General features: G+C 66.0%; 43 protein-coding genes and 1 pseudogene (1 of these 44 running past the window's edge). 31 read left to right on the forward strand and 13 right to left on the reverse strand.

The window, feature by feature from the left end:
• The 6 genes from DFO47_RS03260 to fabF all read left to right on the forward strand — a co-directional run.
• Nucleotides 1-222 (forward strand): hypothetical protein (locus DFO47_RS03260; protein ID WP_133830683.1); only part of this gene is annotated, 222 nt, incomplete at its 5' end.
• Nucleotides 223-377: 155 nt separating this feature from the next.
• Nucleotides 378-1,622 carry a helix-turn-helix domain-containing protein gene (locus tag DFO47_RS03265; protein ID WP_018759983.1) on the forward strand — a complete coding sequence of 415 codons (1,245 nt, stop codon included), beginning with the start codon at nt 378-380 and terminating at the stop codon, nt 1,620-1,622.
• A gap of 88 nt (nt 1,623-1,710) precedes the next feature.
• Entirely contained in the window at nt 1,711-2,640 is a 930-nt protein-coding gene (locus tag DFO47_RS03270) for an ACP S-malonyltransferase (RefSeq protein WP_206073900.1), read from the forward strand.
• Nucleotides 2,637-3,698, forward strand: a complete 1,062-nt coding sequence (locus DFO47_RS03275; RefSeq protein WP_018759985.1) for a beta-ketoacyl-ACP synthase III — start codon at nt 2,637-2,639, stop codon at nt 3,696-3,698. Before DFO47_RS03270 ends, DFO47_RS03275 begins: the two co-directional genes overlap by 4 nt.
• Nucleotides 3,699-3,774: 76 nt before the next feature.
• Nucleotides 3,775-4,020, forward strand: coding sequence for an acyl carrier protein (locus DFO47_RS03280; RefSeq protein ID WP_009359314.1), 246 nt, complete (start codon nt 3,775-3,777; stop codon nt 4,018-4,020).
• Nucleotides 4,021-4,192: 172 nt separating this feature from the next.
• Nucleotides 4,193-5,428 (forward strand): beta-ketoacyl-ACP synthase II, encoded by a 1,236-nt coding sequence (gene fabF / locus DFO47_RS03285; RefSeq protein ID WP_018759986.1) that lies wholly within the window; start codon nt 4,193-4,195, stop codon nt 5,426-5,428.
• 111 nt (nt 5,429-5,539) lie between these two features.
• Here the strand turns inward: fabF and DFO47_RS03290 are convergent, their stop codons facing one another.
• The 11 genes and pseudogenes from DFO47_RS03290 to DFO47_RS03335 form a co-directional block, all read right to left on the reverse strand.
• The gene (locus DFO47_RS03290) at nt 5,540-6,043 is read right to left on the reverse strand and encodes a DUF3145 domain-containing protein (protein WP_026264214.1); all 504 of its coding nucleotides are present in this window, start codon (nt 6,041-6,043) and stop codon (nt 5,540-5,542) included.
• Nucleotides 6,044-6,278: 235 nt separating this feature from the next.
• A complete protein-coding gene (locus DFO47_RS03295) occupies nt 6,279-7,205 on the reverse strand; it encodes a tyrosine recombinase XerC (protein ID WP_133830684.1) in 927 nt (308 codons plus the stop codon).
• A gap of 47 nt (nt 7,206-7,252) precedes the next feature.
• The gene (gene dprA / locus DFO47_RS03300) at nt 7,253-8,386 is read right to left on the reverse strand and encodes a DNA-processing protein DprA (RefSeq protein WP_243835363.1); all 1,134 of its coding nucleotides are present in this window, start codon (nt 8,384-8,386) and stop codon (nt 7,253-7,255) included.
• Between the two features lie 110 nt (nt 8,387-8,496).
• Nucleotides 8,497-9,366 (reverse strand): annotated as a pseudogene (locus tag DFO47_RS03305) (ATP-binding protein); the annotation flags it as partial.
• 76 nt (nt 9,367-9,442) lie between these two features.
• A complete protein-coding gene (locus DFO47_RS03310; RefSeq protein WP_133830685.1) occupies nt 9,443-10,603 on the reverse strand; it encodes a hypothetical protein in 1,161 nt (386 codons plus the stop codon).
• A 12-nt stretch (nt 10,604-10,615) separates the two neighbouring features.
• On the reverse strand, nt 10,616-10,786 hold the full coding sequence (locus DFO47_RS21055; protein ID WP_166651669.1) for a hypothetical protein: 171 nt from the start codon (nt 10,784-10,786) through the stop codon (nt 10,616-10,618).
• A 10-nt stretch (nt 10,787-10,796) separates the two neighbouring features.
• On the reverse strand, nt 10,797-11,648 hold the full coding sequence (locus DFO47_RS03315; protein ID WP_133830686.1) for a hypothetical protein: 852 nt from the start codon (nt 11,646-11,648) through the stop codon (nt 10,797-10,799).
• A 118-nt stretch (nt 11,649-11,766) separates the two neighbouring features.
• Nucleotides 11,767-12,858 carry an endonuclease NucS gene (locus DFO47_RS03320; RefSeq protein ID WP_133830687.1) on the reverse strand — a complete coding sequence of 364 codons (1,092 nt, stop codon included), beginning with the start codon at nt 12,856-12,858 and terminating at the stop codon, nt 11,767-11,769.
• Nucleotides 12,848-14,062, reverse strand: coding sequence for a GIY-YIG nuclease family protein (locus DFO47_RS03325; protein ID WP_133830688.1), 1,215 nt, complete (start codon nt 14,060-14,062; stop codon nt 12,848-12,850). Before DFO47_RS03325 ends, DFO47_RS03320 begins: the two co-directional genes overlap by 11 nt.
• Nucleotides 14,059-15,981 (reverse strand): DEAD/DEAH box helicase, encoded by a 1,923-nt coding sequence (locus DFO47_RS03330; protein ID WP_243835324.1) that lies wholly within the window; start codon nt 15,979-15,981, stop codon nt 14,059-14,061. Before DFO47_RS03330 ends, DFO47_RS03325 begins: the two co-directional genes overlap by 4 nt.
• A 59-nt stretch (nt 15,982-16,040) precedes the next feature.
• Nucleotides 16,041-18,761: a DNA methyltransferase gene (locus DFO47_RS03335; protein ID WP_208294358.1), complete on the reverse strand. Its 2,721-nt coding sequence runs from the start codon at nt 18,759-18,761 to the stop codon at nt 16,041-16,043.
• A gap of 354 nt (nt 18,762-19,115) precedes the next feature.
• On the opposite strand from DFO47_RS03335, the gene DFO47_RS03340 reads away from it, so the two are divergent.
• Complete coding sequence (locus tag DFO47_RS03340) at nt 19,116-20,288, forward strand: hypothetical protein (protein WP_056387362.1); 1,173 nt, start codon at nt 19,116-19,118, stop codon at nt 20,286-20,288.
• Here DFO47_RS03340 and DFO47_RS03345 read toward each other — a convergent pair.
• The gene (locus DFO47_RS03345) at nt 20,269-20,760 is read right to left on the reverse strand and encodes a helix-turn-helix transcriptional regulator (protein WP_133830691.1); all 492 of its coding nucleotides are present in this window, start codon (nt 20,758-20,760) and stop codon (nt 20,269-20,271) included. The genes DFO47_RS03340 and DFO47_RS03345 overlap by 20 nt on opposite strands.
• 442 nt (nt 20,761-21,202) lie before the next feature.
• On the opposite strand from DFO47_RS03345, the gene DFO47_RS03350 reads away from it, so the two are divergent.
• From DFO47_RS03350 to DFO47_RS03450, 21 genes are all read left to right on the forward strand, one after another.
• Nucleotides 21,203-21,586 (forward strand): hypothetical protein, encoded by a 384-nt coding sequence (locus tag DFO47_RS03350; protein WP_056387364.1) that lies wholly within the window; start codon nt 21,203-21,205, stop codon nt 21,584-21,586.
• A 173-nt stretch (nt 21,587-21,759) separates the two neighbouring features.
• Nucleotides 21,760-23,061: a hypothetical protein gene (locus DFO47_RS03355; RefSeq protein WP_133830692.1), complete on the forward strand. Its 1,302-nt coding sequence runs from the start codon at nt 21,760-21,762 to the stop codon at nt 23,059-23,061.
• Between the two features lie 58 nt (nt 23,062-23,119).
• A complete protein-coding gene (locus DFO47_RS03360) occupies nt 23,120-25,411 on the forward strand; it encodes a phage tail tip lysozyme (protein ID WP_133830693.1) in 2,292 nt (763 codons plus the stop codon).
• 133 nt (nt 25,412-25,544) lie between these two features.
• Complete coding sequence (locus tag DFO47_RS03365; RefSeq protein ID WP_133830694.1) at nt 25,545-26,519, forward strand: hypothetical protein; 975 nt, start codon at nt 25,545-25,547, stop codon at nt 26,517-26,519.
• The gene (locus tag DFO47_RS03370) at nt 26,519-27,241 is read left to right on the forward strand and encodes a hypothetical protein (protein WP_133830695.1); all 723 of its coding nucleotides are present in this window, start codon (nt 26,519-26,521) and stop codon (nt 27,239-27,241) included. The genes DFO47_RS03365 and DFO47_RS03370 overlap by 1 nt, the downstream gene beginning before the upstream one ends.
• Nucleotides 27,242-27,314: 73 nt before the next feature.
• Nucleotides 27,315-28,121: a hypothetical protein gene (locus DFO47_RS03375; protein ID WP_133830696.1), complete on the forward strand. Its 807-nt coding sequence runs from the start codon at nt 27,315-27,317 to the stop codon at nt 28,119-28,121.
• Complete coding sequence (locus DFO47_RS03380; protein WP_133830697.1) at nt 28,118-28,849, forward strand: hypothetical protein; 732 nt, start codon at nt 28,118-28,120, stop codon at nt 28,847-28,849. The genes DFO47_RS03375 and DFO47_RS03380 overlap by 4 nt, the downstream gene beginning before the upstream one ends.
• 52 nt (nt 28,850-28,901) lie before the next feature.
• A complete protein-coding gene (locus DFO47_RS03385) occupies nt 28,902-29,438 on the forward strand; it encodes a hypothetical protein (protein WP_133830698.1) in 537 nt (178 codons plus the stop codon).
• Nucleotides 29,438-30,454, forward strand: a complete 1,017-nt coding sequence (locus tag DFO47_RS03390) for a hypothetical protein (RefSeq protein ID WP_133830699.1) — start codon at nt 29,438-29,440, stop codon at nt 30,452-30,454. Before DFO47_RS03385 ends, DFO47_RS03390 begins: the two co-directional genes overlap by 1 nt.
• Nucleotides 30,455-30,548: 94 nt before the next feature.
• Nucleotides 30,549-32,825 carry a relaxase MobL gene (gene mobL / locus DFO47_RS03395; protein ID WP_166651670.1) on the forward strand — a complete coding sequence of 759 codons (2,277 nt, stop codon included), beginning with the start codon at nt 30,549-30,551 and terminating at the stop codon, nt 32,823-32,825.
• A gap of 160 nt (nt 32,826-32,985) precedes the next feature.
• Nucleotides 32,986-33,525, forward strand: a complete 540-nt coding sequence (locus DFO47_RS03400) for a hypothetical protein (protein WP_071416492.1) — start codon at nt 32,986-32,988, stop codon at nt 33,523-33,525.
• Nucleotides 33,526-33,612: 87 nt separating this feature from the next.
• Nucleotides 33,613-34,407 carry a hypothetical protein gene (locus DFO47_RS03405; protein WP_133830700.1) on the forward strand — a complete coding sequence of 265 codons (795 nt, stop codon included), beginning with the start codon at nt 33,613-33,615 and terminating at the stop codon, nt 34,405-34,407.
• A gap of 25 nt (nt 34,408-34,432) precedes the next feature.
• Entirely contained in the window at nt 34,433-34,705 is a 273-nt protein-coding gene (locus tag DFO47_RS03410) for a hypothetical protein (protein WP_071416490.1), read from the forward strand.
• 153 nt (nt 34,706-34,858) lie between these two features.
• Entirely contained in the window at nt 34,859-36,625 is a 1,767-nt protein-coding gene (locus DFO47_RS03415; RefSeq protein WP_133830701.1) for an AAA family ATPase, read from the forward strand.
• Between the two features lie 132 nt (nt 36,626-36,757).
• Nucleotides 36,758-38,827 (forward strand): hypothetical protein, encoded by a 2,070-nt coding sequence (locus DFO47_RS03420; RefSeq protein WP_133830702.1) that lies wholly within the window; start codon nt 36,758-36,760, stop codon nt 38,825-38,827.
• A gap of 125 nt (nt 38,828-38,952) precedes the next feature.
• The gene (locus DFO47_RS03425; RefSeq protein WP_133830703.1) at nt 38,953-43,047 is read left to right on the forward strand and encodes a type IV secretory system conjugative DNA transfer family protein; all 4,095 of its coding nucleotides are present in this window, start codon (nt 38,953-38,955) and stop codon (nt 43,045-43,047) included.
• 166 nt (nt 43,048-43,213) lie between these two features.
• Complete coding sequence (locus tag DFO47_RS03430) at nt 43,214-48,775, forward strand: hypothetical protein (RefSeq protein WP_133830704.1); 5,562 nt, start codon at nt 43,214-43,216, stop codon at nt 48,773-48,775.
• Nucleotide 48,776: 1 nt separating this feature from the next.
• Nucleotides 48,777-50,531: a hypothetical protein gene (locus tag DFO47_RS03435; protein ID WP_133830705.1), complete on the forward strand. Its 1,755-nt coding sequence runs from the start codon at nt 48,777-48,779 to the stop codon at nt 50,529-50,531.
• A 30-nt stretch (nt 50,532-50,561) separates the two neighbouring features.
• Nucleotides 50,562-50,927 (forward strand): hypothetical protein, encoded by a 366-nt coding sequence (locus DFO47_RS03440; RefSeq protein ID WP_133830706.1) that lies wholly within the window; start codon nt 50,562-50,564, stop codon nt 50,925-50,927.
• Between the two features lie 110 nt (nt 50,928-51,037).
• Nucleotides 51,038-51,409: an HU family DNA-binding protein gene (locus tag DFO47_RS03445; protein ID WP_133830707.1), complete on the forward strand. Its 372-nt coding sequence runs from the start codon at nt 51,038-51,040 to the stop codon at nt 51,407-51,409.
• A 144-nt stretch (nt 51,410-51,553) separates the two neighbouring features.
• Nucleotides 51,554-52,609, forward strand: a complete 1,056-nt coding sequence (locus DFO47_RS03450) for a hypothetical protein (RefSeq protein WP_133830708.1) — start codon at nt 51,554-51,556, stop codon at nt 52,607-52,609.
• Nucleotides 52,610-52,619: 10 nt separating this feature from the next.
• On the opposite strand, the gene DFO47_RS03455 is transcribed toward DFO47_RS03450, so the two are convergent.
• Nucleotides 52,620-52,994: a hypothetical protein gene (locus DFO47_RS03455; RefSeq protein WP_133830709.1), complete on the reverse strand. Its 375-nt coding sequence runs from the start codon at nt 52,992-52,994 to the stop codon at nt 52,620-52,622.
• Nucleotides 52,995-53,848: 854 nt separating this feature from the next.
• On the opposite strand from DFO47_RS03455, the gene DFO47_RS03465 reads away from it, so the two are divergent.
• The 3 genes in view from DFO47_RS03465 to DFO47_RS03475 are tightly spaced (each overlapping or abutting the next) and all read left to right on the forward strand, a layout consistent with a single transcriptional unit that may run on beyond the window.
• Entirely contained in the window at nt 53,849-55,303 is a 1,455-nt protein-coding gene (locus tag DFO47_RS03465) for an integrase (protein ID WP_243835325.1), read from the forward strand.
• Nucleotides 55,300-57,033 (forward strand): hypothetical protein, encoded by a 1,734-nt coding sequence (locus DFO47_RS03470; RefSeq protein WP_133830711.1) that lies wholly within the window; start codon nt 55,300-55,302, stop codon nt 57,031-57,033. Before DFO47_RS03465 ends, DFO47_RS03470 begins: the two co-directional genes overlap by 4 nt.
• Nucleotides 57,030-57,671, forward strand: the 5' portion of a protein-coding gene (locus tag DFO47_RS03475; RefSeq protein ID WP_133830712.1) for an integrase. 1,404 nt of this gene lie beyond the right edge of the window; the window shows 642 of its 2,046 coding nt (coding positions 1-642); its start codon is at nt 57,030-57,032; the stop codon falls past the right edge of the window. Before DFO47_RS03470 ends, DFO47_RS03475 begins: the two co-directional genes overlap by 4 nt.

The following is a 57,671-nucleotide window of genomic DNA, read 5'->3' on the forward strand; positions in this document are numbered from 1 at the left end:
GAATTCGCCACCCTCGGCGCCGACGGCTTCGGCTTCTCCGACACCCGCGCAGCAGCCCGCCGCTACTTCAAAAACGACACCCACTCCATCGTGGTGCGTGCCCTTGAAATGCTGGCGCGCCGTGGCGAGGTGGATGTTGACGCCCCGGTCAAGGCCATCGAGAAGTACAAGCTGCTCAACGTCAATGCCGGCACCACCGGCAATGCCGGCGGGGAGGCCTGACAGCCTTTCGCAGCAGCCCCAACGGCGGCCCCCTCCATCACGGAGGGGGCCGCCGTTGTCCGTTCCGGGGTGCCTGCCTGCTGTGACGCAGCGCAAAGCGGATTGTAGCCTTCGCACAAATGGAGCTTGCGCGGTGGGGGCCGTATGCTCAAAGAATGCCAGCACCAGCCAGCCCGTCCGCCAAACGGAAACCGAGCCCGCCGAAGGTCACACCGGAGAAGTCCGAAACCCTAAAGCAGCTGCGGGCCAACGTCGGCCAGCTTTCCACAACCACCATGCGCAAGCTTGAGCAGTCGCTGCCCTGGTACAGCCGGCTCAGCTCCGACGAGAGGTCGGCCCTGGGCATGGTGGCCCAGAACGGGATCGCGGCATTCGTCACCTGGTACGAGCGTCCAAGCTCTCCGTCGTGGATCCTGACGGATGTGTTTGGGACGGCGCCCACGGAACTGACCCGCTCCATCAGCCTGCAGAAGGCGTTGCAGCTGATCAGGATCGTGGTGGAGGTTGTCGAGGACCAGGTTCCCGTCATTGCGCCGGAGGCAGACCAGCCGTCCCTGCGCGAAGCAGTCCTTCGGTACTCGCGTGAAGTCGCGTTCGCCGCAGCCGATGTCTACGCCCGGGCCGCCGAATCGCGGGGATCCTGGGACACCCGGCTGGAAGCCCTGATCGTGGATGCGATCCTTCGGGGTGAAAACACAGATGCGCTCCGCTCCCGCATCGCGGCCCTCGGCTGGAAGGCGCAGGAGCGTTTCACGGTCATGGTGGGAAACTCGCCGTCCGAACCCAGCGCCAGCTACGTGAGCGAACTGCGGCGGATGGCCGGGCGTTTCGCAGAGGACGCACTGGTGGGGATCCAGGGCGACCGGTTGATCCTCATCCTGGGCGGGGTGCAGGACCGCGAATCGGCCTATGTGAAACTGAGCGAAATGTTCGCACCCGGCCCCGTGGTCTACGGCCCCGAGGCCGGTTCCCTGCTGGAGGCCAGCGGATCGGCGCAATCGGCGTTTGCCGGCCTCACTGCCGCCCGGGCGTGGCCGTCGGCGCCTCGGCCGGTAGCGGCCGACGATTTGCTGCCGGAACGGGTGATTTCCGGCGATGATGCCGCACGGCGTTCCTTGGTCAAGAATATCTACCGGCCCCTCGTGGCAGCGTCCAACGGCCTGGTGGAAACCCTGGGAACCTACCTTGAGCTGGGACATTCGCTGGAGGCAACGGCACGGGAACTCTTCGTCCACGCCAACACCGTCCGGTACCGGTTGAAGCGTGTTTGCGACGTCACCGGCTGGGACCCGCTGCTGCCCAGGGAGGCTTTTGTGCTTCAGGCAGCGCTCGTGGTGGGCCGCCTTTCTGCCCCGCCAAAGGCCGCCACGGAGCGGCAGTCGTCCCGGAACCAAGCGTGAGTCATTGTAGACTTCCTACAACCTGACCCCGTGAGCTTGGTGCGGTGAAACACCGCTGGATCACACAGTAATTTGGAAAGCTGGTTACGTGCTTGCAATAGTCTGCCCTGGACAGGGCTCGCAGACCCCGGGTTTTCTGGCCCCTTGGCTGGAACTACCTTCGGTGGCAGGCCAGCTGGCCGCCCTGAGCGACATCGCGGGGATCGACCTGATCGCCCACGGGACCACCTCCGACGAGGAAACCATCAAGGACACTGCCGTTGCGCAGCCCCTGATCGTTGCCGCAGGCCTGGTCACGGCGGCTTCCCTCTTCGACGTGGAGCTCAATTCCCTTCCGGTTATCCTCGCCGGCCATTCGGTGGGTGAAATCACTGCTGCCGCCCTCGCCGGCGTGCTGACCGAGCAGGAAGCCATGACCTTTGTCCGCGAACGGGCCAACAGCATGGCCGCCGCGGCTGCCGTCACGCCCACCGGCATGAGCGCCGTCGTGGGCGGCGACCCCGCCGAGGTGCTGGCTGCCATTGAGTCAGCCGGCACGGCCCCCGCGAACGTCAACGGCGCCGGCCAGACCGTTGCGGCCGGAACCTTCGACCAGCTGAAGGCGCTGGCCGCGAACCCGCCTGCCAAGGCCCGGGTGATTCCGTTGAAGGTGGCCGGTGCGTTCCACACCAGCCACATGGCACCGGCCGTTGACGCGCTTAAGGCGCTGGCGCCGCAGCTGAACCCGGCAGCCCCCAAGGTGCCCCTGCTGTCCAACTACGACGGCGGCGAGGTCACCGACGGCGGTGCCGCCGTCGAGAGCCTCATCGCCCAGGTTTCCCGCCCGGTGCGGTGGGACCTCTGCATGGACGCGATGGTCAAGCGCGGTGTCACCGGACTCATCGAACTCGCCCCCGCAGGCACCCTGGCCGGACTCGCCAAGCGAGGCATGCCCGGCGTCAAGACGGTAGCGGTCAAGACTCCCGAAGACCTCTCTGCCGCCCTGGCACTGTTCGCAGAACTGGAGGGGAACGCATGAGCGTCCCCACGCTGAAGCAGGCTCCCATCCATGAGCACACCCGCATCCTCGGGCTGGGGGCGTACCGTCCGGACGTCATCGTCACGAATGAAGACGTGTGCCAGTGGATCGACTCCTCCGATGAGTGGATCCGCCAGCGCACCGGCATCGTGACCCGGCACCGTGCGGCCGCGGACGTGAGCGTGATCGACATGGCTGAGGGCGCTGCCCGCGAGGCCATGCAGAAGGCCGGGATCGAGCCTTCGCAGCTCGGCGCCGTCATCGTGTCCACCGTGACGCACCCGTACGCGACACCCTCAGCCGCTGCCAGCCTGGCGGACCGCATCGGCGCTACGCCGGCACCGGCCTTCGACATCTCCGCAGCCTGCGCCGGTTACTGCTACGGCATTGCCCAGGCCGACGCCCTGGTCCGTTCCGGCGCTGCCAAGTACGTCCTGGTGGTGGGCGCGGAAAAGCTCTCGGACGTCATCGACAACCGGGAACGCACCATCTCCTTCCTGCTCGGGGACGGCGCCGGCGCCGTCGTCGTGGGTCCCTCCGACACTCCCGGCATCGCCCCGTCGGTGTGGGGTTCGGACGGCAGTAAATGGGATGCGATCGGCATGACCCGTTCCCTGCTGGACGTCCGCGATCTCGGCATGGCGGCCCGGCAGTCCGATTCCACCGGCGACCTTGCCCTCCTTGAAGAAGCGCAGGAACTTTACCCCACGCTCCGGCAGGACGGCCAGACCGTGTTCCGCTGGGCCGTGTGGGAGATGGCGAAAGTTGCCCAGCAGGCGCTCGACGCTGCCGGCATCGAGGCGGAAGACCTGGTTGCCTTCATCCCGCACCAGGCGAACATGCGCATCATCGACGAGATGGTGAAGAAGCTGAAGCTGCCCGAGACGGTTACAGTGGCACGGGACATTGCCGACGCCGGCAACACGTCCGCGGCCTCCATCCCGTTGGCAACGCACCGTCTCCTGCAGGAGAACCCCGGGCTGAGCGGCGGGCTGGCGCTGCAGATCGGTTTCGGCGCCGGGCTGGTCTTCGGCGCGCAGGTAATTGTCCTTCCCTAGATACGCCCAAGGGCCGCGACCGCGACCCGACCGTTTCCGGCAGCCCCTGCCGGCAATACAAGAAAAGGAGCCACCAATGGCTAGCAACGAAGAGATCCTGGCCGGCTTGGCTGAAATCGTCAACGAAGAGACCGGCCTGGCCCCGGAGGCCGTCGAGCTGGACAAGTCCTTCACCGAGGACCTGGACATCGACTCCATCTCCATGATGACCATCGTGGTCAACGCCGAGGAAAAGTTCGGCGTCCGCATTCCGGACGAAGAGGTCAAGAACCTCAAGACCGTCGGCGACGCCGTCAGCTTCATTGCCGGAGCACAGGCCTAATCCAGGCTACCGCCGTCTCACGGCTTGGCTGGGCTGCCGATCCGGATTGACCGGATCGGCAGCCCGCCGCATCTAACCGGCACAGTGCCCCGACCGGGACTGGCCGATCATCAAATGTGCGGGACCCTGCGGTTGGCGCAGGCGGATTCCCCACCGACGAAAGAGTGATCCCATGACGCGCAAAGTAGTCATTACCGGTCTGGGTGCCACCACGCCCATCGGCGGCGATGTACCCACCATGTGGAACAACGCCCTCAAGGGGGTCTCCGGTGCCCGCACCCTGGAGGACGACTGGGTAGCCAAGTACGAGCTCCCCGTCCATTTCGCTGCCCGCTGCAGCACACCCGCGCTGGACGTCCTGAGCCGGGTTGAAGCAAAGCGGATGGACCCATCCACGCAGTTCGGCGTCATTGCGGCCCGTGAGGCCTGGGCCGACTCCGGCATCACCGAATTCGACCAGGACCGGTTGGCTGTTGCGTTCGCCACCGGCATTGGCGGGGTCTGGACCCTGCTGGATGCCTGGGACACCCTCAAGGAGAAGGGCCCGCGCCGGGTCCTGCCCATGACCGTTCCCATGCTGATGCCCAATGGCGTGGCCGCGGCCGTCAGCCTGGACCTGGGCGCCCGAGCCGGCGCCCACACCCCGGTGTCCGCATGCGCCTCAGGCACCGAAGCCATGCACCTCGGCCTCGAACTCATCCGCTCCGGCAAGGCGGACGTAGTGATGTGCGGCGGCGCAGAAGCCGCAATCCACCCCATGCCGTTGGCGGCCTTCGCCTCCATGCAGGCACTGTCCCGCAGGAATGACGAGCCCGAGCGCGCCTCCCGTCCCTACGACACGGACCGTGACGGCTTCGTGATGGGTGAAGGGGCCGGAGCCCTGGTCCTGGAGGCCGAGGAGCACGCCCTGGCCCGTGGAGCACGTATTTACGCCGAGCTCGCGGGTACGTCCGTCACTGCCGACGCCTACCACATCACTGCTCCGGATCCCCAAGGCCTCGGCGCCACCCGCGCGCTCAAGGCAGCCATGTTCGACGGCCGCATCCAGGCCGAGGACGTGGTGCACGTCAACGCCCACGCGACGTCGACCCCCGTAGGCGACAAGCCGGAATACACGGCACTGCGTGCCGCCCTGGGCAGCCACGTGGACAACGTGGCGGTTTCCGCCACCAAGTCGCAGATGGGGCACCTCCTGGGCGCGTCCGGCGCGGTGGAGGCGGTCCTGACCGTCCTGGCCGTCCATGAGCGCAAGGCTCCGGTCACCATCAACCTCGAGAACCAGGACCCCGAGATCCCGCTCGACGTTGTCACCTCCGCCCGTGACCTGCCTGCCGGCAGCATCGTGGCACTCAGCAACTCCTTCGGGTTCGGCGGACACAACGCCGTGGTGGCCATCCGCAGCATCTAGTCCCTGTCCTGCACAACGCGTGGACAGCAAGAGGAGGCCCCGCCGGCTGGCGGGGCCTCCTCTTGTGCTATGGATGGGTACTCGTTTGGCCGCCCGGCAGGACGACGTCGGTCAACCTACCTGGTGCAGCCAGCGGACGGGGGCGCCTTCGGCAGCGTGGCGGAACGGTTCCAGTTCCTCGTCCCACGCCTCGCCCAGGGCCAGCGAGAGTTCGTGGTAGACGGCGGCGGGATCGCCCGCACCCGATTCGTAGGCGTAGCGGATGCGGTCCTCCGACACCATGATGTTGCCATGGACGTCGGTGACGGCGTGGAAGATCCCCAGCTCTGGCGTGTGCGACCACCGGCCGCCGTCCACGCCCTGGGTGGGCTCCTCGGTCACCTCATAGCGCAGGTGCGCCCAGCCACGGAGGCAGGACGCCAGCTTGGATCCCGTGCCGGGGGTTCCGGTCCAGGAAAGCTCCGCACGGAACATTCCGGGCGCGGCAGGCTGCGGGGTCCACTCCAGGTCCGTCCGCTTATCCACCACAGCCCCGATTGCCCACTCGACATGGGGGCACAGGGCCGTAGGGGCCGAGTGAACAAACAGCACACCGCGGGTCATTGCAACAGACATTCCATCCTCCATAGCTCTAGGTACGTCTTCCCCAACGACCTCTGCCCGGATGGAACTGCCGTGCCCTGCACTGCGGCGGTGGTTCCCGATATTCAGGTGTATCAGATTAAGCTGTGTCCGGACTTGCCGAGCCGCATGAAGCTCAGGGAGCTTCAAGCGGGACTTGAAAGTTGCCGGACGTGACTCTCATTGTGCCGTACCCCGTGGAATTACGCCAGTGCGATGAGCCACACCGTCAGGCCCGGGGGTGAGCCTGCTGGTAGCTCTTCCGCAGGCGGTCAACCGAGACGTGGGTATAGATCTGGGTCGTGGCGAGGCTGCTGTGGCCAAGGATCTCCTGCACGGCACGCAGGTCCGCGCCGCCGTCGAGCAAATGGGTTGCAGCGGTATGCCGCAAGGCGTGGGGCCCGGACACGGAAGTGTCACCGAGGGCACCGAAAAGAACGTTGACCAGGGTGCGGACCTGGCGTTGGTCAACCCGGCCACCGCGGGCACCCAGGAACAGCGCCGGCCCGCTGGTGCCCGTCGCCAGGGCAGGGCGGCCCCGCCGCAGCCAATCGTCAACAGCGAGGGCGGCCGGCACACCGTAGGGCACGGTACGTTCCTTGTTGCCTTTGCCAATGACCCGCAGCGTCCGGCGGTCCGGGTCCAGGTCGTCGACGTCCAACCCGGCAAGTTCACCTACCCTGATGCCCGTGGCGTAGAGGAGTTCCACGATGGCGCGATTCCGGACGGCCAGCGGGTCACCGTCCAGTGCCGAGTTTTCGAGCCCTTCCAGCATTCGCGCCAGCTGGGAGGCCTGGAGTACTCCCGGCAATGATCCTTCGCGCTTGGGGGCTTTCAGGCGCAGGGCGGGGTCCGTCTCCAGAAGTTCTTCCCGGAGGGCCCAGGCAGTGAATGCCCTGGCCGTAGCGGACCGGCGCGCCAGCGTTGAGCGTGCGGCACCCGCCGAGCTCTGGCTGCCGAGCCAACGGCGGAAGGTTCCTAGTTCAAGGTCCTTCAGCCCGGTCGCGCCCTCGGATGCGGCGTGCGCCAAGAGGCTCCGCAGGTCCCCCAGGTAGGCACGCCGGGTATGCTCCGACACGGCCCGCTCCCCCGACAGGTAGGCGGCAAATGCGTCCAGTGCCGAGCCGAGCTCCTTGGGCAGTTCGTCATGGTCCACTCCTACACTGTCTCAGGCTTGCCCTCGTTCACCGCAGCCGGACACGGTCATACCTTGCCTCGTTTCCAGCCGCCGCGTTCAGAGACGGCCAGCCCGAGCAGCCCCAGCCGGCCGAGGCCGGCGCGCACCGAGTCCTGTCCCAATCCGGCCACCGCCGAGAGCTTTTCCACCGACGTGGTGGAGCGCAGCGGAAGTGCATCCAGCAGGATCAGGTCCTCCAGGGTCAGCCCGTCCTGCACGGCGGCTGCACCTGGCCGTTGTTCGGGCAGCCCCGCTCCGCTGGGCGCGGCGAGTTCGGACACTTCCGCGGCATCGGTGACGCAAACCGCGCCGCCGTCCCGCAGGAGCCGGTGGCAGCCGGCCGAGTTGGCACTGTGGACTGATCCGGGGACCGCCCCCACTGCCCGCCCCAGGGTTTCGGCGTGGTGGGCTGTGTTCAGCGCACCGGAGCGCCACCGCGCTTCCACCACCACTGTCACTGACGAAAGCGCAGCAATCAGCCGATTCCGCTGCAGGAACCGGTACCGCGTGGGAGCGGATCCCGGCGGTACCTCCGCCAGGACCGCGCCTTGGTTGGCCACGGCCCGGAGCAGGTCCTCGTTTCCCGACGGATAGAACCGGTCCACTCCGCCGGCCATCACAGCGATGGTCGGGACGGCCGAGGATCCTCCCGCGAGGGCGGCACGGTGCGCGTGTGCATCGATGCCGTAGGCGCCGCCCGACACTATCGTGAAGCCCCGTTGCGCCAGCGAGTATGCCAGATCCCCTGTTACCGCAGCCCCGTAGCTGGTGCTGTCGCGGGAACCTACCAGGGCGATGGACATGGCTGCGTCCGGCAGCGGGTGTTCCTGACCCCGCCACCAGAGGCACAGGGGCTCCTGGATGCCGAGGTCGGCCAGCTGGGAGGGCCACAGCTCGTCCGTGGGAATGATCAGGCGGCCACCCAGCCGTGCCATCGTGGCCAGGTCACGTTCCGGAGCCAGGTCAGGGATCCGCGGCTGCCAGCGCTTCAAGGCTGCAGCCATTCCCGCCCAGCTGCTCGCCCCGCTGTCAGCCAGCAACGAGGTGATTTCACGCTCCAGGTCAGCCCCGGCCGTGACCCGCCCGGTGGCAATCCGAAGGGCATCCGTTGCCCCAGCAACATGCACGAGGGCCAGGCCTGCGGCGTCCTGGGGCTCCATGAGGCGGGACAACGCTGCCCGGGCCAACCGCTCGTCAACCTTTGCTGGATGGTTTGCCGAATCGTTTGCCACGCGCAGTTCCTTTAGTTCGTTCACGTTTGCCGTCCTCCTCAAGCCACCGCCGCGGCAGCCTGCCGCAAGCCAAGCGCCTGCCCGATGTCGTTGGCGTCCGGCAGGTCCCGCCGGCCCAGGTCGGCCAAGGTCCATGCCAGCCGGAGGACGCGGTCATAGCCGCGGGCGGTCAGGACCCCGCGCTCCAAGGCCTGGTCCAGGATCCGGGTGGCTGCCGGAGCGAGTCGCAAGTCACCGCGCAGGATGCGCCCCGGGACCTGCGAGTTCGTTTCCAGGCCAAAGCACCGCAACCGCTCTCCCTGCCGCTCACGCGCTGCCCTGACCCGCAGTGCGACCGTTGCGGTATCTTCCTCCCGGCCGGCCTGCCCGAACTCGGCCAGGGACACCCTTTCCACCTGCAACTGGATGTCCACCCGGTCCAGGAGTGGGCCGGACATCCTGGCGAGGTAACGGCGGCGCATCACGGGGGTACACGTGCAGTCCAGGCCTTTGCCGGAGGCCTTGCCGCACGGGCAGGGGTTTGCGGCCAGCACCAGCTGGAAGCGGGCCGGGTAGGCGGCAGTCCCGGCCGCCCGGTGGATCACCAGCTCACCGCTCTCCAGGGGCTGACGCAAGGCATCGAGAACCCGGCGTTCATATTCCGGGGCCTCGTCAAGGAACAGCACGCCGCGGTGGGCGCGGGATGCCGCGCCCGGCCGCGGAAGTCCTGAACCGCCTCCGATGATGGCCGCCGCAGTGGCTGAGTGGTGCGGGTTTTCAAAGGGTGGCCGGCGCAGAAGCTGGACCGCGGACGCCGGCAGGCCGCACAGCGAGTGGATGGCCGTGACCTCCATGGACTCATGGTCACCAAGATCCGGCAAAAGGCCCGGCAACCGTTCCGCAAGCATGGTTTTACCTGCCCCGGGAGGAGTGCACACTTAAGCGTGCATGCGCCCTGACCTGCGGTTATGTCCCAAAACGGGCATCCCGTCGAGGGGACCCAGCTTACTTCTTGTGGGGCCCGTCGCTGTCCCCGAACCTGAGCGCCGCATCTCGACAGCCCTTCAGGACTTCGAGATTGTGCCGCTCGACCTCGGGGTCGTAGTCGAATGCCACCCGCAGCCGCGACATCTGTTCGAGCACCTCCTCATCGTTCAGCTGAGCCAGCCACCTGGCGATCTGCGGTTCGCTCGGGGAGCCATCTATCATGCTGATCATCTCGGCTAGATCGCCACGCGCCGATGCTGCAACCAAGGCCTTTTTGTGGCGTTCCCCGGCCGATGTCGTCGACCCCGCCGACATCGCCTGGCGCTCGTCCTCATGTCCGACGGAGATCTCGTAGCGCGTCGGAAGCCCAGGCTCGGGTGGCTCGGTCCCTGTGATCAGGCGCGGAACGGCTTGCGTGCGTACCCAGTGGGCGATCTCCTCCAGCTCCTCGATTAGCACCGGCCACCGGTCAGTACCCGGCCGATTGATCCCGACTGTCGGGAACAGGGTGACGGGGACCTTCGTGCCGATGGGTGTCTGGGCGATGACCTCGCCGACACGCAGCGGTTCCTCGGGCCGAGGCGCAAGATCACGGATTGAACGGGGCATCCGGTCGTCCTCGTACATGGCAGCCAGGCGGACCGCGGTGATCGCCGGCATCCTGTGCTTCGCATGATTGGTGTGCAGCACAAGCCGGGCAAGAGGATGGGACTGCGGCTCCATCCGACGGTGGAACGGCTGCAGGGCCTCCAGCCGTCGGGCGAGCTCTCCCCGCCCTCGCAGCGACGGAGGCCCATTGCGGGCCCGCTTTTTCTTCCAGTCCTCAAATTTCTCCCAGGTGTCCGAGGCAGGCACTTCGACCAGTTTGGCCGCCTTCGCGTCGAGGGGCGCACCGTCCAGGAACTCGGCCTCTGCGAAAAGGGTGTGTTCGAGCGCAGCCCGAAGCGTCACGAGCGCGTCGGCTACGAGGAGCGGCACTTTCCGTGGGATCGGAGCCACGCGCCCAACGACTGTGCAGCTGAACGCGGCGGTCGTGGGCACTTCGACCAGCCCGAAGATGCCGTCGGGCTGCGTCTGGTAGGCGAACAGCAGTGCGGAAACCTGTCCGATCAGCTCCTCTGCATGTGCCAGTGTGGCGGCAACGCCGAGGTGGCGGTCCGGGAGCCAGTCATGCCTCACGTCGGTCTGCGCTCAGCTCTCGTCGAACGGCAGGCGGACGACCTCATCGCCCGGGTCTTCCGGACCTGCTGGCGGAGCCGCGCTCGGGTGGTCCTGGTACAACTCGTCCGAGGCGCTCTGGTCGTAGGTATCGGAGAGGCCTGCACCATTGGTCCCGAGGACCTGCTCCCAGTTGAATCCCATACACACGACTTTATCGGCCGGTGTCGAACTCGCGAAGGATCGCCTCGACGCGCGCGGTCAGTTCATCGGCGCGCTTGAGGATCTGCTCTTCCTCCTCGCGCGACATCTGCCGCCTGGGGCTGGCCGGCATCGCAGCTGCAGCAGGCACCGGCGCAGGTGCGGGCTCCGGACTGTCGAGCAGCAGGGCTGCGGCACTGATGACCGCCGACAGCGAGGATGGGTGCATGGAGCGGTAGGCATCGATCCATCCCCAGCGGTCCACGGCTGGCAGCATGCCGACGCAGAGGTGCCAGTCCGGATTGGGGTCCGGCCGCAGGTGCCGGTGCGCGGGGCCGTCTTCGTCGCGGCGGTTCCCCAGGGCGCGGACGGAGCCGTGCGACCACCCGCTGTTGGTGCCGATCACATCGAGCCACGACCAGGTGGCGCATGCCGGACAGGCATCCGGTTCCGGGGCGACACCGATCTGCCCGCGCACCCGGTGCATTCCGTCCGGCCGCAGTCCCAGCGCAGCTGACCTGTCCAGTCCGAGGCCTCCGTGGGTGCGACGTGCCAGCAGCACCGCCGCGAACAGCATCCGCCGCAGCCGCAGCCGGAAAACCCAGTGGGTGTCCGGGTGCTGGATGATCGCCGTTGCGCGCCGGATCAACCGCTGCAGGGAATCAGGGTCGTCCCGGTGCCCGCGCGGCCAGGCCGGGGCGACGGGATCTATGGGAGCCAGCCGCCGGCGCAGAGCCGCGAGCACAGCCTGGGACGGCTGCGCCTGCTGCGAGAAACACGAGAGCGATACCTCGTCGATCTTATGGGTGGGCACGCCCGTGACGGAGCACCAGTCGGTCCAGAGATCGGGAAGCGCCGTCGTCATCCTCACGATTCTCCCATCGTGGCTTGGTTCGACACGAGCGTCGCCTCAGGCGAGGGTTAGGCCTGCTACTCGCGACCGCTCTTGTCCGCATAACTCTCGATGGGCCATCCGCCGATGCTCAGCCATCAAGCCCGAAAGCAGCGGTCACGTGCTCGATCGTGAACTGGTTTCGCAGCCTTGTAGCCGTATTCTGGTTGGCGAAAAGACCCGTTTTCCGCACGGCCTGCGCTTGTGGAACGGCCCGTATCCATTCGACCGGAACAACCCATTCAGCATTGTCGTCGTTCTCATCGCCCTCGTGGCGATAATTCCCGGAGAGGTCGAGTTCATGCAGCTGTCGATCGGCCCCGTTCACGAGAAGCGTGCTTTGGTCGTATCGCTGGGCTTCGCCGGCGACGGTACCAACTCCTACATACCCAATCTTGGGAATGTAGGCGAAGACTCTGGCACCAATCGGCAGATTCTTGAGCGTCTGAGAGTATCTCTTGCCGCCGCCGCCCGAGACGAAACCGTACTTCATGCCGTCGACCCATTGCCGGCCTGTTGGCTCTTCACCAAATGAGACGTACCAGTCAGACCCGTTCCAAGGCTCACGTGTCTTATTCTTCCGCGAGATCGCGGAAATGGACGACTTGGCTTGTTCGCTCTGATCGACCAGCCAGCTGCGGGCAAGGTACGAAGATCCGTTGTCCTGAAAATGTCTGAAGAAGACGACGTTGATCGGAACATCGAAGTCTTCATTGAGGAACCGCACGATGCGCTCGGTAGCGTTGTCAACGCTGGCGGCAACGATTGTAAATTCTTGTGCAGTGTTGACCTCTTCCGGAAGAGTGTCGCCGAAACGATCGGCAAACGCTTCTTCAAGAGCAAGGCCTGGACGGTAGGTGGCGAAGATATTGTCGATATCGCTTCGGCCAAGGGTTGCTGCCCACGAGCCATAATCGAGGGTTTGAGCGGCAACATCGCGTGGAGTTTTGTCGCGTTTGAGTTCGATTACGTGCAGCGACGCCGTTTCGTCCAGCGCGAGCAGATCTACGAATCCCCCATGTGCCGTCGGAACCTGCCGGCCAATGACGAGAAGCGGCTCGCCAAGCACTGACGGGTCAGACTCGATGTAGCCCTCCAACTGGGATTCCAAGCCGATTGATACCGGCACGATCCGGCTGAGTTGGCCGCCCTCTGCCCGCCACAAGCCCATCTCAACCGCCATTGGTCATTCCCTTTTGTCGTTCGACGAGTTCCTTGAGCTGGGCGTCGTAGACATAGTCGGTGATCTCGCCGGACATAATCATCGCAACGGCCTTGTTAATGATCTCCAGCGGCACCACGAACCACTCCGAGGGGTCGTAATCGCGTCCCTTCCGGTCGACCTGCGTCAGATCCAGACGCACCTCGGCAAACACTCGGTGCAAGAGATGCTCCAGCCACGATGCACGCACGTTGAAGAGCTGGTAGTCCGCCAGCACCTTCACGGGTGCCATCAGGTAGGTTGGCGAATGCGCCGCGTTCTTGATGCGGGTTTCGACCTTGGTGGTGGAGAAACCGATCTTGTGAAGGTCCTTCATTCCCGCGATCTGGGGGTCGTCGCTGAGCGACTGCAGCACGTAGATATGACCACTCTCCACGTCCGCGTCGAGGACCTCGTCCGCATCGTGGCCGGTCCGCGCCAGGACCTGGCCCTGCGCCTCGTACATACGGGTCATGAGGCTCTGCCTGTACATCGCCGACTCCGTGCCGTTCTCGAAGACGACGCGCAGGCGCTGCTTCTGCCTCGGCCTACCACCAACGATCAGGTCGACGTCCTCGCCGACCTCTGCAACAAAACACATGACGCCGCTCAGCACGAAGAACACACCCTCGCGGATGAGATCCATGCCAGTGAAGGGCATCAGCTTGTACGTGCCCTGGGCCAGCTCGGCGTGCTTCGTTTTGAACAGCGGCTCGAACAGGTCGAAGTCCTCGGACTTCACCCGCTGGGCAACCGAGTCCGGAGCCTCGGGACGCTTGATCACGGGCAGATCCGACACGTCGAGGATGCCGGAGTCGTCGCCGAGCAGATCGTCCAGGTCATCACTCTCAAAAAGATCGTCCAGCGACTCAGGAGCTGCCTCTATTGCCAGCAGCTCGAACTCCGTGTCGAGGTGTTTGAGCGCTGCGATCTTCTCGTCGTTGGCGAGGATACCTTCGAGCCGGGCCCCAAGCTTCCGCTCGGCGACCTCTCGGGTCGCCGAGCTAGGCAGACGCCCGTGCGTCCGGCGGAACTCCACAATTTCCAGAAACGCCCGCTCGAGCCGGTCGGACGAGGTGATCTTCTTGGGTTTCTCGGGCGCGTCGAGGAGCCCGTCGAGGTCGTTGTCGATGAGGTCCTGCAGGGAGGACGGTGCTGCTTCGAGGACGTCGTCGTAATCGCTCATTCGCTCTCCACCATCTCAGTCGCGCGCTTCTGTGCTTCAAGCTTCTGCTTGGCCCGCTGGAGCCACAGCAGTGCGTCTGCATACCGCTTCTCAGTCGGGTCCTCGGCCCTCGGGTCCGGTTTCCGATCGTTGACCTTAATCCAGTTCTTGATCCGGGGAACGAGGGCCAGCGCCTCTTCCTCGGTGAACTCGACTCGGGTGGCAGTGATCTGGTCCTGGATGATCCGCAGCACCGAAGTCGTCACCGACCTCGAGATGACCTCGAACGCTCGCTGGAACGGGTTAACCGAATCGATGAGGTTGATGTTTAGCTCGTCGATGTTGACGAACTTCTCCGCCATCTTGATGAACCGCTTGTCCCCTACAGTGCGCACTTCGCCGTTCTTGATCACCGAGTCCACGACGACCTGTTGCCGCACCTCTTCCACCTGCGCCTCTGTGAGGTCCGGGTACTTCTCGCGGATGATTTTCGGAATCAGCACCTTGTTGGTCGTCTCCGCGTCCACTGAGGCGGCGGCGGCCCGCGCGAAGGTGTCGTCCTGGAGGATCGTCGCCTTCAGGTCGTTCAGATCAGTCTCCACGATCTGCTTCACGCGCGCGCTCGATGGCTCCTTGAAGCCCTTGATCTTCAGCTGCCCCGGCACCGCGGAATCGTCGCCGTCGAACTTCTTCGTCTTGAAGGTGAAGTTCTGCGCGAGGACCTGCTCCATGAGGAGCGATGCTGTGATGGCCTTGAGCATGTTGTTGACCGAGACCTTCACTTCGCCCTGTGAGGCGTCGGGCTCGGCGATGAGGTTCGTGAACTGGGCGTGGGATTTGCCTGGGCTGTCGCGGGTGACCCGGCCGATGATCTGGATGACCTCGGTCAGAGAGGCCCGGTACCCGACGGTGAGGGCGTGCTCGGCAAACGGCCAGTCAAAGCCTTCTTTGGCCATGCCCAGCGCAATGATGATGTCGACCGCGTCGCGGTTTTTGGAGGCTGTATGAGCCAGGTAGTGGAGGGTGTCGCCGCGTTTCTTTTGGTCAGTGTCGTCGACGAGGTCCGCGACGCGGACAATGATTCCAGTGTCCTGCCGGCGCACGCTGATGATGCCGGTGTCAGGGTCGGTCTCCTCGACGTGCCCGATGACATCGATAATGCGACCGATCTCTTCGAGCTTGTCCTTCGTAGATTCACCCGAGTTGACATTCGGGATGTGCACGATGGTTTTCTTGTCGAGGTCGAGCACTTCGCCGATCGCGTCGGTGTAGCGGCCCTGGTAGAAGTGGTGGCCGATGCCGAGCGAGTGCAGGTGCTCGTATCCGTTGAGCTGGTCGTAGTAGTTGAAGGTGACCGGCGTGAACTTGGCCTCGTCCTCCGGCGAGAGCACCGGGACGGAGTCCCCGCGGAAGTAGGAGCCCGTCATCGCGACGATGTGGACGTCACTCCCGTTCATCACGTCGCGCAGGAGCGCGCCGAGGCGGCTCGACTCGATGTCCGCAGAGACGTGGTGGAACTCGTCGATCGCGAGAACCGTGCCGTTGAACGACTCCGGTGCCAGCCTCTCGAACGCGAAGCGGAGTGTCGCGTGGGTGCACACGAGCGTTGCATCGGGCCCTTCGAGGAAGCTGATGAACGCGTCGACCTTGCCCGCTGAAGAGCCGGCATCACAGAGGTTGTGCTCCGGCTTGATCTCCCAGTCTGCGAAGAAGCCGAATTTGGACAGTTCCGTCGAGGCGAAGGACGCGCCAATTGAGCGCTCCGGGACGGCCACGATGACCTTCTTACGTCCCTGGTTGTACAGCTTGTCGAGGGCAACGAACATCAGCGCACGGGATTTCCCGGACGCTGGCGGGGCCTTGACGAGGAGGTGTTGTGCGTCACGCTTCGCGAAGACCCGCTGCTGCATGTCGCGCATACCCAGCACGTCCGTGTTCACCGAAGCTTTCGTTTGTGCATAGGTGACGTCAACGATGTTTATGGGCTTCTTGATCGCGTTCACTTCGCGGTCCTCCGGGTCTTCTTCACTGGGGCCCTTGCGGCCTCGGCGTTTGTCATCTCCTCATACATAGCAAAGAGGTCAGACAGTCTTTGCTCATCGGTCTCGTATCCGCGCTTGGAGTAGATCGAATCGACCAGCGAGTCCACCTCGGCGTGAGCTTGTCGCAGGTCACCCGGCATTTTGTCAGGGTCGTAGAGCTCCGCGAGAGTCTGCTCACAGTGGTACTCCCTCACGTCGAGCACCCGGAGTGCAGCGGCGGTGAGTTTCTCCGTTGTCGCATCTGACAGTGGCGGTATGGGGAAGTTGTTATAGACGATGGTGTTTGAATACCGATAGTCAGTCTTCATGCGGCCCCCGACAGCCCGGGTCCACGACATGTGCATTGCCGATGTCAAGAGTGAAAACAGCCATGGTTCAGCGTCGTAAACTGCGAACGCAAGATTTGAAACGACTGTGTCTTTGTCTAGGTAGCCTATGGGAACATACGCTCGACGCACGGATGAAACACTCGGCACGACAATAGAATCGGTGAGCTTGTATGCGCGTTGAAGAAAACGGTGCGGCTGTGCTGCAAACTTCTTGGAGATACTGCTAGCCTTCTCTGCCTCCCGTGCCTTTTGCACGAGTGCCATACGTTCGTGAATATATTGAATGTTATGCGCTTCTTGGACTTCATCGTCGCGGATCCAGAGGCAGTAACGCTCGTCACCGTTGATGAATTCCGAAGCGCCTATGTACTTCTTAACAAAAGTTGCAGCTTCGGGGGCCATCGAGAGCAACCTGCCACGGTCTGCCTGGTTCAAGATGAGGTGGCCGCCGTCGGTTGGTTTCGACCCAAACACCATCGGCGGAAGAGATCCTGAAATCGGCTTCGTTCGACGTCCGACGATGACGCTTGGCGCGTCAGCTAGGTAGCCGTTGATGTTTTTGGCTGAGATCTGGAGATCGTCTGCAAATATGTACTTCTGAGCTGATGTCTCGTTTCGCAAGCTGATCACTGCGACGGTCACACCGGCGTTCCGTTTGGCATTGTTCTCCCATTTGAACGAGGTGTATGCGAAGCCTATCTCAATCCCCATATTGAAGATCGTAGGAAATAAAAGGCTGACGTGTTCGCCCTGCGCGACTGAGTTCGTTGTGACGAATGCAAGTTGAGCACGAGTTTTGTTGATGTAGTCGGAGCCTTTCATGAACCAGAGAGATATGTAGTCAAGGTTTTTCGAGAATGGTCGACTTCCAAAAACGTATGAAAAATCTGCCTTTTGTTCAGGCGATTGCATACTTGAGCCAACATATGGTGGGTTGCCGATCAGGTAGATCTCACCGTCGTCGTTCGGGCAGATCGCGTTCCAGTCGACGCGCGTCGCATTGCCCTGCTTGATCTGGCCGGTTTCCTTGAGTGGGATCAGCGGGATCGAGACGTTGAACTTCTCCTTGAACTCCGTGTTCATCTGGTGCTTGGCGATCCACAGGGAAAGAATGGCGACCTCAACCGCGAAGTCGTCGATCTCGATCCCGTAGAAGTTCTCGATGTTGATTCTGGACTCGGCGAATAGCACTTGGTGCTTGTCGTCCAGCTCGGCAAGGCGTTCGAGGACAGCGTGCTCGAGCTTTCGCAGCTCTTTATAGGCGATGATCAGGAAGTTGCCGGAGCCACAGGCGGGATCGAAGACTTTGATGGCGCTGATCCGGTCGAGCAGCGCTTCAAGCTTCTTGACGGAGTCGAAGCTCTCGTCGAGATCGTCTTTCAACGCGTTCAGAAAGAGCGGCTCGATCGTCTTGAGGATGTTCGGAACCGAGGTGTAGTGCTGACCGAGGTCGCTGCGTTTGCCCGGTGTGACGATCGCCTGGAACATCGAGCCGAAGATGTCCGGGTTGATCTCGCGCCAGATGAGCTTGCCGGCATTGATGAGCTCTTCTCGCGCCTGTTTGGTGAACATGGGCACCACGTGGTGCTCAGACATCGTGAACAGCCGGCCGTTGACGTAGGGGAACGCCGCGAGGTGTTTGGGCCTGCCGGACGCCTCTGCGGTGTCGAGCGCCGTGAACAGGTCTGTGAGGAAGTCCGCGGTGTCCGAGCCGTCGTCCAGCGTGTGAGACCCTACGGCGTTGGTGAACTGGTTCTCGGCAAAGATCCCGGTGTCCTCGGCGAAGTAGCAGAACAGCAGACGAGTGAAGAACAGGTTAAGCGCGTGGCGTCCACGTGGTTGCTTAAGAAGATCAGGGTTCGCGCGGAGCAGTTCATCAAACAGCTTGCCCATGCGCTCGGCAGCCTTGACGTCTGCATGCGTTTCGGCGACGTACTGCGCCTTCTCCATTCCGGCCCAGGGCAGGAAGAAGGTGAAGTGCTGATCGATGTCCCTGATCGGGAATCCGATCGTCTCGCCGGTCTGGGTGTCCGTGGCGACGAGCTCGACGTAGTCGGTGACGATCACGAAGCGCGTGCTGTAGCGCACGACGTCCGGGGACGTCTTCAGTTCTTCCAGCACTTCCAGCGTGTCGCCAGATGTCTCCTTGAAGTAGACAACCTTCTTCTGCGCGACCTCACCCCCTTGGTCAGCTGCGACGTTCAGATCGCCGTTGCGCAGGCGAGTGACGCTGCTCTGAGGCTTTCCGTAGGCGAGCAGGAGATCGAAGATGAACTCGCGGTCGTACGTCTCACGGCCGGCGAGTGGTGCGACGCGCTCTTCGATGGCTTTCAGATTTAGCTTCGCCACGTACGAATTCCTTGTGCGCATGCAATACCGTCAATGGTCGCTGGGCGCTTGGTACTCATGCGCCTGTCCTCGACTCCGACTGAATTACCGTCTGCGTAAGACCATGGTTCACGCACGTTGCTACTCCTTACATGGCAGGGCGGGACACACTGCCCCTCGTGATCTTATCCGGGACCTGGCCGCTGCTGATTTCCCCTCACCGCGTCACGCGAAGGCAGTCCTTCTCCATGCCCCGATAAGCGCACTTACCAGAGACCCGGTTCGAAGCCGCCCCGTCGATCGCGGGTATGGGGAATCGCCACTGACAGACCATTGCGACTTGGATTCTCCGGCCAGTGAGTCGAGACTGGAGTCATGGCAGTACAGGTGAGGCTCGCAGCGCTCAGCGCTCCCACCGTCCCACCTGAACCGGAGGTGGACGACGAGCTGCGCGAGCTCGAAGAAATTTCGCGGTCTTTGGAAGGACACACGCTGTCTGCTGCCACCCGGCGCGCCTATGCCACGGCGTGGCGTGCCTTTGATGACTTCTGTACCGGCCACGGGCTGGAGGCGCTGCCTGCGCATCCGGAGACCGTGCGCTGGTACGTCGCCTGGATGTCCACGCAGCTCGATGACGACGGGCTCCCCCGGTTCTCCGTCGCGACGATCCGCCAGCGCCTGGCCGGTATCGGCGAGAGGCACCTCCGCGGCGGGCTTCTGGATCCCACGGCCCACCGCGGCGTGGTGGATCTCGTGCGCGGGCTGGCCAAGCTGCGGGCCACCAGGCCCCGGCGCAAGCGCCCTCTGCTTCTGGACGACGTGGTCCGGATCATCGCGGTGATGGAGCACGACACATATCCGGCAGGCGTGTCAGCCACCAGGGACGCCCTGGCGGTGTGGCTCGGGTTCGCAGGGGCCCTGCGCAGGAGCGAGGCGGCGGCCCTGACGCTGAACCGGCTCGAGCTGCACCCGGTCGATGGTGTCCACGTTCATGTGGGGGCCTCGAAGGCCGACCCGGAGAACGCGCTGCCGGACGTGGTCGTGCTGCCGTTCGGGAGCTCGCCGGCATCCTGTCCCCCGTGTGCGGTGCACCGTTGGGTCGTGCTGCTCGGGCTCGCCCGGCAGGACGACGCGCGCACACGGCGTCGCGGGATCATGCAGCAGCTGTTCTCGTACGGTCTCGAGGAGCACGTCTGCGGAGCCGCCGGCTCGACGGCGCTCATCAGCAGCGCCGACCTGGCCTCGGGCGCGCCCCTGCTCCGGGCAACGTACCGCAACAGGAAGGACGCCCGGATCCATGCACGGGCGGTGAGCGGCGACGCGCTGCACACGATGCTGCTCTCGCGCATGGTCGAGGCGGGGATGAACCCTGCTGCCTACGGCTTCCACTCGCTGCGGGCCGGGCACGTCACCCAGGCGCGGCGCAACGGTGCGAGCACGGAGGAGATCATGCGCGCCGGCCGGTGGAGCCGGGCAGCGACGGTAGACGTTTACGACCGCGAGTTCAATCCTGCGGCACGCAACAGCGTCATGCGTCTGGGGTTGTAGACCCCTCGATGCCGGGGGCAACCCGGTGCCCGTGCTGGTCGTCCTCCTCGACCGGGACGCGGGCGTCGATGCTTTCCATGAGGCGGAAGTCGACGACACCTTTGAGTTGAGCGCCGCCGCCGAGCACTTGAATGGCCTTGGAGAGCCGCAGCACCTCCAGCCTGTTCTTCTCCCACTCGCGCTGGGCCGCTGCCAGGTCGGCGAGGTACTGCTGCAGCTGGGCCTCGCTCTCTGCCTCCGGATCCTCGGCGACCAGGATCGCCAGGGGGACGTCCAGGGCCTTGGAGGCGGCGACCGCCTCGTCCAGGCGGACGGCGCGGATTTGCTGCTCTATCCGGGTCACCGCCGAAGGGTCGACGTTCGTTCCAAGGATCTCGGCAATCCTGCGGGCCAGCTCAGCCTGGCTGATGCCCAGGCGTTCCCTCTCCTGTCGCAGTCGGCGGGCGAAGAGGTCTCCGGGCAAGGCGTTCATCTGGTTTGGGCTCCTGGTCGGGTACATGGGCGCGAAGGGCTCAGCAAGAAGCGTATGCCGAGCCGTGCCGGAGCCGCACACCGCGCGCCCCGTCATGTGAAATCTACACGTTTTTGAGCAGAACGTCAGTCCTCCCGCCGACACCTCGTTTGCGCTGGTCTTCGAGCACATTCTGGACTCGTATCCGACTCGTCACTGATACGACTATGACTGATGACTCGAATGATGTAGATTGGTCACTGAAGATGTGCACGTATACGAGTCCCTAGAGAGGGGTCGGCCGCATGATTGCAGGCATGTCGTCCCGCTCAACGGGGAGTCACGTCGCATCGGGAGAGACCATTGATAGGGCGCTGTGCCCTGTCTAGGCGAATCGGTTGTGCCAGTCGCCTCGTGACACATGTCATGCAAGCGACCATTCGATAGGCGAGAGGAAAGAACCATGACGAAGATTTACGAGGCGGCACTCGAGCGGGTCGCCCTGCCCACCGCGGCCTGGGACCTGACGAGCTTCCTGGAGAACGCGAAGTCCCAGATCCAGCTCTGGGGCGGGCTGCTGCTCATGCTCCTGGGTGCGGTCGGACTGGTCTGGGGCGGCGTGCTCCTGATCAAGAAGCTGATGGCCACCCCGCAGTCCGCGGGCCAGCAGCAGGGCTGGGGCACCATCGCCCTGCTCATCCTGGTCGGCGGCGCGCTCGGCACCGGTGGGTGGTCGCTGATCAACACCATCGGCTCCGGCGGCCAGAAGACCCTCGAGGACCTCGGCGGCGGCTCTGTCCTCGTGCAGACGGTCAGCCACGTACTGACCAGCGGCGTCCTGGGCTAAGCCCGGCGCGGCAGGAATCAACGGCCGGGCACACAAAGCGTCGACGGACCGCACCGGGTCGGTTGAGGTCACCAGGCCTCAACCGGCCCGGTGCGTCGTTTCCGGGGTCGGACGACGGGCGCTGACGACGAGCAGGACAGGCAGAGCAAGGAACAGGACGAACGGGAACGGACATGGGGATCAAGGACAAGGCGCTGGCCTTCGGCAAGCGGTTCAAGCTCGACTCGCACCACGCAATCGAGCGCTTCGGGGTGTTCTTCGGCATCTTCGCTGTGATGGGGCTGGTCGTGGTGGCCGGCTCGGGTGCCGCCGCCTTCAAGGCGGGCAGCGACGCGGTGTCGCACACCGCGCTCTACAACACCGAGTTCACCTCCTCGAAGACCCAGCTCAAGGGCACGGTCGACGGGGTCTACACCAATCACACCGGCAACAGGGCACTGGTCATGATGCACTTCCCCGCCAGCGCGGCGATCTCGTACAACGCGGCGGACTACCAGGCCTTCCTGCTGGGCACCAACGACAAGCTGCAGACCGAGAAGGTCAGTACCAGCGGAATCAGGGGCACCTTCCACGTTTTCGGCTCGACCGGTTACGTCGGGGTCCTCCTGGACGCGGACCGGCCCTTCGACCGGCAGGTGCTCAACCTGACCGTCCGCGCGAACGCCGAGCTGACCTACGACGAGCGGCAGCAGAGCAGGGATGACCAGGTCGTGGGCGACTCGAGCTTCAAGAAGTACGACCAGTGGCGCGTGATCATCAACCCGGGTGCGTCGGGCACCACCGACATCCCGGCCCTGGACGCGGCCAGCTTCGACCCGGCCCGGGCCTATTACGACGTCGTGCTGAAGACCCAGGAGCAGCAGACGCGGGACAAGCTCGACCAGAAGCTGCTCGCGATGCGCACGAGCCTGAAGCAGGTCGAGTCGTACACCTCCGACCTGGCGACCACCAAGGTCGATGGGCTCTTCCTCCGTCCGCCGGCCGTTCCGACCTCCATCGCAGGTGATCAGGTGGCTGGTGTCTCGGCGGCCGAGGCCAAGGACGGGAAAGCGACGCTGGAGCTGAAGACGGGCCATGTCGTGCCCGGCGGATTCGACTTCAACTGGCGCGCGGGCAACGTCTATGCCGGCTACCTCGACACGCTCGTGCCCGCCGGTAAGGGCTATGTGCAGTTCCTCGCCGACAAGCGCGCCGAGGGCAGCGACAGCACGAGCCAGCAGGTCTCGGACATGAAGTGGGTCCTCTCCGACGGCACCGACCTGAAGAAGGACTACCGGTCCTCCGATGTGACGATGCGCCCGCTCACGAACGTGATGAACAACCTCTCTCAGGCCTACCAGGACTACGGCAAGGCCAAGTCGGAGTACCAGTCCGGGCTTCTGCTCGAGCTGCTCGGCCTGGACGTGAAGCTGCGCGATGTGCAGTCCAACAGCACTGCGAACTCGGCCGGGGACTTCCTGACCGTCTATCACTGAGCGCGCTCCACGGAGCGGGCAGTCACCACCCAGGCATCGAGCCGGAAAGGACAAGCTTATGGCCATCGACCAGCCGACGCGGCGGGATGACCCGGCCCGGCGCGCTGCATCGCCCCGCGGGGACCGCAGGTCCGCCGACGGGGGTGCGAAGGAGGAGTCGCAGCCACCTCGTCGTGAGGGGTCCGGCGTACGCCGCGCCGGGCCCCGTACCGGAGCGGCCTCCGCTCCTTCCCCGTCCGGGGATGCAGCCAAGGGTCTGCCGAAAACCCCGGGGGCCTCCCCCGCGCCGCAGCCCGTGGACCCGACGCCTGCGGGCCGCGGGTCGAAGCACCTGGGAGCCGCACCGGCCCCGGACGCAGCGGCTGCCGCTGGCAAGGCCACAGGTGCGGCCGACACAGCCAGCAAGACCAGCAAGGCCGCCAAGGCTGCCAAGAGCCTCGACGGTGTCGCCGCCGGGGCGGCCGGGGGAGCTGCCCGCAAGGCGGTCGAGGGTGACGGCAGCAGCGCGGTCCGCCGCGGTGCCGGCCGGTACGCGGGAGCGGCTGCCTCGGGAGCTGTCGCCGGGGCGCAGGCCGGAGCCGCCGCCGGTGGTGTCGGCGCGCTGCCCGGGGCAGCGGTCGGCGCTGCCAAGAATGTGGGCCTGGAGACCGGCAAGGATGTTGTCGACGGTGCGTCCAAGGTCACCGGCGGAGGTCCGGACGCCGAGCCTGCCGACAAGCGGCTCGGTGCCGGGGGCACCGGCTACGAGCGGACCTCGCAGAAGGAGAAGGACGGCCAGCTGCTGTCCAAGACCGCCAGGGGTGTCGCCGTCGGCGGCACCGCGGCGGCCGCTCCCCCGGCTGCGGGGCTTCTCATGGTCATGGCCTTCCTGAAGTGGCTCAAGACCATGTTCTTCGCGATGCTCGCGATGGCCGCCAACGCGGCCAGCATGATCTGGGGTTTCATCCTTGGGATCGCCAAGGCGGTCGGGCACACGATCGCCGCACCGTTCATCGCACTGGGCGGGCTGGTCGGCAAGGCGGCAGGAGCCGTGTTCGGGGTCACCGTGACGGCCACCGTCGCCCCGGTGGCCACGGCCGCATCCGGGGTGGCTGCGACCGTTGCCGCGGTGGCTGTGCTCAGCACGGTCCTCACGGGTGTGCTCGACCAGGCCGGCCTCGATGGCGGCCGCGGCTCGACCATGACCAACTGCATCGTCAATGTCAGCCGCAACGGCCCCGGCGCTGACGTCCCGGCGAACACCGAGGCGAACGCCCGGGCGGTCTACTCCGTGCTGAAGACCTGGGGTATGCCCGAGGAGAACATCGCGGGCATCCTGGGCAACTGGTCGCAGGAGTCGGGCGTGGACCCCACCAGCGTGGAGGGCATCTACAACGAGCCCTACCAGATCGGCCCGCGCAAGCAGACCGCCTGGGACGGGAACTTCACCCACATCCCCGGCCAGTCGCACGGCGGCATCGGTCTGGGCCAGTGGTCGAACGGGCGCACCACGATGCTCCTGGATTATGCCAAGTCCAAGAACCTGGACTGGTACACCATCAAGGCCCAGCTGGCATTCATGGCGGAGGGCGACAGCCCGGGGGACGTGGCCGTGTTCAAGGACATGATCAAGACCTCGCAGGGCTCTCCCTCTGCTGCTGCACTGCACTTCCACGACAAGTGGGAGCGCTCGGCCGACAACGCTTCACAGCTGCAGCAGCGTAAGGCCGACGCCGAGATGTGGTTCGGCAAGATGAGCGGCTGGACCGTCGACACCTCGGTCGTGGGCGGGGTTCAGGACATCGTGGGCGGCATTGTCGACACGGTCGGCAGCGGGATCCGCTCCGTCTTCGGCAACTGCGACAGCGACACCAAGGTGCGCCCGGGCAGCCTCGTCGACGGCGGCATGAACGAGGAGCAGGCCCGGCAGCTGATCGACCTGTACAACCAGGAGGGCGACAAGTTCCTGGACGACAAGTACGGCGCTAGCGGACCGGGCTCCTGCGGCGACAACCACGCCATGAACTGCGTGTCGTTCTCGGTCTACTTCATGAACAAGTACACCTCGTTCCAGCAGTACCCGCCGGGCGACGGCATCCAGACAGCCCACGCGATCGCGTCCATGACGGGCAAGCAGGTCTCGAGTACGCCGACGGCGTACTCGGTCGGTTCCGGGCCGGGTACGGGGTCCGCGGGCCACACCCTCGTGGTGCTGGGCGTGCAGGGCGACAAGGTCATCCTCGGTGAGGCCGGCTACTGCGCGTTCATGGGCCGCGTTCGCGTTGACAGTGCGGAGCGGATGAAGTCCGAGGGGTGGGTGTTCGTCGACGTCACGGACCTCATCACCACGGGCGGCAACCTGCCGGCGTAGCCGGCGGAAGCAGGGCCGGTGTCCGGACGATCCGGGCACCGGCCCTTTCTGCGTCCCGATCCGTGCGCAGTGACCTGTCGAATGGGGCAGACTCGTTATTGAATGACCATTACAGATAGACTTGGAGTCATATATGAGGACAACGCGAGAAAGGGCGGGCATCGTGACGAGTGCGGACGATGATGCGCGTGGCAGGGCCGGGGACACGGTCAAGGACGAGGACGGCGCGCCGAAGAAGCTGAAGGCCCCCGCCACCCGCAGGCGGGTCAGCGGGGTCGAACTCGAGGCCCGCTTCGAGGGCTGGCGCTCCGAGCGGCGCGGAGAGCGGCAGGCACGCACTCCGGAGGAGTCGGCGCGGCGGACGCGCCTGGTTTTGAGCGCCGCAATGGGCGTGGCGATCCTCGGGCTCGCGGCGGCCGCGGGAGTGAGCGGCAAGGGATTCGAGGTGGAGCACGCGGCAAACGCCGACCGGATCTCCGCGCTCCAGGTCCAGATCGAGGATGCCAGGAGCACTCCGGTCGCCCCGGATCTGCCCGGAAAGATGACGCGGCTGATGGAGGCAGCCGCAAAGGACGCCCAGAAGGTCGCGGAGGCCCAGCAGCGCTTCGCTCAGCTGCACCACGAGGCGGCGACACAGCCCAATGCGGGCAACGGTACGCCGAACGCGGCGACACTGCAGATCGCCGAGCACCGCCGGACGCTGGCACCCCTGTTCAGCCCGCGCTCGTTCCTGGCCGACGAGAAGGGGGCCTACTCCCGGACCTCTGTGACGCCGTTCGACCCGAGCACGCAGATCGACCCGCGGTTCCCCTGGTACGTGCGCTACGAGGGTTTGAAGGCTTCCTCGCCTGGAGCGTACGCCTGGTCGGTCGAGTCGGTAATGCCGGACCTCGCCACCCAGGACGCCACGGGCACCACGCGCACGGCGCGGGTGATCTGGCTGTGCCGGGACACCGCGGGTGGACAGGTGCTGGCGTGGGCGAACGCGGCCTACTCCTACGACGGGAAGGCCGGGACTTTCGCGGATCTCAAGGTCGTGGTGACCGCCGCCGGCGCGGAGCACCAGCAGGGCGCATCGACGACGGGTAACGGAAGCGGAGAGGGCTGATGATGCAGGAGCAGCAGATTGACGGCACGGACGAAACGGCAGCGCCGGAACCGGGCTTCATGCGGCGCAACGCCCTGGTGGTCGGGGTCGCGGTACTGCTGGTTACCGCCGTGACGGTGACCGGCCTGACATGGGGGTCCCAGCGCAGTGCACTGGATCAGCAGCAGCAGACGATCACGGGCCTTCAGGGCCAGCTTGCCTCGGTCGGGACCGCGAAGTCCGAGCAGGTCGAGCAGGATGTCATGCAGTCGCTCGGCGTGAGCCAGAGCCGGATCCACGACGACACGCAGATCGTGGACCGCCTGGTGAAGACGGCATTCACCTGGGACTCCGGCCAGGCCTACGAGGCCGCTCGCCGGGACCTGAAAGAGCGCTACCACCTGTCCGAGGACGAGCAGTTCCTGAAGCAGTTCATGCCGCCGGCGCGCTTCAACGAAGACGCCGCGGGCAAGCGCTACTACTACATCGACACCCAAGGGCTGAACTCGGCGGTCAATGCCGACGCGGACCTCGAGGTCGTGAAGGTCACCGCGGACGAGTACAAGTATGCCGTGCAGATCGAGGTGGCGGCTACCTCCGATGCGGTGTCCCAGAACAAGGTGGCACCGGACCGGGTCAAGTCGTACCGGACCGTGCTGGTGTACCTCACCGTCGACGCGCAAGGGAAGGTCTCTGGCCTGTCCGCCATTCCCGCTGGCGGTTCGACTCGTCATTCCAGATGATCCGACTCCCTTTCGACTCATCTTCTTGATAGAGTTGTACTGGTACTCGAGACGAAGAGCGAGTTGAGGGGCAATGGCATCGACAAAGATCGGCGAGTCGGGTGTGCAGGCTGACAAGCCTGTCCGCAAGACCCGCTTCGTGGCCGCGCCGGACGCCGGTGCGGCACCGGGCGACGCCGACCCCACTGGGGACGGAAATGTCCCGGGTGCGCTGATGAGCCGCCGGGCGGCCATCGGCGGGGTGTGCACGGGGGCAGCTGCGCTGCTCTGCTTCCTGGTCGGCGCAGGTCTCTCTGGTGGCGAGGCCACCGTCAGCCAAGACAAGGCTCAGCAAATCGTCTCCCTGCGCGAGCAGATCCGCACCGCCGCGGTGCGCACCGACGCCCTCCCGGAGGCCAAGGACGCTGACCGCGCCCTGGTCACGGCACAGGGAGCTGCGGAACAGATCGCCCGGTTGCAGAACGAGTACCGCTACCTGACACCCTCGGTGGCGGACTCGGGCGGGACGCTGGACCAGGCTGCCGCCGAGCCGACGCGCCGGAACCTCACCCCGTACTTCGCCCCCGACGTCGGGCAGGCCACTCTCCAACCCTGGTACCTGCTGGCCTCCGACAAGGACGTCGCCGCGGGCAACGAGATTCCGATGAGCTTCGACTCCGGCTTCAAGTGGGTCGCCCAGCGCCCTTACTCGGTCGAGGTGGACGGCACGATCCGGGTCACCTGGTTGGCGGTGCAGACCCGCCCGGCGGCCGGGCAGGCCCCGGCGGTACTGGCCTGGGCCCGGGCTGACTACGACATGACCCGCAAGAGCTTCTCCGGGGTCCAGACCGGAACGACGACCACGGGCGAGGCCCTGCGGCAGGAGGTGAAGGCACCGTGATCGAGGACGTGAAGGACTGGGTGCGCGCGAGGGCCGGGAAGGTCCTGGTCTGCAGCACCGGAACGCTGCTGGCGCTGTCGCTGCTCTCTCTGGCCCCGGCGCTGCTGGCCGACGGTTCGGCGGACGCCGACGCCAAGGCCGACCAGCTCATCGTCCAGCTCCAGGGCAAGCAGGAGGACGCGCAGGCGGCACTTGAGACCAAGCATGCCCGGTTGCTGGCTGCCCTGCCGGGGATGGATGCCGAGCGGGCCGACCGGGACCGGGCCGCAGCGCGCTCGGTGCTGCTGAGCCTGACGGATTCTTCGGCCGCCTCGCGGACCGTCAAGGAGACGCAGGCCGCCCTCGACGCCCGGTACGGGTTTCTCGGGACCTCGTCCCGGACCCTCACCGAGTTCATCCCGGAGTGGATGGCAGCGACCGGTGCCGGAAAGGGCGCGGGGACGGCGTACCAGCTGGCCGACTTCGACGTCGACGTTGCCGCGGTGAAGGGCCTGGACTACTCCTACATCGGAGTGGCGCGCCTGGACCCGGTGTCCGCCGACGGCAAGTCCACGGCCAAAAGTGAGTACGTGGTCTTCACCTTCGCCACCGGACAGGACGGCACGGTCGCCTCGTTCGAAGCGTACCGGGCCTCGGGCCGGACGCGGGACCAGCTTGCCGCGCAGAGGCCACCTGCCTCTGCTTCACCGGCCGATACCGCCAGCCCCGGACCCAGCCACAGCGGCTGACCGGCGGGACACCCGCACAGACACGACACGACAACCACGAAGGACGAGACGAATGACGATCCAGACTCTGGACAAGACCGGCAGCGCGACCGAGCACGAAGCCCGCGTGGAGGCTGCCACTGCAGTCCCCGTCGAGAAGGCCCCGGTCAAGCCGAAGGCCGGGCGTGGCCCTTCGAAGCTGGCCGGCGCGCTGCGCCGCCTGGCCCCCGGGAAGGGCTCCGGCGGATCGCCGGTGCTGATCTGGGCGGTGTTCTTCCGCTCGGTCGTGCTCATCGCCGACTACGTGCTGGCCTCGATGACTGCGATGGTCGTGATCCCGATGCTCGGCGCGTGGCTGCACCGGCAGTCGGGCGCAGCAAGCGGCGACCTGACCATGGCCGGGACCGTCGCGATGTGGATCGCCCCGCTGCTGTTTGTGGTCCTGTTGCTGGCCGCCGCGGAGATCGCTGCGATGCGCGGGATGTGGCGCTGGTCCACCTGCCGGATCCAGGCTGTGCGCGACGCCCGCACCCCGGCGCTGGCCCCGGCCACCGCCGCCCCCAGGACCACCCGCCCGAGCAAGAAGACCAACCGGAAGAGGAGCAACTGATGCGCACTGCTGGACTGATGATGAACGACGTGTGGGCCGACCGGGCCCTGCGGGAGCGTGGCGTGCAGGCGCACCGCTACGACGGCCTCGATGCCCAGATCGGGGTGCTGGTCGACTCTGTCGAGCTCAAGCACCGCGGCAAGGAGGAGAACTACCGGCCCTACCTGCACGTCGTGGGCGAGCTGCGCTCGATCACTCCCGCCGAGCCGCTGCCGTACGGGATCACCCAGGTGACCTACTCGCACGGCCAGGGCGAGAAGGTCGACGCCTTCTACGAGTTCGACGACGAGCAGCTGGTCGCACTGGCGGCCAAGGGCTACTTCAGCCCTTCGTTCACCGTGCCCGACCAGCTCACGGGGATCGAGTGGGAGCTGCCCGCCAGGGTGGATGCCCTCGTGCTCACCCCGTCTGGGGACCAGGCCGATGCCCCCGTGGTCTTCATGAACGTGCACCGCATCGCCGATCTCGAGATCGACCTGGCCTCCACCGAGTACGACCTGGCGGCCTACTTCGCTGATCGCTCCAAGGATGGTCATGGTCCGGTTGAGTCCGTCGTCGACCAGCGGGGCCTGCGGGCCCGCTCCGACGCGATCAACTCGCTGTTCAGCGAGGACGAGCTCGACTTGGTCGCGCAGGCGGAGAACCTCCAGCGGCCGGAGGCGCAGCAGCCGGCTGCCGAGGGCGTCACCGCGCAGTTGCTGGCGGTCGAGGCCGAGATCACCGCGGAGCGCGAGCAGTATCAGGCTGAGCTGGAGCGCACTGAGGGCACGCCCGAGCACCTGTACCACCAGCGTGTGGCCCCGGCCCTGCACCTGGACGGACCGGAGGATACTGCCGCCCCTGCGGACGCGGAGCCGGATGCCGGCGCGACCCACGATCTGGACTTTGGTCTGGATGAGGAGGCCACCGGGCAGGAGGTGCCCGCGCCGACGCTCGAGGAGCGCAAGCGCGAGGCCTCCCGCCGCGCCGCCGACCTCGACTTCGGCGAGGAAGACGGGCACGGTCTGGGCCACTGAGGCCGAGGCGGGCAGAGCAGTCAGGACGGGCCCCGGTCGCTGGAGGACAGCGGCCGGGTTTCTGTGCATTCACACGACGGAGGTATGAGGCGGGATGGGCCTGAAGCAGTCAGTGGTCATCGTCAACGAGTTCAGTGTGCCGCTGCCCGGCGGCAAGGGGTCCCGGGGCGGCACCCCCGGCGACTACGTCACCCGGTACATGGCGCGCGAGCAGGCGACTGAGTCGCTCGCGCCGATCCAGCGGCTGCGCACGGACGACTTCATCCTGCGCTATATGGCCCGCGAGAGCGCGGTCGAGCGCGCAGGGACGAGCAGGGTCGAGGCCAAGACGACAATGCGCCAGGCCCAGGGCGATGGCGGCGTGGCCTTCGGCTACGGCTCAGTGTCGCTCTCCGACGAGCAGCTGCGGGCTGCGTCCCGGGACATCCAGAAACACTTCGAGAGCGGCAAGACGGTGCTGAAGACCGTGCTCTCCTTCGATGAGGAATACCTGAAACGGCACCGCATCGTCGGCGAGGACTTTCACTGCGAAGGCCGCGGGGACTACCGCGGCCACATCGACCAGATGAAGCTGCGGATGGCGATCATGCACGGGCTGGAGCGGATGAGCTCGGGCACGAGCGGTTTCGACGACCTGCGCTACGTCGGCGTGATCCAGGTCGACACCGAGCACGTCCACTGCCACCTGGCGATGGTCGACGCCGGACACGGCCGCCTGGCCAAGGACGGCACCCAGCGGGGCAAGCTTCTGGATCGGCACAAGTCCCGGTTGCGGCGCGGCGTGGACGCCTGGCTGGACGAGAAGCAGGTCGTCGCGCACCTGTCCAGCGCCGTCGGATACGAGCGCAGGAACGTGACGACCTTCATCAAGCGCTGGGCACACGAGCGCATGCGCTCAGAGGCCCTCCCCCAGTTCCTGCTGGCCTGCCTGCCCGCCGACCGCTCGCTGTGGCGCGCCGGAACCAACGATCTGCGGATGCGCAAAGCCAACCGTCTGGTCTCCGAGCTGGTGGCCGAGCAGCTGGAGCGGCCGGGCTCTCCGCTGCCGGCGGCAATGGAGAGGGTCGTGGAGTACGCCAATCAGCGCCGCGAGGCCGAGGGCCTGCCCACCGACGCGTGGCAGCGCCTGGTCGACGCGGGCCGCAACCAGATCACCGAGCGGGCGGTCAACGGGGTCTACCAGATGCTGCGCGCCCTGCCCGAGGAGGAGCTGCGGGTGCGTACGCCGATGCTTGAGGTGATGGGTATGGACTACGCCGAGATGGCCGCCCTGGCCGCAGAGCGCCAGCAGCAGCACGGCAGCTCGGAGGACGATGTCGTCTCCTTCGGCTTCCGGCTGCGCAGCTATGCCTCCCGCCTGCAGCATCACAAGTCCAAGGCCAGCGCCTACCGCGACCTGGCCCGGCAATGGGAGCGTGCCGAGAAGGCCGAAGTGGCCGTAGAGGACTCCCGGCCGCTCTACGACTTCTACCGCTACGAAGAGGACTGGCACCGGCGGGTGATGAGCAAGTACCAGCACTTCCTACCGTTTGTCGGCGACGCCAGCCAGTGGTACGCCCAGCAGCAGGAGGTCGCCGCGTACGGCCAGCGCCTGCTCTCGCTGATGGCGCTGCGCCAGGACGCCTCGCTGCAGCGGATGAAGGACGCCGACCAGGCCGAGGAGATGGGCCGCGAGATCTACGGCCAGCCCGGCGGACGGCACCTGACCGCGGGCAAGGCCGGACGGGCGGTCCTGGACGCGCGCATCGAGACGATGAAGCAGGTCTACGACGAACGGCTCCAGGAGCTGCGCACCGACCTGGCCGACTCGGGGCTGGTGCTCGTCGCCGGTCCTGCTGACCAGCGCCGCGCCGTCGCCGGCGGGGATCCGGAGGTCTCCACCCAGCTGTCGATCGAGACCGGGACGGTGCACCCCTTCGACGAGGTCAAGGCACTGGACCTGCATCACCTGGGCTACGACTTCGTGGCCGATGTCGAGATCGGCGAGCGGGCCCGGCGGGAGTTCACCGCAGCCGCGGCCGAACGCCGCCGGCTGCTGCTGGCGGCCATGGAGTACCTCGACCAGTCAGGCCAGTCCGAGGCGATCGCCGACCTCCCTGTCGACGACATCGCCGCGATGACCCGGGTCTCGCGGGAACTGGTTCCGGTGGAGGACGGCTCCACGCGGCCGGTTCTGCGTTCGAGGATCGCGGCGCTGCGCGAAGAGCAGGAACAGGCGGCCCGGATGCGCCGTTCGAAGGCCTCCTCGCTCGACGCCGGCCTGGTGGTGCGTGTCCAGCAGCGGGTCGACGCCGCGGTGGCTGGTGCCGGGGTCCTCCCCGGCCCCGAGCAGGAGCCGGCAGGCCGGTCCGACGGCATCCAGCACGAGTAGGGACACGAGTCGAAAGATCATTCGAATGGTTGCGGAATGCTCTATAGGAGTATTAGTGTATAGAGCAGTTCGGCACTGCACTTCGGGGCTTTGCTCGGACGACGTGAATGATCAAGGCCGTTCTGCCGAGTGGCGGACGGAACGACGAAAGGACGAGATCATGGCACTTCTCAAGGGCAAGGGCGCAATGACCGGGGTCAACCTCATCGCCAAGGTCTATGACAACGGCGCGACCAAGGACGGCAAGTCGCACTACGCCGACATCCAGGTCGACGCCCGCGACTCGCGCGGACCGGAGCAGAGCAACCTGCACCTGAAGTCCGAGCGCGTGAAGGGCCCGGACGGCAAGGAGCGCTTCGCCAACACCGCCCCCTACTCGGTGGGCCAGCTGGAGGAGATCGTCAAGGCCGCGGGCCCGAATACGGAGCCGCTGCTCAACAAGGACGGCGAGAAGGTCGGCACCGTCTACGGCTTCAAGGGCAACGTGATGCCGGCCTCGCGCGGCACCGGTCTGGTGGTCAACACCAAGTCCGTGGAGGCCAGCGACTTCAAGGTCGACGCCAAGACCCTGGACAACCAGTTCGCCTCCATGAAGGCGGCCAAGGAGGCCCAGGCGGCTGCCAAGCAGAGCCAGGCCGGTCCGGAGCAGACCGCCCAGGCCGAGCAGGTCGTCGAGGCCGAGGCCCCCGCGGTCGGCTGACACCGATCCACGGCTCAGCAGAACTCATTGAAAGGCCCCCGGAGAGACCTCTCCGGGGGCCTTTCGCATAGAGAGGAACGAATCATCATGGCAGATCTCAGTAAAAGTTCCCAGGGCCGACCGGAGCACGGCCAGCGCCCGACGTCGTACACGCCCGAGCAGCTGGCGGCGATCCGCGGGGCCACCCCCGATACCGGAGAGCAGCGGGGCCCGAGCTCGCAGGCGGGCCTCGGCGCGGTGCGGGGTCCCCGATACAGCGTGCCCTCCTCCCCCGCTCCCGGCCAGCCGGGCTCGAGGTTCAACCCCAACGTGGTCGAGCGGCGGCCGCGCCCGCAGGCTGAGCCGGCACCGGGGATGATCACTTCAGCGGATGTGCCGAAGCCGGAATCGTCCCGGCAGGAGCAGCCCCAGGCGAAGCAGGCCCATGCCGGCGGCACGGTTCAGGGTCCGGTGAAGGTCCCGCTCACCCAGCGGGCCGCCGGGTCGAAGGTCGGACAGGCCGTGCAGTCCGCGGGCCTCCGCGAGGGAGCCAGGCGGCTCGGCACCGAGGCCATGCAGGATGCCGCGGCCCACGCCCAACGTGCCCAGCAGTCTGGTGCATCGACCAGGGGCGTCGCCGCCAGCGCCGCCAGGGGAGCTGCCTTGGGTGCAGCCCGCGGGCTGCACACGGAGCTGGCCGGACATGGCGGACAGAAGGCCCCCCAGGGCTCCGCTGCCGGGGCGGACCTGGTCGGGCGGATGGGCTCGGTTGTCGGCCGTGGTGCTCAGGAGCAGCTGCCGGGCACCTCGCCGCAGGGACGGAAGCCGGTCAGCGAGAGGTACGACTATCAGTTCGAGGGCCAGGGCGGGCCCGAGGGCACCGAGCAGCAGCGCGGGGCCTGAGACAGGCGCGGAGGAGGAGAAGGCTATGGCGACGAACGATCCCAGCCCACTGAGCGGCACGAGCCTGCTGGAGCTGGGCCTGGACGAGATCACGGCCCCGGACGAGGGCAAGGACATGTGGGCGGAGGCCGGGCGCGCACTGGTCGACCGCGTGGGTGCCTCGATGCGTCAGCAGCGGGAGGCGAACGAGCGGGCACGGCGCGACCGGGAGTCCAGCAGGCCGCTGAGCGAGCGGTACGACTACCAGTTCGAGCAGGATGGGGCTTCGTCCCAGGAGGACCGCCAGCAGGGGCTGTGACCGCACCCCTACGGAGTGAATGGCCAGGAGGCCCCCGGATATGAGTCCGGGGGCCTTTCGCTGTCCTATCGCAGTCGAGCCGAATAGTGCCATGATAGACTTTCGACTGATCTATCAGATGAATTCAAGTCTTGGCGAGAGGTCTTCCACGGCATGTTCCATGAAGTGCACCTGAATGAGGGCTATCCGCTCCTGTCGAAGCTGTCGGACCCGCTCAAGAGGGCCGAGCGCGAGATCGTCGGCCGCGAGCACGAGAAGCTCCAGCTGCTGGCCTCGATGAGCAGGCCGGAGCTGTGCAACGCCCTGCTCCTGGCCGAGGCAGGTACGGGTAAGACCGCTCTCGTCCAGGCCACGATGGCCGCTGACGCCGAGCGGCTCTATCTCGAGGTCGATCCGTCCCGGATGATCTCCGAGGCCGGCGACTCGGACCGCATGGCCGCCATGCTCAAGGGCTTCTTCGACGAGGCCGAGCACTTCGTGGCGGACGAGAAGCAGGAGCTGGTCCTGTTCATCGACGAGTTCCACCAGATCATCCAGCTTTCCGATGCTGCGGTTGAGGCGATCAAGCCGGTGCTGGCGGCCTCCGGGGCACGCGGCATCCGAATCATCGCCGCGACGACCTATGACGAGTTCCACAGGCACATTGCGCCGAATCAGCCGCTGGTTGAACGGCTGCAGCGCATCAACTTGACGCCGCCGGACCAGGAGACGACGATCCGGATTCTGCAGGGCATGGCCGAGCACTACGACGTCGCCGACCAGTTCTACGACGATCACATCTACCGGCAGATCTATGAGTACACCGAGCGCTACATGCCGGCGAGCTCGCAGCCGCGCAAGTCGATCCTGGTGCTGGACAGCATGGTTGGCTGGCACCGCCTCACCAAGCGGGCGCTGGACCGCGATCTGCTCTCGGACGTGCTCCAGGAGTCCCTGGGCGTCAACGTTGCCTTCAAGGTCGACGGCGCGAAGATCAAGGAGCAGCTGGACTCGAAGGTGTTCAGCCAGGACCTGGCCACGCGTGCGGTCGCGCGGCGGCTGCAGCTGTCGGTCGCGGACCTGAACGACAAGGGCCGGCCGGAGGCCTCGCTGCTGTTCACGGGGTCGACCGGCGTGGGTAAGACCGAGCTTGCCAAGCAGCTGGCACGGCTGCTCTTTGGTGACGACCAGCGCCACCTGATCCGCTTCGACATGTCCGAGTACGCCCAGGACTCCTCGATGGACCTGTTCCGCTCCGAGCTGACGAAGCGGGTCTGGGACCTCTCGCACGCCGTACTGCTGTTCGACGAGGTCGAAAAGGCCTCGGCGATGGTCACCCGCCTGCTGCTGCAGGTGCTCGACGACGGCCGGCTCTCCGACGACAACAACCGCGAGGTCAGCTTCCTGAACACCTACATCGTCATGACGACGAACGCAGGCTCGGAGATTTACAAGACCATCGCGCAGTACGCGGCCGACGACACGGGCTCGGGCGAGCAGCTGCTGAAGTACGACAAGCTCATCCGCCGCTCGATCACCGAGACCTCGGCGGATAACCGCTTTCCGCCCGAGCTGTTGGGCCGTATCGACGCCATCGTCCCGTTCCAGCCGCTCTCTGAGGACACGCAGCGCAAGATTGTGCGCAACAAGCTGCGCCACATGGTGCAGGAGGTCCTCATCAAGCACAACGTGCGGGTGGACATCGACCAGAGGGTCCTGCAGTACCTCATCGACGACAAGGGCGACACCGACTCCAATGCCGGCGGTGCCCGTGGCGCGGTGGCGAAGATGACCGACGAGGTCACCACCGGAGTGGCGACGTTCATCAACGAGCATCCCTCTGAGCGGCGGATCCGGATCGACGTCGTCGGCGAGTTGGCGAGCGACCACAAGGACATGCTCACCTCCGAAGCGTGCATCGAGGTGAGCGCCGTGCGCTGATCTGCGCCAGCGGCCATTGCGGGCCATTCGGCGTCGTGTCGGATTGCCTATCATTGCACCAATCGACTTATAAGCGATAGGATACTCATAAACCAGGCGAACTGCGTTTCATCATCGAAGGGATCGACACCAATGGGCATTCTGGGCACGGCTGCGGGAAGCCGGAACAAGGATCGGAAGAAGAAGCCTGACGAGCTGCTGTCGTCCGTGGTCAGGGAGACGGCGATCCCCGCAGCAGTCGAACTGCTGCGGTCGAACGCGAAGTTCGTCTTCCCCAGCGGCACGGCGTGGGTCATGCTCGTGCTGGCCGCCGAGTCCATCGGAGGGCTGAGCAAGCGGCACGGCCGCGACGAGGCGAAGGGCTCGCTCATCGAGCTCATTGACTCCGACCAGATCAAGACCGTCGCCACGGCAGAGATGCTGGGCGAAGAGGTCTTCGGCATCATCCCCAACACGGAGACGCTTGCGCGCATGGAGGAGTACTCGCTCCTGGCTGGCGCGGAGTACTCCTGGGCCGTCGTCTGGCAGAAGCCCAGCGGCGAGCTGTTGGTGGACCTGGTAGCCGAGGCCACGTTCAAGCAGGCCCAGGAGGTCGCTTCCGGCACGCTGAGCCTCGAGGAGGCTGTCGGAGCGCAGGCCTGGCGCGAGCACAGCGGCGTCACCACCGACGAGCCCGGGACCCTTCCCGCGTCGGACGCGGACGCTGTTGCTGCCGTGGATACCGCCGACGAGGGTGACCCGATCTTCGACTCGATCCCCGGCGGGGACGAGGGTGCCGGTGACGAGCCGGTCTTCGACGCTGCGGGCGATGAGCCCGTGTTCGACGACGAAGCCGTCGACTTCGGAGACGAGGACGCGGCCCCGGTTGCGGTGGAGCCGGAGCCCGGCTTCGACGGCACGGCCGGCTTCGAGGAGTTCGATGAGGAGTCCGGTCCCGTGACCGCCGACGATACGGCGTACGCCCCGGCTGAGGAGGAAGCCGTCCTGCTGGAGAACCAGGAGCAGGTGCGCGAGGTCATCGCCCGCCGCTTCCTCTCCGAGGACCTGGACCTCGACGTGCGCCTGGACGAGTTCAATGCGACCTTCGCCATCGGCGCGCCTGTCGTGCAGATCGAGGTGCCGCAGGGTGCGACCGAATGGCTCGGCGACCAGGTCGCCCAGCTCAACCGGCAGGCCAACGCCGATCTTGCCCAGCTGCGGTGGGCGCACGAGGACGAACTGCGCACGCTGTACGTGAACCTCATGTCGGCCCACGTCGAGCAGGTCATCCGTGACGTGGCCACCGACCGCGAGGGCTCGCGCTACAAGGCACTCAAGGACGGCACCGAGGCGGCGCACCGCGAGCGGGAGTCCGAGAAGGAACAGCGGATCCGCACCCGCAAGGCCGAGATCGTCCAGGACTACGAGGCCCAGGCGAAGAAGCTCGCCGAGCAGGCCGCCCTCCAGGCGGAGATCCAGTACAAGGAGCGCAACCGCTCCCGCATGGAGCGCGAGCAGGCCGACGCTGTCGCCGAGATCGAGCGGGTGCTCGAGAACTCCTACTCGCACGACCGCCAGGAGATCCTGCGCGTGCGCCGCTCCGACGCCGCCCTGAAGATGCAGGTCGGCACTACGCGGATCTTCGAGGTCCTGGCCGAGAAGCAGAAGGCCTACCTCGAGGCCGAGGAGCAGCGTCTGGGGCAGTGGAAGGCCGAGATCCAGCGGATCGTCGACGACAACCGCAAGGCGGACATCGCCCAGGCCGAGGCTCTGGCAGAGCACCAGCGCACTACCGACGAGATCGGCGTCCTGCGCCGCGAGCAGGAGGCGCTGCTGGAGTCGATCCGCAACGAGCACGCCGACCGCATCCGCCGGATGGAGGACGAGCTTGACCGCAACCGCAAGGACGCGATCACCCAGATGCAGGCCCGCGAGACGGAATGGCAGCACAGCCTGTCCCTCGAGAAGGAGAAGACCGACTCGGCCACGCAGCGCAACACGGACCTGCTGCAGCAGATGGAGGTTGTCGAGGACTCGGTCAAGCGCCGTTACGAGGCGCGGCTGGAGGAGATGGCTGCGGACAAGGAGTCCTACGCCAGCGAGCTGGCAAGGGCTTCGGAGATCCAGAGCCGCTACAACAAGATGCTCATCGCCCTGATCGTCGCGCTGCCCGTGCTCGGCGGCCTCGCCGGCTTCATCGGCGGGGCAGCCATGGGCGGCTGATCCGACTCGGAGATCGACGGGGTCTGACGGCGCATGGGGCTCGCACCCCGTGCGCCGTCGGCGTCTTCCGCAATCACAACAGGCGCAGGACACACAGACACACGCGGAAACAGGCAGGGAGAACCATGGCAGGCAGCAAGCGCAGGGCGGCACGGCCCAAGGCCAGCGGCTGGGAGAAGATCTCGGCGCGTCGGCCGGAGGAGACGCTGACGAACCGGGACGTCTATGAAGACCAGCAGCTGGACCGCGGCGAGCGGCTGAGCAAGAAGTCGAACACGTCGGGCCTCGTGCTCGCCGGCGTCGCGGGCCTGCTGGTCGCGATCGTGGCGTGGGTGCTGTACTCGGTCATTGCTACGGCAGTGCTCACGCTCGGGGCGACGATGGGCGGTGGCCTGGGCGGAAACAGCGGCGGAAAGCCGGACTCGTACTACGTGGAGGACACCACGACAGGCCAGGGCGGGGCCCCGATGACGTGTTACCGCGCCGTCAACGAGAAGGGTAACCCCGAGATCGGCTCGAAGTGCTACCCGGATCTCAAGGACGTCCCGGTGCCAGCGTGGTGGACCCACGCAGGCAGCGCCGCCCAGGACGCCCCGAAGGCTGACCAGGGGGCCACGCCCACGGCGACGAACGTCGGCGGGCAGCTGGGGTCCGTCACCGGGTTCAAGCTCTTCCTGACGCTGGGATCGGGCGCGCTGGTCATGATCGTGATCTCCACCTGGACCGGACGCCAGGTCGCCAAGCACAACGCGACGGTCGACCACACGGACATCAACGACCACCGCAACGACCAGCACATCGCGCTGCCGGAGGAGGTCCAGCAGAACTATGACTGGTTCCCGGACGCCGGTGCGCACTCGGGGGTGCAGGTCAGCTCGATGATCAGTCACATGATGCTCAGCAAGAAGGGGCTGGGCACGGTCAAGGTCTCCCGGCGCGCAGAGTCCGACGTGATTGACCAGGACGGCAACATCGTCTACTACAAGGGTGAGGTCATGGACGGCGACGACGGCGAGCCGCTGGTCGAGACCCTGCCGCTGATCGACGAGGAGTTCGGCGAGGCGCTCTTTGACGCCTCGGGCCTGCCCCGGGACAAGCGGCTGCGCCGGAAGTATGACGCAACGGTGATCCCGTACAACCCGCCGACCGAGGAGAGCCGGCGCAAGGCCAAAGAGGCGAAGGACCCTGGGAAGCTCCAGGGCGCGAACCGTGACAAGCTCGGGCCCTACCGTACGGTGTCGGACCTGATCACCGATGACTGGGAGTTCCCGGCGTACGAAGTCCAGCGCCCTGCCGGTGCCTACATCGTCGACACTGCTCCCGTGAACACGATGGTGCTGGCCATCACCAGGGCGGGCAAGGGTCAGACCTACATCGAGCCGATGATCGACATGTGGTCGCGGGAGAAGAAGCCCTCGAACATGGTCATCAACGACCCCAAGGGCGAGCTGCTCGTCAAGAATTACATCCCGCTGGTCACGCGCGGCTTCGAGCCGGTGCAGTTCAACCTGATCAACGCGATGAAGACCGACATCTACAACCCGCTGGGCATGGCCGCCGACGCCGCCCGCGAGGGCGACTCGACCAAGTGCGCGCTCTACATCGAGAACATCGGCGAGGTTTTCTTCCCGCTGGACGGCGGTGAGGACCCGGTCTGGCCGAACGCGGCGAACAACGCCTTCAAACGGGCCGCCTACGGTCTCATCGACTACTACCTCGAGGAGGAGCGTGAGCTGCGCGAGTACGCAGCAGCCACCGGCATGGACCCGGGCACGCTGGAGCAGCGGCTGGACGACATGTGGGGAAAGGTCACGCTGTACAACTGCTACCAGCTCTTCGTGCAGCTGACCTCGAAGAAGTGGAAGAACCCCGCTGCCGAGCTGGAGAAGCGCATCAAGAACGGCGAGTTCGAAGAGGACGAGGACGCCCTGGCCGAGGAGCAGGCCAAGGTCGCCGAGAAGGACTTCCTATGGGAGGGCAAGGCCGAGCAGGACCTGCTCACGCTCTACTTCAACGCCACCCAGGCCCTGCCGCGCAACTCGATGCGCACGCTCGTCGGCAACGCCCACAACGCCCTGGTCGCCATGGCCGGTGCGGAGAAGATGATGTCCTCGGTCTACGGCATCGCGATCACGGGCATGAGCTTCTTCACCGACCCGACGATCTCGACCCTGACCTCGGGCAAGCCGAGCCAGAACACTGACCTGGCGGGCCTGTCCTTCCCGCGGCGGCTGGGCGTGCGGTTCTCGCCGAACTTCATGAAGCGCGACCACCTGCTCGGGCAGATGGCGAGCTGGTCGGCGTACGCGGACCCGATGTTCACCCAGAACCTTGGCAAGGACTTCGAGCACTCGGAGATCGTCGGCCGCGTGGGCTGGGCGCGCTACAACTTCAAGGGAATCTTCCCCGGCGACGAGGCTTGGCTGAAGCTGGAGCTGAAGAACCCGCAGAGCGGCATGCTCGTGCGCACTTTCTACTTCCACTTCCGCAAGAGCTGCCAGCTCTCCCTCAACGGCCGGCACTTCGTGGTCGAGCCGGTCACCGGCAAGAAGATCGTGAAGAACGGCGTGCTGCGCGAGCTGCGACCGGTGCGGGAGGGTGGCACCCGCGACGGGAAGATCCTCTCGTTCCAGCCCGGCGACACGACCTTTCCGAGCCGCAAGCTGGACTTCTCCGGCGGAGGGCACCCTGAGGAGGTCGAGGTCCGGGCGCGCGCGATCACGCAGACGATGGCGCGGTACTCGGAGTCGCCCAAGGCGGTCTTTCTCGTCACTCCCCCGCACCTGATGAAGTACGCCAAGCTGATCCTGATCCTGGTCAAGCAGCTGGTGGACGTCTCGTTTGACCAGTCGTACATGACCAAGTCGAACCAGAAGCCGCTCTACCGCACCCGGTTCATGCTCGACGAGCTCGGCAACCTGCAGTCCGACGGTAATGGCATCGCCGGCTTCGAGACCATGCTCTCCATCGGCCTCGGCCAGGAGCAGCAGTTCACGCTTATCCTGCAGACGCTGCAGCAGCTGCGCGACGTCTACGGCGAGTCGGTCGACAAGATTGTGCAGGGAAACACGAGCAACATCGTCTTCCTCAAGTCGACCGACGACTCGATGATTGAGACGCTGGAGAAGATGAGCGGCAAGACTCACCGTACCCACGCCAGCTCGAAGCAGATCACGCAGAACCTGGACAAGGTGGTCGGCGGGAAGACGGACGGAGCGATTTCGCGCACCTGGTCGACGGAGGAGGAGCCGCTGATCAAGTACAACGATTTCGCCTTCCTCTCGCCGCGCAACTCGATCGTGCTGCGCGCCGGCGACGCGCCGGTCTGGAACCGCAACGAGACGATCCTGCCGATGTCATTCAAGCTGCTCGGCAACACGATCACCCACCCGGGGCACGAGTACTCGCTGCAGACGATCCCCACGCTCAGCTCCGCGATGGAGTTCGACGTGCGCATGAACCAGCCGGACTTCGTCAAGATGCTCGACAAGCGCATGGCCCAGGCGGTCAGGGCGGCCGACGCCAAGACGCTCTACCAGGAGACGTACGACTACAAGGACATCGACATCGAGCGCCTCGACCCGGACGTCTACTCGGACGAGGTCATGGAGGTCATCACGCGGATGGTTTTCACCGACGAGAGTGGCGATCCCAATGCCCCGGTGGTCGTGGACCCGGACGACTACGAGGCCATGATGCTGGGCAACGACGAGGAGTTCCTGGAGGACGTGGAGGTGGCCGCGACCGTGGCTGCCCACCAGGCGACGCAGAAGGACCACAAGCGCCTGGTCTACGCCGAGGGCACGGTCAGCAAGGAGATGCTGATCAATCTCGACGGCTCGGCGAAGGTCAAGGCCCTGGACCTTGAGATTGGTGAGGCGTACAAGACCGCGCTGGTGGAGATGCAGCGGGACCGCGAGCACTTCTCAGTCGGCGGGGACGGCGAGCTGCGCAGCGCCGACGGGTCAAAGACCTACATCAGCCAGGTCCGTTCCGATGCCTACACCGACGCCGCCCGCAGGATCAACGGCCAGATCAGCGACGAGGGCTCGCGCGTGTTCGCCGAGCAGGACGTGACCGAGGAGGATCTGCGGTCGCTGGCCACGGTCAAGGTGCACGCCGCCTTTTACACGTACCTGGCCTCGCTGCCCAGCTGGGAGGTCCTGGCCGACGGGGCTTTCGACCGGGCCATGGCCGTAGAGATGAAGTCCCGGGGGTAGTGCCGGCGGGTCTATTCGCTCCGTGCCGGGACAGTCGATGCAATTCGACTGTCCCGGCATTCGTCTTTTGGCTCGTTTCTGACTCGTCTATCGCCTCCATTCGAATCATAAGGGTATGATCTATACATAGTTATGTCCCCGAGCGTCCACAGGAGGCTGAGTAGCAATGAAGAAGGCACACGGACTGAGGCGGTACTTCTACGAGTACGTCTTCTACAAGGCAGTCGAGCAGGCCCGGGAGCAGAGCGGGGAGATCATTCCGATCTCCCAGGCGAAGGCCATCCGTGCACGGGTCGACCAGATCCTCAGCCAGCGCGGAACCGCCCTGGCTGATCCCGGACTCGGCGTCACCGCGTGTCTGACTGCGATCGACACGGCCTTCTCCGAGCGCGTCCCGGACTACGAGGCGCAGTTCGGCGACCACTCCCCCGCCAACGAGCGCTACCAGACGCTGCAGCGCGAGTTCACCCGTGCCACGGGCGTCGGAGCGGAGATCGACCCGCGTTCGGCGCGGCTGCCGATCAGCCCTTACGACCCGGCCTGGTCCGAGCGCGCGACGGTGAAGCGCGCAGGTACCGAGCTGCTGTACATTCCCGACGAGACGATCGTGAAGAACGCCGGCGGCGAGGTGGAGTCCTTGTCTGAGCCGCGCCGCGGGAACATGACGCTCTGGCGGCTCGACGAGGACGGTAAGCCGTACGAGGCCGGCCGTGCCATGACCAACGACGACGCCGCAGGCCTCACGGCGCTCATGGACAAGATGAGCCGCCAGGAGTACGACCAGGTCCGCGAGTGGGTCATCGACGGCGGACGCGACCCGCAGACCGGCCGCGTTGACCGCAACCGTTTCATGTCCCAGCGGGCGGTGGCGCGCTCGGCGGCGCTGCTCGAGGAGCTGAAGTCCCAGGGCGTGGCCTACGAGGTCCTGCGCGACCGTGAGCCCGGGCAGATCAAGGCCCGGATCTCCGGGACCGGCATGGAGATCCGTCTCACTGACACGCGCCAGGAGGAGTACGCCGGGGCGCGCATCTACGACAACGGAACGGTGCTGCGCTACAGCACCAATCACCGGGTGCCCGGCGGCATGGCCGTGCCCGCCCCGACTTCCGAGGACGCCGTGCGGCTGTTGCGTTTCGCCCAAGGCCTGCCCATCGAACGCCAGGATCTTCCCGGCACGGTGGTCGGCGTCGTCGGCTCCAGCCACCCCGAGCATGGCCGCGGCCGCTCCCTCATCGACGTGCCGGACAGCTATCACGTCGACCGCGAGAGCATGTTCGTCGTCGCGGACTATGTCGTCCCCGGTGAGAGCGCCCCGCGCCCCGGGTCCAAGGTCATGCTGCGCCGGGATGCCAAGAACCACTCCCTGCCGACCTTCTTCGTGGATGCAGAGCCGGCCGAGGCCTACGGTCGCGAGGCCGTGGACACCGCGCGGGAGAACCTGCGCGCCGCCCTGGGCGTCGAGGAGCTGATTCTGCGCGCGGAGTCTGAGCTGCAGCGCACCGAGGGCGCGCTCGACGAGATCGAGCCCCCGGAGTATGCCTCTGACCCCGAGGTCGCGGCGATCCAGCGCTCTTACTGGGACGTACTCACCGGAGCGCGCAGCGAGCTGCTGCGTCCGGGCGCGACCGAGGAGATGTACCAGGAGCGCCTGGAGGAGATCGGCGAGCTGCAGGCCGGTGAGCTTCCGGACCTGGGCAACCTCGTCTATGGTGGCACGGCCGCCGACAAGGTCCGTGCGCACGCTGATGACGTTCCGTTCGAGCTGGTCGGCACCTGGGATGCGGAGCCGCACCTGATCGACGGCGAGTGGCTCGACCAGCGCTTCGACCCCGCCCGCGTCGCCAAGTACATGACCAGCCCGACCGGCCAGTGGTCGAACCTGGACAACCTCGCCTCGGCGCTGCGCCGCTGCGGGGTGCCTCCCACCGAGCTCATGGGTACCAGCTTCCAGGCGACCCGCTTCAAGGACCGGATCGTCTCCTTCCACACGGCCACCGCCGCCCCCATCGCCGAGCATCCCTCGGAGTTCATGCGTCGGATCGGTCAGACCGTCCGGGAGAGCATCGAGCGCAACGCCGCGACGCCGGGTGAGATCCTGGTCGACGCGCAGGGCGTCATCAGCTGGACCGCCGAAAAGCTGCGTCGTGACGGCAAGGCCACGCCGGTCTCCGGTGAGATCGGCCAAGTCTTCGATGTCGGCAGCCATGGGGAGATTGTCACGCGCTTCGCCAGTGGCGAGAACGCGCTGATCGTCCCCGGCTACGAGGCGCGGATCAAGGCCCAGACCCCGGGCGAGGCCCCCAAGTCGGTCGAGGAGCGCACGGTGCTGCGCGGCTACGAACAGCTGATGCACGAGCGCATCCAGTACCAGCTTGCCGGTGACCTCGTCTCCGGCCGCAGCCGGACCGGCGAGCCGGCCTCGCTGAACGCGGTGTACTCGCAGCTCTACGGCACCAAGCACCCGGTTGACTTCATCGAACGGGCCACGACGTATGAGGTCGACCCCGCCACCGGCAAGGCCACCGCACGACTGGACGAGTGGACGGCCTCGATCCTCGAGACCGAGGCCAAGCGCGTGCGCTACTCCAACGAGATCAAGCAGGGCTCGACGATCTACGCCGAGTACCGCGCCGAACGCGATCGCACCGACGCGGCCGACGACAACGTCTTCGACGCCTGGCGGCTCACCGGTGGACGGAACATGACGGTGCTCACGGGAACCGACCGTAACCATGTGACGGCTCCCGGCGGCTTCTTCGATCCGGTGATGACCGGCGGCGCGACCAACCAGGGCATCGTGCGCTACCTCACCGAGGACGCCGCCGTGCGCCCCGACGGCACGATTGAGCCGGGTGACCCGGAGACCGTGACCGGCTCCCGCGCCCCGCTGATGAGCCGGCCGGAGCTGGAGACGCTGCGCTATGACCCGTTCGACCGCCAGCAGATGACGGCCTCGACGATCATGCAGTCTTCCGAGGTGACGAAGCCGACCGGCACCGCTCTGATGACCTTCGGCGGCTGGACGGCCGACGACCCGATCGTGGTGTCGACGGAGTTCTCCGAGCGGCATCGCATCCGCGGGGCCGGTGGCCAGCTGCGCGACCTCGTCGTGGGCGACAAGATCAGCGATCTGCACGGCAACAAGGGTGTCGTCTCTCTGGTGGTCGACCGCCACATGGACCCGGACGAGGCGCGTGCCCAGGGCCTGGAGCAGGAGGTGGCCTGGTTCAGGGAGAACCCGGGCATCGACGTGGTGATGAGCCCGTTCTCGCTGATCTCCCGCCGCAACGCCGGATCGGCGCGCGAGCTGATGGGTGGTGCCGTGGGCGACATCCGCCGCCCGGCCGTCCAGGGCCCCGATGCCGGGCCGGTCGACGGAGGGTTGGGCGAGATGCGGTTCGTGGTCACCCACATGGCTGTCGACGAGAAGACCAAGATCTACGACGACGAACAGGTGCGCGCCGGCAAGGGGCGCAAGGCCTCCTCGCAGCTGGCCTGGGCGCTGCAGTCCCAGGACTGCCCGGCGATCATGCGCGAGTTCTACGGCCACAACTCCGGTGCCGAGTCGAACCTGCGCGAGTATCTGCTGGTGGCGGGACTGGACATGGAGGCCGACGGCACCCTGCGTGTCGTGGGCCAGGCCGAGAGTGTCGACGAGCGGCCCGAGCGCCGTCTGATCCCGATGCCGGAGCTGATGCGCACGCAGCCGCGCAGCGAAGGCGCGACGCCGGGGCTGAACACCACGGCCATGCGCAAGTCCTTCGGCGACCTGATCGGCGATCGTGGCGGCGACATGGAAATCCCCTTTCCGCTGACCTACCCGACGAGTCAGCTGACCGAGACGGTCAGCGCGACTTCGTGGAAGCTGCCGGTGCTCTCTTCGCACCTGCGCAGCGGCCAGGAGTTCGACGACGGCACGTCCGTCACGCATGACTACACGCGCAGCTATCAGGACGTCTTCGTCGAAGCCTGCCGCTACCGGTACATGGCCGAGCAGCTGGACGACCACGGCCTGTCGCCGGACAAGCGCGCCGAGGTGCGCCGGGGCATGAGCGAGTCTGTCTCGCGGGCCCAGCGTGCCTTCGAGGCGATCACCACGGACGTGCAGAACCGCGTGCTGACCGGCAAGAACAACATCTTCAAGACCGGGCTGATGAGCTCGCGCCTGTCGGACTCGGCCACGATGGTCTGGACCGCCGACCCTCGGCTGGACATCGATCAGATCGCTCTGAGCTCGGTCAAGGCCGAGCAGCTGGGCCTGGCCGAAGGCGATCACGCGCTGGTCTGGCGCGACCCGGTCCTGCGCGACGCCGGCGTGCGCTACATGCGCGTGGCGATCGACGACCGGCTCACCGGCGCGGCGATCAACCCGGTGATGGACCAGTGCTTCGACGGCGACTTCGACGGTGACGCGGTCGCCGTCGTGAGGCTGCACAGCGAGGCCGCCAAGGCCGAGGCGATGGCCAGGCTCTCGGTCGGAGCGAACCTCCTGGACACCGGCGTGGTGAAGGCCGACGGCTCGCACCCGCTGGCCATGCAGGTCTCGCTGGACACCCAGGTGGCGCTGTCCAAGAGCCCGGAGCTGGCGGAGAGCCTTGAGAGTGTCGTCAAGGAGGCGAACCGCCTGCGGTTCGTCAGCGATCCGCACGAGGTTGCCGCCGGCCACGAGGTCCTCGTCGAGGAGCTCAGCGATCTCTATCGCTCGGCACAGCGCGGCGAGTTCGGCTCGGCGCTGACCTTCAGCAGCCGCGAGGCGCACTTGCAGAGCGTGCGCGAAGTCTGCGTCGAGACCGGGGCCAAGGGTAGCGAGAAGAAGCTCGGGGACTACGCCCGCAACCTCGGCGACGAGCAGGGCACGCCGGGCATCACGCAGGAGGACCAGGAGGCCTCGATGTTCGCCACGGCGATCAAGGCCCACGGCACGGGACTGGGTGGCTCGTTCTCCCAGCGTGCGGTGCGCGCCCTGCGTGGCGCTGACCTGAAGGCGGTGCTTGAGGTGACCTATCCGGTGACCCAGTCGATCCTGCAGGCCAAGCACGACGCTGCGGAGGCACGGCACAAGTACGAGATGCTGCAGGGTCCCGGGCGCGATCTGTGGCGCGGCCGCAAGCTCGAGCACACCGGCCCCGGCCAGTGGCGTCCCGAGTTCGCCGACGGCGAGGCTGTCCAGGCCACGGCCGAGGAGTGGGAGGCCCAGTTCGTCGAGTTCTACGAGGCCAAGGACGGGTTCAACGTTTCGGTCAACCCGGACTGCGTCGCCCGTGTCGCCCGCGCGCTGGAGGACCCGAAGTCGGGCCTGGTGCGCAACCTCGAGGAGGACCCGTCCCTGGCGGGCACGGTGATGGACCGTATGGCCTACGGCGGCGACTTCGAGGCGCTGGTGCAGGCTGCGAAGAATCGCGAGAGCGTCTTCGACGGCGAGAAGAACGAGCAGTTCGCCTCAGCGGGCACCCGCCGTGCCCGGGCCGCGGCGGCGCGCGAGCTCGACGCGTTCGCGGCGCACGGCCTCGACGGGCTGGACGGCCTGGAGTCCGCGGAGGCCGCGGTGGATGCCGCGGTCCTCAAGCGTGACGTGCTCGCGCAGACCGGGGACGGGGCCGCCAGGGCGCGCGGTGCCAGCCGGCGCTCGGCACACGCCGTCGGCGTGGGCGGCCGTCGCCCGGCCTGGACGCCGAGCTACGAGACCGGGCAGCAGCAGAGTGACGACGACTATGGACTGGGAGGCTGACATGACACAGGACACGGAGCAGGAAATGGGTCCGGGCGGCAGGGGCCGGGGGCGCAAGGCACTGCCTGTCGACCCGTTGGGCGACGTCCATGCCGTGTACGGGATGGACGGCGGGGAGGAGGACATCATCGACGCGGAGATTGTCGACGAGCCGGAGACGCAGGCCGGACACGACACCTCACGCGGGCAGCGCGAGCGGCTGCGCGACCGTGCCCGCGGCTTCTTCGGGGCCACGACGCGGGAGCGGACCGAGGAGCGGGAGCGCCAGCGTGCACGCGACCAGAAGCGCGCTGCGGCCGACGATGACGGCCTCGACGACCGGGAGCGGCTGCTGAAGCTTCGGGCGGAGACGCGGCTGGCGGGCGAGGCGTACATGCAGACGCTGCGCGATTCGAAGCTGCTCGTGCCCGGCTTCAACGACGGGGAGCGCACGAAGGAGTTCGACGCGATGCACGCGGTCTACATGCAGATGATGATGCAGGGCTGCCTGCGTCCGCTCACCCGCGGCGTGAACCCGAACTCGGTCATCCAGGCCGCCGGCATGATGATGGCAATGCGGATGCTCGCTCCTGACTTCAGGAAGGAGATGGACTCCTACCTGCAGCCGTTCAAGGACAAGGTCCAGGACCGGATCGACGCGAAGACCCGGCACATCGGCGAGAGGGCCGAGCGCCAGGCGGCCCTGGTCGGAGATCTGTTCGGGGGCGCGCCGGAGGCGCAGGAGGCCGCCGGCGACGACGGCGGGAAGCAGTCCGGGAAGTCGGGCGGGCGGTGGGGCACCAGCAGGGACGACTTCCTTTCCCGACGCTGGCGTACCCGCCTGGAGGACCTGGAGCGCCGCGAGCGGGGCAACCGTGAGTTGTTTACTCCCGAGTCGGCGGCCATGACCGAGGTCGCACTCATGGAGAACGCCTTCTGGAAGATGCGTGACCTCGAGCAGGACGCGAAGCAGATCAACGCCAGCTACAAGGCCCTGCGCAAGCGCCTGCGCCAGCAGATGGAGGACGACGGGCTCGACCGTGCCGAGGTGGTCAAGCGCGCCCGGACGATCATCGGCGAGCGGATGGAGTCCGAGCCGGAGCTGCGCCTGATGTTCAACGGCGTCGCGCACGGCCGCATCGTCAAGGCCCCGCCGCACGAGGCCCGCCTCGCGGGCACCGACAGGGTACGCGAGGTCTGGACCGGGGAGTTCGACGACCACCTGGGCCGGCGGATCCCCGACGAGGGCATGTTCACGCTGCGCCTGCCGATGGAGCCGGACGAGCACCAGGTGCAGCTGGCGGAAACCATGAAGGCGGCGATGCTGGACGGCGTCCAGCGTGGCGACGGACAGGCCCTCGGCGGCAGTGTCATGGGCTACATGATCGGTTTCGCGGCCAAGAAGCAGGGCCTGGACACCCGCGGGCTGCCCGAGGACCTCCAGCAGCGCCTCGACCAGTCCGAGAGCATGCTCGCAAGCATGGAGATCGATGGCCTCTCGGACGAGGAGCAGCAGCGTGTCTACTCGAACGCCTACGTGGACGCCATCGAGGAGCTGAACAAGGAGGACCCGGATTTTGAGCACGAGCTCAAGCTGGCCCTCGGCGAGGACTGGCAGGACACGATGCGGGCCGCGGTCGACGATCCCGCTACTTTCCTGGCGGCGCAGCGCACGCGGCCCCAGCCCTTCCGACAGGGGCCCGGCCCCTCGGCCCGGCCGGGGCCGGAGGGCCAGTGGAGCCGCGACCGCGGAGCCGAGGACTACCAGCCGGCATAGTCCGGAAACGAACGAGAAGGAGACAGGACCATGAGCGACGACCAGCAGGTAGAGCAGCAGGAGCGGTACGGTTCCCGGCTCGCCCAGATGTTCGGGTACGTCACGCCCGAGGACCGCGGTCGCTGGGAGCAGCAGCGTGCGCAGAACAAGAAGAACGTCAACGCAACCAAGCAGGGTGCGAAGTCCTCCGTGAGCTCGATGATGGAGTTCGGCGACAAGAACATCAACGCCAAGCTCAACGCGGCCCACCGGATCGCCGACCAGCAGCGGTTCGACGAGTCCCACGACAAGATCGTCAGCACACGGCGCGATCCGAAGACTCGGTCGATTATTGAGTCAGTTGACTACGAGTACAAGGACTACCGCCAGTCCATTGATCCGGATTTCGAGCTTTAGTTTGAATGGATACCGACAGGTCTGTAGATCGCTTTTCGACAGGCCTGTCGGATAAACTGGTTTTCAAGCAGTAAGCGGACGACGAGGGATGATAGGACAAAGGTGTGGGCATGAAGACGACGGTTCATCCGCGGATCAGCAAGCGTGGATTCATCTCGAAGGTGGCCGGCCGCAGCGGACAGCCGATAAGGGTGGTGAGTGAGGTGTACGAGTCGCTCATCGCGGAGCTCACCGACGCCGTGCGCCGTGGAGACACCGTCGTGCTCACCGGCTTTGGCCGCTTCGCCCGGCAGACGCACAAAGGCCACAAGGTCCGGTTCGGCAAGAAGGACGTGGATGACTACTCGGTGCTGAAGTTCTCCGCGTCACGCAGCATCAATCGACGGCTCGATCCGGACGCTGACCTGGGTGGCCCGGAGACCTTGCGGCTGATCGACGAGTTTGACGAGGCTGAGGAGGTCCTTGCCCGGGTGGCGGGATAGACGACGGACAGCTGCTGACAGAAAAAAAGAAGAACCCCGGCGATGCGGAAGCATCACCGGGGTTCTTGTGTCCGTAAGGGGCTGCAGGTGCCAGGACCGGTCCCTGTGCACGGCGCATCGTCAGGGGTCGCTTATGATCGCTCGGTGATCTCGTCTGAATTCCTTACCTGTACCTCCCATGTGCCATTGCTCCAGTCAGTGGTGCAATGCGATCCATTTGGCGTGATTGTCAGGTCGGCGGAACAGGACTGGGACCCGAGCACTTTGTTGTCCGCCCTCAGCCAGGCGTCGGCCGTTCTGGTCGCCATCATTGGAGGTTTCCTTGTCAGCAGGCTTGTTGCGATCTCCAGCGAACGCGAGGGCATCAGGAGGCTGGTGGAGGCAGCAGCTGGACGCATTGGGCACATTGAGGCGGACCTGAAAGAGGCCCATCGGACCCGATTGGACAGGGCGGAACGCTACTTCTACGAAGTGGCAGTGGAAAAACTGCTTGAAAATCCGTCCTTGGACTTGGATGCCCTGATTCAAGAGCGTGTCGCACGGGGAACGGCAGAAGAAGAGCTCAAACCGTACGCGGTTGCACTCCGGCAACGGGTGCAAAATGCAGTGCAGGCCATCAATTTGAAGCTCAGAAAAGGCGATACCAGGAATCTTGACCTTGAAGATCTCGTCGAGCGCGGTCTGGAAATCCCGGACGCCCACCAGGATCTTTATGAACAGGCATTCAAGCGCCGGCGCGCCTTCCTGCCAAAACCTCCCGCACTATCGATTCTTGGATCCACAGATCTCTTCGACTACTCAAATCTGGCAGCGGCGTTGAGACCGGACTGGGCGATCGCAGCGGACGTGCGACGACAGGATGAGGAAATCCGCGCTGAGGCTGATCTGAAGACGCAGCTGCGGGCTGCTGTTGCCGAGCGGGACCGCTTGAATGAAGAGCTGGCCCGCGTCGGCAAGCCAGAGGGAGTGGCTGCGGCCATGTGGATGCTGGGCCTCCTCTCGCTGGGAATCCTCGTACCTTTGGTCATGATGGCCTTTGAGCCCAAGGGCCTGGACGTCGTGTCCAAGATTCTGCTGCTTGTCAGCTTTGTCATCGGACTGGTGGCGATTCTTTGGTATGTGGGTTGGTTCTGGCTGAAGATCGGCAGTGACAAAACACAAGCTACGCCAGGAAGGTCCTCGGAAGCCCCGCCCCGGTAAAGGCCAGTAGTCACGCAATCTTGATGGCCGCCTTTTGCCGACGTTTTGCCGTTGCATTGCGAACCTCGGCGGCAATGCTCCAGGCAGCCGTTTCCGCAGTTCCGTTGGCCGGATGCACGAGAACACCGTGTGGGCCCGTGAGGCTTTCACCTGTACGGGTGCTGGCGTGCACGCAGTACCTGCGCTGGTTGTGCACGGTGTAGGTGACTTCCAACTCCAGTTCGACATCCCAGATGTGCTGCTGGTCCCGCAGAGCTTTCCTTGTCGCCGCCAGGAACATCAGGGCCGCGGCATCTTCAATCTGCTGTGAGGTGGGTTCCTTGTAGCGCCGGCCACCGGCAGTCCCGGCAGACCCAGCGGGGTTTGTAACAGCTTCAGTGGACATGACGACTCCTGTTTCGAATGTGGTTGGTTTCCCTGATCGAAGAAGGACCCGGTCACAGCTTTGCTGTGACGCTTCCCGGTGCTTGGTGCTGTATCCAGCCGGGAGGAAGCCTTGTTTCCACCCCTGCTTCGCTGGGCTTACGCTGTGCCCACGATGTTCGAAGGTTTGCCGGCCGCCCTGCATCCTCCTGTTGCCCTTGCTTTGGCCAAGGCCGTGGAGTCGATACCACGCGGTGACGCACTGTCCGGCGGCTCAGTCTTTGAGATGAAGTTCGACGGTTTCCGGGCAGTGTGTCTGGTCGGTTCGGATGGGGCGTGGCTCTACAGCAGACAGGGCAAGGATCTGAGCAGGTACTTTCCGGACGTGTTGGCTTCCGTGCGTGAGCAGATCCCTCCGGGCTGTGTTGTCGATGGCGAAGTTGTGGTGTGGTCCGAAGGGCGGCTGGATTTCGATGCGCTGCAGATGCGCCTGGTGAGCTCAAAGGCGGCTCTTGCGGAGCTCGTGATGAAAAGCCCTGCCTCGCTGATCGCCTTCGACGTCCTGGCAGTGGCGGGGCAGGATACCCGCGGGCTTCAATTCCGGGACCGCCGGGCTCTGCTCGAGGAGCTGGCGCGCGGGTGGGTTCCGCCACTGCATCTGTCACCGGCGACCAGCGACCGGGCCCTGGCGGCCACGTGGTTCAGTGACATGACCGCCACGGGCGTGGAAGGAATTGTGGTCAATTCCCTGTTGAATGAGCGTGTTGATGCGGTTCAAGAGGGGTGTGTGTGGTGCGAGGATGGCGTGTTTTCTGGGTGCCGGCCGGGCGGTCCGTGGTGTCGAAGCGACTGCGGGTCTTGGGCGGTTGGGATGGCTTGGCGGAGGATGAGGAGCGGGCGGGTGTCCGTCCCGGGACGCCGATCCTGCTGTCGCCGGACTGCCAGATCGACGGACGGTTGGCCCGTTTCCTGGTCCGTTCGCCCTTCGCCCGGCTGGAGCAGGAGACGAAGAGGAACTATGCGACGGACTACTGCGTCTTCTTCGACTTCCTTTGGCGTCGCGACAAGAACTGGGATGAGGCAGGCCCCGATGACCTGTGGGATTTCGAGGACTGGCGCACCAGGTCGCTGAGCAACCCACGGCGGATCGGCGGTGCCCGCTGGAATCGGGGCCTTGCGGCATTGGGCCGCCTGTACTCGTGGGCGGTCAAGCAGGGATACATGTCCGTGAGCCCGATAGAAACGCGGGAGGTGGCCGGGCGGCACGGGCAGGCGGTGACGGTGCCCGCCGCCCGGGCGAAGGATGCGAGGTCCAGTGATGTGCGCTGGCTGACGCCGCGGTTGTTCCGGCGTTGGGTGGATGTGGGCTTGCGCGGATTCTCCGCGGATGGTGGGCCGGGCGCGGCATGGGGTGGGCGGATGGAGGACCGGAATTCGGCTTTCGCCAACCTGTTGTTCTCATCGGGTCTGCGGCTGGCCGAGGCCGCTTCGCTTCTCACCATCGAGATCCCGCAGTCCGAGATAGGACACCGACGGTACTATTCTGGCCGGCTGGCCCCGGTGGTGACTAAGTCAAAGCGTGCCCGCACGTTCTATATGGCCGCACCGGTGGTGGCCGAGATCGAGGCATACTGCGATGCCGGCCGGGCGAGGGCGATCCGGCGTGCCCAGCGGCAGGGTCGGTATGACGTGCTGCCGCGGATGCGTCTGGTGACCTCGGTCTCCGGGCACCGGATGAAGGTCTTTCACTGGCGTGATCGCGACGGAATGCTCGGTGAGACTGCCCTGGCCCGGGCAAGTGTCGAAGAGCGGGCGATTCTTTTCACTGACGGGCCCGAGGGTCCGGAACCGCTGTGGCTGTGGCTCAACGAGTCCGGTCTGCCGTTTCGTCCGGCGTCCTGGGAGGGCGTGTTCCGGACCGCCACGGAACGGTGCGCGAAGATCCTGTCGGGGGCAATGGGTGATGCTCCGTTCTGCACGCCGCATATGTGCCGGCATTCCTTCGCGCTATTCATGCTGGTCGCCCTCCATCACGCGATGGATGTCCGGCTCGGCCTAACACCCAAAGAGCGCCGCGACTTCCGCCTCCTCTACGGGGATCCCTGGCGGATGGTCCAGGACCTTCTCGGCCACGCGGACGTCGAAACCACCCGCCGGATCTATCTGGCCCCGGTCTCCGACCTCCAGCTCCACTCGCTGATCTCCTCGCCTGCGCCTGGTTCGGGTGCCCCGGAGGGCGGGGCGGCCGACGATGTCTCCTGGATTCTGGCCAGGCTCGCCGCCGAAACGGGCACGATCCAGGACCTGATTGACGACGAGGATCCCCTGTGAGCGGCCGAGGACGGCGCGCTGCCCTGCCGCCGGAGCCCCACCACCGGCCGGTTCCGCGGCCCCATGATGGGCTGAAGGTCGAGCACCGCGACAGGAAGGGACGGGTGGGCACGTTCAACTTCGATGAAATCCCGGTGGGCCCGGAGCTGCAGCGCGCCTTTGCCCGGTGGTTCGCCGAGAAGTGTGCTCCGGGCGGCGGGTGGGACTCGCTCCCGTCAAGCAAAGCCATGTGGTTCCGCCTTACCGCATTCGGGCGCTTTTGCGCCGAACAGGACAATCCGCCCCAGCGCCTGGTCGACATCACACCGGCGTTGTGGAACAGGTGGCGGATGCGCCGCCCGGAAGGCATCCACGGCTACTCACAAGTGATCGCACTGGGCGGCTTCCTCAGGAGACACGACGAGCTGAGCGAGCCTACGAGGTCCGCGATGGCCAAGCGGCTTCCCTTGGTCACGTCCACGGGACGGGCGCTGGCCCCAGACGAATTCGAGGAAGTGCGCGCCGCAGCCCGGAAGATGTTCCGCTCCGCCCACCTGAGGATCCGGGCCAACACAGAACATCTTCGGCAATGGCGCGAGGGATCCTTCGAGCCGCAAAGCCCGGACTGGATCATCGGAGAGGCCCTGGACTCGCTCGCCCGCACCGGATATGTCCCCTACAAGCTTCGCGAAAGCGGGACCAAACGTACTATTCACCGTTACGTCGCAGTCCTCGGCGGAGAGGCCCCACAGTACACGTGGATGCGGCTCTTCCTGAGCCGGTCCGAAGCGTATGCCCTGGCCGTATTGCTGGTGATGGAGTTCGGACTGAACGCGACCGTGGTGTCGGAAATGCGCACGCCACGGGCTATCCAGGACGGCGGCGCGGACGGATTCCCCATCTACCGGTTGGAGCTGGAGAAGCGGCGGCGGGGAGCCGGCCGCCACTTCGAGACCCGGAATGTCCCGGACACCGGCGCCGACACGCCAGGGCGTCTGATCTCGAAAGCTCTGGAGGCAACTTCCCACGCGCGGGCCTTTGTCACCGCCGCCGACAGCACCTTGGGTTTCCTGCTCGTCTGGCGGAATTCCCTGCCGGGGCCCAGGAACGCGTCCCCCGTGACGCCATTCGGGATCGGCCTGACGAAGAACGCGGAAGACTCCTGGCTCCGGGAAACCGGCCTGACAGGTGCTCCCCTGCAAAGACTTCGGAAGACAGTCAATGTGTTGCACCGAAGGGAGCCCGGCCAGAACAGCCAGGACACCCACGACGCGGCCTATGTCCTCCCCGAACCCCAAGTGCAGCAGGCATCCGTCCCGGTCATTGCCGAGGGCGCCGAGAGCGCCCTCGCCCACGCCCAGCACACCGTACTGCGCGCCCAGCTTGCCGACACCGCCCACCCGAAGTCCCAGGAGACCCCCACTGCCGCCTGCTGCGACTACAAGAACAGTCCATTCAGCCCCCAGGGAACGGGATGCCGGGCCTCGTTCCTTATGTGCACCGCGTGCCCGAACGCGCGCATACACCCGAAGCACCATCCACGGCTGGCGTACCTGCACCTCTCGCTGGCCAGCCTGCGTTCGGTCCTGGGTGAAGAGACCTGGGGAGTGGACTGGGGCAATCCGTTCTCGCGTCTGGAGGATCTCAAGCGCAGGCTTGGTGGCCAGGTCTGGGCGACCGCCCTGGCCAGCGTGACCTCCACCGACAGAACAACCATCGCCAGCCTCCTGGAAGGACAGTACGACCTGTGACCCTCGCAATCGAAGAGATCGCTGCGCGCCCGGCACCGCATTCCCACGCCATCCTGCCCGGTCTGGTCTCCGAAGGCTTCACCGGCCCGGTCCCCCGATACGGGGACCCGGCATGGAGCCTGGACGCACTGGCGCACGGCCCCGGCGTATCGCGCACTACGATTCACTGGAAGACTGTGCCCGCGGCATTCCGGGAGGAACTGCGGCACCTGACATGGCTGCTGATCAACACTTCGCTGCCCGCCAGCTTCCTGATCGGCAGACACCCCCGGTGGCGGACCACCGTGTCACCCGGACACGTGTATCCCACCGTGGCGGCATGGAGGGCTTTCTGCCACTGGCTGGAAGAGAGGGGAAGCTCATCCCTCCGCGACTGCACTCCGGCAGACCTGCAGGCCTACGCACTCCACCTCGCAACGGACCGGGCAATGCAGCGCAACGCCGCCCAGAAAGTCCTCGCCGCCCTGACACGGCTCTGGGCCCTGGACTCCTCGAACCCCTACCCGGTCGGCCTCTGCGAACCGCCATGGCTGACCGAGGGGGCCGATAATTTCCTCCCGTCAGGTTCTTCCATGGGAGAGAACTCGACAGAGCCAATCACCCCGGAAACCATGGGACCACTGCTGATCTGGGCCCTG

This window comes from Arthrobacter sp. AG258 (genome assembly GCF_004364695.1).
Taxonomy (GTDB): Bacteria; Actinomycetota; Actinomycetes; order Actinomycetales; family Micrococcaceae; genus Arthrobacter.

Bases quoted from the DNA above. Each gene is read 5' to 3' on its own strand.
- DFO47_RS03265 (WP_018759983.1), top strand. From the start codon at position 378: ATGCCAGCACCAGCCAGCCCGTCCGCCAAACGGAAACCGAGCCCGCCG.
- DFO47_RS03275 (WP_018759985.1), top strand. From the start codon at position 2,637: ATGAGCGTCCCCACGCTGAAGCAGGCTCCCATCCATGAGCACACCCGC.
- DFO47_RS03280 (WP_009359314.1), top strand. From the start codon at position 3,775: ATGGCTAGCAACGAAGAGATCCTGGCCGGCTTGGCTGAAATCGTCAAC.
- fabF (WP_018759986.1), top strand. From the start codon at position 4,193: ATGACGCGCAAAGTAGTCATTACCGGTCTGGGTGCCACCACGCCCATC.
- DFO47_RS03290 (WP_026264214.1), bottom strand. From the start codon at position 6,043: ATGTCTGTTGCAATGACCCGCGGTGTGCTGTTTGTTCACTCGGCCCCT.
- dprA (WP_243835363.1), bottom strand. From the start codon at position 8,386: ATGGAGCCCCAGGACGCCGCAGGCCTGGCCCTCGTGCATGTTGCTGGG.
- DFO47_RS21055 (WP_166651669.1), bottom strand. From the start codon at position 10,786: ATGGGATTCAACTGGGAGCAGGTCCTCGGGACCAATGGTGCAGGCCTC.
- DFO47_RS03315 (WP_133830686.1), bottom strand. From the start codon at position 11,648: ATGACGACGGCGCTTCCCGATCTCTGGACCGACTGGTGCTCCGTCACG.
- DFO47_RS03320 (WP_133830687.1), bottom strand. From the start codon at position 12,858: ATGGCGGTTGAGATGGGCTTGTGGCGGGCAGAGGGCGGCCAACTCAGC.
- DFO47_RS03325 (WP_133830688.1), bottom strand. From the start codon at position 14,062: ATGAGCGATTACGACGACGTCCTCGAAGCAGCACCGTCCTCCCTGCAG.
- DFO47_RS03340 (WP_056387362.1), top strand. From the start codon at position 19,116: ATGGCAGTACAGGTGAGGCTCGCAGCGCTCAGCGCTCCCACCGTCCCA.
- DFO47_RS03345 (WP_133830691.1), bottom strand. From the start codon at position 20,760: ATGAACGCCTTGCCCGGAGACCTCTTCGCCCGCCGACTGCGACAGGAG.
- DFO47_RS03350 (WP_056387364.1), top strand. From the start codon at position 21,203: ATGACGAAGATTTACGAGGCGGCACTCGAGCGGGTCGCCCTGCCCACC.
- DFO47_RS03355 (WP_133830692.1), top strand. From the start codon at position 21,760: ATGGGGATCAAGGACAAGGCGCTGGCCTTCGGCAAGCGGTTCAAGCTC.
- DFO47_RS03360 (WP_133830693.1), top strand. From the start codon at position 23,120: ATGGCCATCGACCAGCCGACGCGGCGGGATGACCCGGCCCGGCGCGCT.
- DFO47_RS03365 (WP_133830694.1), top strand. From the start codon at position 25,545: ATGAGGACAACGCGAGAAAGGGCGGGCATCGTGACGAGTGCGGACGAT.
- DFO47_RS03370 (WP_133830695.1), top strand. From the start codon at position 26,519: ATGATGCAGGAGCAGCAGATTGACGGCACGGACGAAACGGCAGCGCCG.
- DFO47_RS03375 (WP_133830696.1), top strand. From the start codon at position 27,315: ATGGCATCGACAAAGATCGGCGAGTCGGGTGTGCAGGCTGACAAGCCT.
- DFO47_RS03385 (WP_133830698.1), top strand. From the start codon at position 28,902: ATGACGATCCAGACTCTGGACAAGACCGGCAGCGCGACCGAGCACGAA.
- DFO47_RS03390 (WP_133830699.1), top strand. From the start codon at position 29,438: ATGCGCACTGCTGGACTGATGATGAACGACGTGTGGGCCGACCGGGCC.
- mobL (WP_166651670.1), top strand. From the start codon at position 30,549: ATGGGCCTGAAGCAGTCAGTGGTCATCGTCAACGAGTTCAGTGTGCCG.
- DFO47_RS03400 (WP_071416492.1), top strand. From the start codon at position 32,986: ATGGCACTTCTCAAGGGCAAGGGCGCAATGACCGGGGTCAACCTCATC.
- DFO47_RS03405 (WP_133830700.1), top strand. From the start codon at position 33,613: ATGGCAGATCTCAGTAAAAGTTCCCAGGGCCGACCGGAGCACGGCCAG.
- DFO47_RS03410 (WP_071416490.1), top strand. From the start codon at position 34,433: ATGGCGACGAACGATCCCAGCCCACTGAGCGGCACGAGCCTGCTGGAG.
- DFO47_RS03415 (WP_133830701.1), top strand. From the start codon at position 34,859: ATGTTCCATGAAGTGCACCTGAATGAGGGCTATCCGCTCCTGTCGAAG.
- DFO47_RS03420 (WP_133830702.1), top strand. From the start codon at position 36,758: ATGGGCATTCTGGGCACGGCTGCGGGAAGCCGGAACAAGGATCGGAAG.
- DFO47_RS03425 (WP_133830703.1), top strand. From the start codon at position 38,953: ATGGCAGGCAGCAAGCGCAGGGCGGCACGGCCCAAGGCCAGCGGCTGG.
- DFO47_RS03430 (WP_133830704.1), top strand. From the start codon at position 43,214: ATGAAGAAGGCACACGGACTGAGGCGGTACTTCTACGAGTACGTCTTC.
- DFO47_RS03435 (WP_133830705.1), top strand. From the start codon at position 48,777: ATGACACAGGACACGGAGCAGGAAATGGGTCCGGGCGGCAGGGGCCGG.
- DFO47_RS03440 (WP_133830706.1), top strand. From the start codon at position 50,562: ATGAGCGACGACCAGCAGGTAGAGCAGCAGGAGCGGTACGGTTCCCGG.
- DFO47_RS03445 (WP_133830707.1), top strand. From the start codon at position 51,038: ATGAAGACGACGGTTCATCCGCGGATCAGCAAGCGTGGATTCATCTCG.
- DFO47_RS03455 (WP_133830709.1), bottom strand. From the start codon at position 52,994: ATGTCCACTGAAGCTGTTACAAACCCCGCTGGGTCTGCCGGGACTGCC.